This is a genomic window from Gangjinia marincola, from assembly GCF_039523415.1.
Taxonomy (GTDB): Bacteria; Bacteroidota; Bacteroidia; order Flavobacteriales; family Flavobacteriaceae; genus Gangjinia; species Gangjinia marincola.
The window spans coordinates 608,764-666,434 of record NZ_BAAAFG010000015.1 but is presented as its reverse complement, the minus strand read 5'-3'; the positions used below and the strand labels follow the sequence as shown (position 1 = coordinate 666,434).

50 protein-coding genes (2 of these 50 only partly in view) are annotated in these 57,671 nt (G+C 36.5%); 15 read left to right on the top strand and 35 right to left on the bottom strand.

Features of this window, described 5'->3' with window-relative positions; all coding sequences use genetic code 11:
* A protein-coding gene (gene hflX, locus ABD000_RS10795) for a GTPase HflX (protein WP_343767256.1) crosses the window boundary here: on the top strand, positions 1–587 show its 3' end. The gene continues 628 nt to the left of window position 1, outside the view; only the last 587 of its 1,215 coding nucleotides appear in the window; the start codon falls outside the window, past its left edge; it ends in the stop codon at positions 585–587.
* A gap of 81 nt (positions 588–668) precedes the next feature.
* Here the strand turns inward: hflX and ABD000_RS10790 are convergent, their stop codons facing one another.
* Together ABD000_RS10790 and ABD000_RS10785 are read right to left on the bottom strand one after the other, a co-directional pair.
* Positions 669–2,162, bottom strand: a complete 1,494-nt coding sequence (locus tag ABD000_RS10790; RefSeq protein WP_343767252.1) for a DUF5689 domain-containing protein — start codon at positions 2,160–2,162, stop codon at positions 669–671.
* A gap of 19 nt (positions 2,163–2,181) precedes the next feature.
* On the bottom strand, positions 2,182–5,061 hold the full coding sequence (locus ABD000_RS10785) for a carboxypeptidase-like regulatory domain-containing protein (protein WP_343767247.1): 2,880 nt from the start codon (positions 5,059–5,061) through the stop codon (positions 2,182–2,184).
* A gap of 122 nt (positions 5,062–5,183) precedes the next feature.
* Here ABD000_RS10785 and ABD000_RS10780 point away from each other — a divergent pair, with 122 nt between their 5' ends.
* A complete protein-coding gene (locus ABD000_RS10780) occupies positions 5,184–6,254 on the top strand; it encodes an endonuclease/exonuclease/phosphatase family protein (RefSeq protein ID WP_343767242.1) in 1,071 nt (356 codons plus the stop codon).
* A 54-nt stretch (positions 6,255–6,308) separates the two neighbouring features.
* Here ABD000_RS10780 and ABD000_RS10775 read toward each other — a convergent pair whose 3' ends face one another.
* The 9 genes from ABD000_RS10775 to uvrC all read right to left on the bottom strand — a co-directional run bounded on the left by ABD000_RS10775 (position 6,309) and on the right by uvrC (position 20,069).
* A complete protein-coding gene (locus ABD000_RS10775) occupies positions 6,309–6,752 on the bottom strand; it encodes a hypothetical protein (RefSeq protein WP_343767237.1) in 444 nt (147 codons plus the stop codon).
* Between the two features lie 96 nt (positions 6,753–6,848).
* Entirely contained in the window at positions 6,849–10,124 is a 3,276-nt protein-coding gene (locus tag ABD000_RS10770) for a TonB-dependent receptor (protein WP_343767234.1), read from the bottom strand.
* Positions 10,125–10,313: 189 nt separating this feature from the next.
* Complete coding sequence (locus tag ABD000_RS10765; RefSeq protein WP_343767232.1) at positions 10,314–11,522, bottom strand: peptidoglycan DD-metalloendopeptidase family protein; 1,209 nt, start codon at positions 11,520–11,522, stop codon at positions 10,314–10,316.
* 46 nt (positions 11,523–11,568) lie between these two features.
* Positions 11,569–12,522: a tryptophan 2,3-dioxygenase family protein gene (locus ABD000_RS10760; RefSeq protein ID WP_343767228.1), complete on the bottom strand. Its 954-nt coding sequence runs from the start codon at positions 12,520–12,522 to the stop codon at positions 11,569–11,571.
* Between the two features lie 4 nt (positions 12,523–12,526).
* On the bottom strand, positions 12,527–13,303 hold the full coding sequence (locus ABD000_RS10755; protein WP_343767225.1) for a DUF3108 domain-containing protein: 777 nt from the start codon (positions 13,301–13,303) through the stop codon (positions 12,527–12,529).
* 243 nt (positions 13,304–13,546) lie between these two features.
* Positions 13,547–14,710 carry a 4-hydroxyphenylpyruvate dioxygenase gene (hppD, locus tag ABD000_RS10750; protein ID WP_343767223.1) on the bottom strand — a complete coding sequence of 388 codons (1,164 nt, stop codon included), beginning with the start codon at positions 14,708–14,710 and terminating at the stop codon, positions 13,547–13,549.
* A 111-nt stretch (positions 14,711–14,821) separates the two neighbouring features.
* Positions 14,822–15,979: a homogentisate 1,2-dioxygenase gene (locus ABD000_RS10745; protein ID WP_343767220.1), complete on the bottom strand. Its 1,158-nt coding sequence runs from the start codon at positions 15,977–15,979 to the stop codon at positions 14,822–14,824.
* A 56-nt stretch (positions 15,980–16,035) separates the two neighbouring features.
* Positions 16,036–18,276 carry a patatin-like phospholipase family protein gene (locus ABD000_RS10740; protein ID WP_343767218.1) on the bottom strand — a complete coding sequence of 747 codons (2,241 nt, stop codon included), beginning with the start codon at positions 18,274–18,276 and terminating at the stop codon, positions 16,036–16,038.
* A gap of 5 nt (positions 18,277–18,281) precedes the next feature.
* The gene (gene uvrC, locus ABD000_RS10735) at positions 18,282–20,069 is read right to left on the bottom strand and encodes an excinuclease ABC subunit UvrC (RefSeq protein ID WP_343767216.1); all 1,788 of its coding nucleotides are present in this window, start codon (positions 20,067–20,069) and stop codon (positions 18,282–18,284) included.
* Between the two features lie 117 nt (positions 20,070–20,186).
* Here uvrC and ABD000_RS10730 point away from each other — a divergent pair, with 117 nt between their 5' ends.
* From ABD000_RS10730 to ABD000_RS10720, 3 genes are read left to right on the top strand one after another with little or no spacing between them, the layout of a single operon-like run.
* On the top strand, positions 20,187–21,062 hold the full coding sequence (locus ABD000_RS10730; RefSeq protein WP_343767214.1) for a RimK family alpha-L-glutamate ligase: 876 nt from the start codon (positions 20,187–20,189) through the stop codon (positions 21,060–21,062).
* Positions 21,040–22,032, top strand: a complete 993-nt coding sequence (locus tag ABD000_RS10725; RefSeq protein WP_343767212.1) for a succinylglutamate desuccinylase/aspartoacylase family protein — start codon at positions 21,040–21,042, stop codon at positions 22,030–22,032. Before ABD000_RS10730 ends, ABD000_RS10725 begins: the two co-directional genes overlap by 23 nt.
* Before the next feature lie 4 nt (positions 22,033–22,036).
* Positions 22,037–22,606, top strand: coding sequence for a 5-formyltetrahydrofolate cyclo-ligase (locus tag ABD000_RS10720; protein WP_343767210.1), 570 nt, complete (start codon positions 22,037–22,039; stop codon positions 22,604–22,606).
* Positions 22,607–22,622: 16 nt separating this feature from the next.
* On the opposite strand, the gene ABD000_RS10715 is transcribed toward ABD000_RS10720, so the two are convergent.
* The 5 genes from ABD000_RS10715 to ileS all read right to left on the bottom strand — a co-directional run bounded on the left by ABD000_RS10715 (position 22,623) and on the right by ileS (position 28,184).
* Complete coding sequence (locus ABD000_RS10715; protein WP_343767207.1) at positions 22,623–22,823, bottom strand: hypothetical protein; 201 nt, start codon at positions 22,821–22,823, stop codon at positions 22,623–22,625.
* 204 nt (positions 22,824–23,027) lie between these two features.
* On the bottom strand, positions 23,028–23,651 hold the full coding sequence (locus ABD000_RS10710) for a lipoprotein signal peptidase (protein ID WP_343767203.1): 624 nt from the start codon (positions 23,649–23,651) through the stop codon (positions 23,028–23,030).
* Positions 23,652–23,688: 37 nt separating this feature from the next.
* The gene (locus ABD000_RS10705) at positions 23,689–24,378 is read right to left on the bottom strand and encodes a hypothetical protein (protein WP_343767198.1); all 690 of its coding nucleotides are present in this window, start codon (positions 24,376–24,378) and stop codon (positions 23,689–23,691) included.
* Between the two features lie 3 nt (positions 24,379–24,381).
* The gene (locus ABD000_RS10700; RefSeq protein WP_343767195.1) at positions 24,382–24,765 is read right to left on the bottom strand and encodes a TraR/DksA family transcriptional regulator; all 384 of its coding nucleotides are present in this window, start codon (positions 24,763–24,765) and stop codon (positions 24,382–24,384) included.
* Between the two features lie 5 nt (positions 24,766–24,770).
* Complete coding sequence (gene ileS, locus ABD000_RS10695; RefSeq protein ID WP_343767192.1) at positions 24,771–28,184, bottom strand: isoleucine--tRNA ligase; 3,414 nt, start codon at positions 28,182–28,184, stop codon at positions 24,771–24,773.
* Positions 28,185–28,282: 98 nt separating this feature from the next.
* Between ileS and ABD000_RS10690 the strand changes: the two genes are divergently transcribed.
* Positions 28,283–29,485 (top strand): hypothetical protein, encoded by a 1,203-nt coding sequence (locus ABD000_RS10690; RefSeq protein ID WP_343767189.1) that lies wholly within the window; start codon positions 28,283–28,285, stop codon positions 29,483–29,485.
* Between the two features lie 67 nt (positions 29,486–29,552).
* A complete protein-coding gene (locus ABD000_RS10685; protein WP_343767185.1) occupies positions 29,553–29,975 on the top strand; it encodes a TerB family tellurite resistance protein in 423 nt (140 codons plus the stop codon).
* An 8-nt stretch (positions 29,976–29,983) separates the two neighbouring features.
* On the opposite strand, the gene fbp is transcribed toward ABD000_RS10685, so the two are convergent.
* On the bottom strand, positions 29,984–30,991 hold the full coding sequence (fbp, locus tag ABD000_RS10680) for a class 1 fructose-bisphosphatase (RefSeq protein ID WP_343767183.1): 1,008 nt from the start codon (positions 30,989–30,991) through the stop codon (positions 29,984–29,986).
* Positions 30,992–31,103: 112 nt separating this feature from the next.
* On the opposite strand from fbp, the gene ABD000_RS10675 reads away from it, so the two are divergent.
* The 4 genes from ABD000_RS10675 to ABD000_RS10660 are packed head-to-tail and all read left to right on the top strand — an operon-like array spanning position 31,104 to position 35,687.
* Positions 31,104–31,583 (top strand): GNAT family N-acetyltransferase, encoded by a 480-nt coding sequence (locus ABD000_RS10675; protein WP_343767180.1) that lies wholly within the window; start codon positions 31,104–31,106, stop codon positions 31,581–31,583.
* A complete protein-coding gene (locus ABD000_RS10670) occupies positions 31,583–32,833 on the top strand; it encodes an aspartate kinase (protein WP_343767177.1) in 1,251 nt (416 codons plus the stop codon). The genes ABD000_RS10675 and ABD000_RS10670 overlap by 1 nt, the downstream gene beginning before the upstream one ends.
* Positions 32,834–32,881: 48 nt before the next feature.
* Positions 32,882–34,693 carry a GNAT family N-acyltransferase gene (locus ABD000_RS10665; protein WP_343767175.1) on the top strand — a complete coding sequence of 604 codons (1,812 nt, stop codon included), beginning with the start codon at positions 32,882–32,884 and terminating at the stop codon, positions 34,691–34,693.
* Positions 34,683–35,687: a carboxypeptidase-like regulatory domain-containing protein gene (locus ABD000_RS10660; RefSeq protein WP_343767172.1), complete on the top strand. Its 1,005-nt coding sequence runs from the start codon at positions 34,683–34,685 to the stop codon at positions 35,685–35,687. Before ABD000_RS10665 ends, ABD000_RS10660 begins: the two co-directional genes overlap by 11 nt.
* Here ABD000_RS10660 and ABD000_RS10655 read toward each other — a convergent pair.
* The 17 genes from ABD000_RS10655 to ABD000_RS10575 all read right to left on the bottom strand — a co-directional run bounded on the left by ABD000_RS10655 (position 35,672) and on the right by ABD000_RS10575 (position 52,772).
* Entirely contained in the window at positions 35,672–36,103 is a 432-nt protein-coding gene (locus tag ABD000_RS10655) for an arsenate reductase ArsC (protein ID WP_343767169.1), read from the bottom strand. The two genes, ABD000_RS10660 and ABD000_RS10655, sit on opposite strands and share 16 nt — an antisense overlap.
* Positions 36,104–36,112: 9 nt before the next feature.
* Positions 36,113–36,598 carry a DUF6428 family protein gene (locus ABD000_RS10650; RefSeq protein WP_343767166.1) on the bottom strand — a complete coding sequence of 162 codons (486 nt, stop codon included), beginning with the start codon at positions 36,596–36,598 and terminating at the stop codon, positions 36,113–36,115.
* A gap of 10 nt (positions 36,599–36,608) precedes the next feature.
* Positions 36,609–36,932: an ArsR/SmtB family transcription factor gene (locus ABD000_RS10645; RefSeq protein WP_343767163.1), complete on the bottom strand. Its 324-nt coding sequence runs from the start codon at positions 36,930–36,932 to the stop codon at positions 36,609–36,611.
* 84 nt (positions 36,933–37,016) lie between these two features.
* Positions 37,017–37,403, bottom strand: a complete 387-nt coding sequence (locus ABD000_RS10640; protein ID WP_343767160.1) for a VOC family protein — start codon at positions 37,401–37,403, stop codon at positions 37,017–37,019.
* Between the two features lie 3 nt (positions 37,404–37,406).
* Positions 37,407–37,862, bottom strand: a complete 456-nt coding sequence (locus ABD000_RS10635; RefSeq protein WP_343767158.1) for a DUF1801 domain-containing protein — start codon at positions 37,860–37,862, stop codon at positions 37,407–37,409.
* Complete coding sequence (locus ABD000_RS10630; RefSeq protein ID WP_343767155.1) at positions 37,863–38,465, bottom strand: MarR family winged helix-turn-helix transcriptional regulator; 603 nt, start codon at positions 38,463–38,465, stop codon at positions 37,863–37,865.
* 227 nt (positions 38,466–38,692) lie between these two features.
* Positions 38,693–39,646 (bottom strand): 2-hydroxyacid dehydrogenase, encoded by a 954-nt coding sequence (locus tag ABD000_RS10625; RefSeq protein ID WP_343767152.1) that lies wholly within the window; start codon positions 39,644–39,646, stop codon positions 38,693–38,695.
* Between the two features lie 9 nt (positions 39,647–39,655).
* Positions 39,656–41,005: a magnesium transporter gene (mgtE, locus tag ABD000_RS10620; protein WP_343767150.1), complete on the bottom strand. Its 1,350-nt coding sequence runs from the start codon at positions 41,003–41,005 to the stop codon at positions 39,656–39,658.
* The gene (gene rsmA / locus ABD000_RS10615; RefSeq protein WP_343767147.1) at positions 40,986–41,864 is read right to left on the bottom strand and encodes a 16S rRNA (adenine(1518)-N(6)/adenine(1519)-N(6))-dimethyltransferase RsmA; all 879 of its coding nucleotides are present in this window, start codon (positions 41,862–41,864) and stop codon (positions 40,986–40,988) included. The genes mgtE and rsmA overlap by 20 nt, the downstream gene beginning before the upstream one ends.
* 1 nt (position 41,865) lies before the next feature.
* Positions 41,866–42,177, bottom strand: coding sequence for a DUF4286 family protein (locus ABD000_RS10610; RefSeq protein ID WP_343767144.1), 312 nt, complete (start codon positions 42,175–42,177; stop codon positions 41,866–41,868).
* Positions 42,178–42,185: 8 nt separating this feature from the next.
* Positions 42,186–43,982, bottom strand: a complete 1,797-nt coding sequence (locus tag ABD000_RS10605) for a tetratricopeptide repeat protein (protein ID WP_343767141.1) — start codon at positions 43,980–43,982, stop codon at positions 42,186–42,188.
* Between the two features lie 293 nt (positions 43,983–44,275).
* Positions 44,276–44,650, bottom strand: a complete 375-nt coding sequence (locus tag ABD000_RS10600; RefSeq protein WP_343767137.1) for a hypothetical protein — start codon at positions 44,648–44,650, stop codon at positions 44,276–44,278.
* Positions 44,651–44,658: 8 nt separating this feature from the next.
* Complete coding sequence (locus ABD000_RS10595; protein ID WP_343767134.1) at positions 44,659–45,966, bottom strand: TolC family protein; 1,308 nt, start codon at positions 45,964–45,966, stop codon at positions 44,659–44,661.
* Positions 45,950–49,102, bottom strand: a complete 3,153-nt coding sequence (locus ABD000_RS10590) for an efflux RND transporter permease subunit (RefSeq protein ID WP_343767131.1) — start codon at positions 49,100–49,102, stop codon at positions 45,950–45,952. The genes ABD000_RS10595 and ABD000_RS10590 overlap by 17 nt, the downstream gene beginning before the upstream one ends.
* Positions 49,099–50,217 carry an efflux RND transporter periplasmic adaptor subunit gene (locus ABD000_RS10585; RefSeq protein WP_343767128.1) on the bottom strand — a complete coding sequence of 373 codons (1,119 nt, stop codon included), beginning with the start codon at positions 50,215–50,217 and terminating at the stop codon, positions 49,099–49,101. Before ABD000_RS10585 ends, ABD000_RS10590 begins: the two co-directional genes overlap by 4 nt.
* Positions 50,218–50,221: 4 nt before the next feature.
* Entirely contained in the window at positions 50,222–51,424 is a 1,203-nt protein-coding gene (bamG, locus tag ABD000_RS10580; RefSeq protein ID WP_343767125.1) for a BamG family beta-barrel-assembly machinery protein, read from the bottom strand.
* 28 nt (positions 51,425–51,452) lie between these two features.
* On the bottom strand, positions 51,453–52,772 hold the full coding sequence (locus ABD000_RS10575) for a DUF4270 family protein (RefSeq protein WP_343767121.1): 1,320 nt from the start codon (positions 52,770–52,772) through the stop codon (positions 51,453–51,455).
* 215 nt (positions 52,773–52,987) lie between these two features.
* Here ABD000_RS10575 and ABD000_RS10570 point away from each other — a divergent pair, with 215 nt between their 5' ends.
* From ABD000_RS10570 to ABD000_RS10555, 4 genes are all read left to right on the top strand, one after another.
* The gene (locus tag ABD000_RS10570) at positions 52,988–53,905 is read left to right on the top strand and encodes a hypothetical protein (protein WP_343767117.1); all 918 of its coding nucleotides are present in this window, start codon (positions 52,988–52,990) and stop codon (positions 53,903–53,905) included.
* Positions 53,906–53,942: 37 nt separating this feature from the next.
* Positions 53,943–54,905 carry a Kelch repeat-containing protein gene (locus ABD000_RS10565; protein WP_343767112.1) on the top strand — a complete coding sequence of 321 codons (963 nt, stop codon included), beginning with the start codon at positions 53,943–53,945 and terminating at the stop codon, positions 54,903–54,905.
* Between the two features lie 93 nt (positions 54,906–54,998).
* Complete coding sequence (locus ABD000_RS10560) at positions 54,999–56,036, top strand: sensor histidine kinase (RefSeq protein WP_343767108.1); 1,038 nt, start codon at positions 54,999–55,001, stop codon at positions 56,034–56,036.
* Positions 56,033–56,758, top strand: a complete 726-nt coding sequence (locus ABD000_RS10555) for a LytR/AlgR family response regulator transcription factor (RefSeq protein WP_343767105.1) — start codon at positions 56,033–56,035, stop codon at positions 56,756–56,758. Before ABD000_RS10560 ends, ABD000_RS10555 begins: the two co-directional genes overlap by 4 nt.
* Here the strand turns inward: ABD000_RS10555 and serS are convergent.
* On the bottom strand, positions 56,755–57,671 hold the 3' portion of the coding sequence (gene serS, locus ABD000_RS10550) for a serine--tRNA ligase (protein ID WP_343767101.1). It continues 355 nt past the right edge of the window; only the last 917 of its 1,272 coding nucleotides appear in the window; its start codon lies off the right edge, out of view — the gene reads right to left on this strand; the stop codon is at positions 56,755–56,757. The two genes, ABD000_RS10555 and serS, sit on opposite strands and share 4 nt — an antisense overlap.

Below are 57,671 nucleotides of genomic sequence, written 5' to 3'. Positions count from 1 at the left end.
TGGGAAAATCCACGCTGATGAATGCCATTAGCAAGAGTGATGTATTTGTTGAGAATAAACTTTTTGCTACGCTGGATACTACGGTAAGAAAAGTGGTGATTAGAAATCTACCCTTTTTATTAAGTGATACAGTTGGTTTTATTCGAAAACTACCCACACAGCTTGTAGAATCTTTTAAATCAACCTTAGATGAGGTACGTGAAGCAGATTTATTGCTTCATGTAGTTGATATTTCTCATAAGAGTTTTGAGGAACACATTGCATCTGTCAACAAGATTTTAGATGAAATAAACAGTGCCGATAAACCAACCATAATGGTGTTTAACAAAATTGATCAGTACAAAGCTGAAGATTTTGATGAAACAGATCTTACGATTGAGCGAACTACAGCGAATTACTCTTTAGAAGAATGGCAAAAGACCTGGATGAATAAATTGGGCGATCGTGTTTTATTTATTTCTGCCTTGAACAAGGAGAATTTTGACGAGTTACGTAAAAAAGTGTACGATGCGGTACGCGAAATCCATGTGACCCGATTCCCTCATAATCATTTTTTATATCCTGAATACCAAGAAACTGTTGAATAGTTCTCACATAGCATTATATTTTAAAACAAAAAGCCGATCCATATGGATCGGCTTTTTTATTGAAAAAAGAAAGATTTTCCCTTAGTTTCCTGAAACTTCTACATTATCGATATGATATCGCGTTGTGGCAGAAGGATCTGATCCTTGATATCTAAATGCGATATGAACTGAATCTCCATCGATACAAGAAAGATTTATAGGTCCTACCGCTTCAAAGTCACCAAAGGTACCACTAGGCCCTTGTGGAATATTGGCATCTTCAAGCAAAGACCAATCAGCTTCAGCGATATTTCCAGAAAAATTAGTTGACACTAAAATGGTAAGAATTTCTCCGTTATCAAAGTTAGCCTGTATATCCAGGTTTAATTCATCTTCAGAGGTGTTATTTAGGTTTAAGGCGGGTGTAATTAACCAAGAATCAATGTTGGTATCATCAGAATTAAATCCTGTAATCTGAGCATAAAAGTTATTGTCAAAACTACCTAAGGTATACGATACAGAACTCGCTACTACGCTGCCAATAGTCCAGCCATCTGCCGTAAGATCATTTAAGTTTCCAAGACTTTCAAAATCTTCAGCAAATAAAACACTACCGGCAATATCTGTATCGTCACAGTTTGTAGGATCTGCTAAAACAATCTCAATAGGATCACATCGCTCATCACTATCAAAATTTAAATCTGTAATTGAGGTCATGGCTAAATTAAACTCATCCCCGAAGAAATTTTTTGTCAACACACCACTGATACTTCCACTCCCACTTGGTAAAGTTGCTGATTTAAATTTTGCAAAAGTACTTGTTGCTAAAATCGTGGTCATGGCATCATCGCAGCTCTCTACGATACGCTCACCGTCAAATTCATCGGTTGGTTCACCAGCAAACGTGAGCGGATCATCACCCAACACATCAAATCTATTAAATTGAACATTATTGATTCTAATGAATAAATTGGTTTTATTATCAGCAAATTCACTTACCATAAGATCTAAAGGAACAATTTCCTCCACCACCGGTGAACGAAGGATGGCCTCTTCTAGTCCCGGAGTAAATTCTCCGTCTGCCAGGCCACCGGGTATTTGTTCTAAAAATGGTCCCGCTCCTTCAACTCCTAAAGCAATTACTCCATTGCTGACCCCGGCAGATAATCCCTGTAGGTTGACGTAAACCTTTCTTCCAAACTCAAAATTAGACCATAGTGGATTTTGATCTACCAAGACTCGAATACCTACCGTTGGATTCTCTGGCAAGTCTTGAATGATTAGTTCTTCAAAAAAGTTGCCGGCTAGATCTGAAGAAACAACATATCCTGTCATGTATTGTACAGGGTCCTCTTGAGTTCCCTCGAATTCAAAATTCACTTTTTCTTCAAAGTCATCGTAAGGAATAGATGGATTATCTTGTGCCTGCAACAGCTCATTTACCACTTCACTTACTTCTACCACGATTCCATCAAGATCTGGTTCGCTAAATTCTGTTACAGTTGGTGGTACACCATAATCATCGTCTTTCACGCAGCTGGTTACTAGTGCGAATAGTGCGACCATTACTACTATGTTTAATTGAATTGTTTTCATTATGCTATTATTAATATTCTTAAAATCTTATGTAAAGGTTGAGGTAATATGTTCGTCCATTTCCAAAGAAATATCTATTACCAAAAACGGGTGTAGATCGGTTGTTCTCCAACACTAAATCATTAAAATTACCTGACCTGGACTGTTCAAATCCACCAGACTTAAATTCCTGATCTAATACATTATTGATCGTGGCAAAGAACCCAACGAAATAATCATCAATACGCCACGACTTTCCACCTACGATATTTACTAATGAGTATGCTTCGAATTCTTCTTGTCTCAATAATTGCTTAGCAACATCTTCATCATATTCAGCTAGTGGTAATCCATCAAAATCCAAGCCAATTGCCTGTGTTCGTAGTAACGCCGATGGGTCTATGTAAGCGTTGGAAAAATGATTAAACGTAGTGCCAATCCACCAAAATTTTGGATCTCTATACTCAAATCCAATTTGATAGGCACGTTCTGGTCCGCCGGCTATGTGGTAATCCTTAAGATACGTTTTTCCATCACCAAAACGAATTTCTGCATTTTCAATTTGCGCTACACCATCTGCAATTTGGGTTAGGTCATCTGTGGTATAATAAACATCGGGATTACTGGTATACGTAAATTGTCCTACACCTGCAGCTGCCTTTAATTTAATGGTAGGGGTTACTTGCGCTTCTATCCCAAGTTCACCTCCAAAATTTTGTCGGTCTACTCCGGTTAAAACCTCTTGAAGAAAACCAGTTCCTATACCACCAAAGTTTGTGAAGAAAAAATTTATTTCAGTTTGATCTTCAAATGTAGTGTAATACCCTGTCAATCTAGCTTTTACAAGTGGTGAGCGATAAATGTACGACACATCTCCTGAGGTAATTACCTCACTTTCCAGTCCTGAGACGACTGCATTATTTTGTCGTGCATTAGAAAATGAGTTTCTTATGACAGGTGCTTTAGTATAATATCCCCCATTTACATCAAACACATGACGACCAGTCAACTTGTACGTTGCTCCTGCTTTTGCCCCATAGTTTGTAAACTCTAATTCTTCGCTTTCTCCAAAAGAGAGCTGACCGGGAAAGTTTCCATTCTCATACAAACCATTTCTTTGATAGGTGGTTTGAGAAACATTTCCTCCAACATAAAAATCAACCAGACTGTACTTGAATTGAGCTTGAGCAAAAGCTTTTGCTTCTGTCGCATCAATCTCATAATTATATTTGTAACGGTCACCTTCGGTCACGATACGATTAGGTGTTCTTAGGTTGGATTGGGCGGCATCGTCTAAGGTTACATCAGCCGTTTCTTCAGCGAAAAAATCTACGTCTAAAAAACCGGTTCCACCTAGAAGGTCGTCAACCTGTGCAAAATTTTCGCTTATTAAATTGGTATAAGAAACACTTGCATCAACTTCAATGTCGTCATTGACACGCGCATTTAAAATCATATTAGCTGTGATCTTATCATCTTCTATACGATCATCTTGAATGATGTATACAGAATTATCGCCATTGGCAGCATTATTAATGTTCGCACGATAAAACTGATCCCAATTGATTTGACCGTTATTTCTAAAATTTTGTTCGGCCACGTACGCTTTATAGAAGTCAACAGCTGATACGTTATTGAATCTTAAAAAATAACTCGGTAAATTTTGATAATATGCAGGATCTGGATTTCTAGCTCCACCCTCATAAGCAACCTCTCCATTTGACGCCACTTTTAACGTTGTCCCTCCATTATCAATTCTTGTGTTGCTTTGAAAACCAGTTTGATAGGATACATTCGTATTTAAGCGAATATCATCTGTGATATTCCAGTAATGATTTAGCATGAATACAGGCTCTGCAATTTCTCGCATTCTAGCATTTCTTTTATCCCCGTCTTGAAATCCCCAAAATGGATTGTACCGTACTCCTTTTAAATCGACTATTTCTTGTGTAATGGCTGTTGCTCTACCTCTTCTGTTAGGGGTATAAAAGCTGGTCAAATTTAGACTGTGTTCGTCATTAATTTTCTTTTCAACAGACGCAAAAAACGAATTGGCATTATATGAAGTTCCTTCTTTAAACCCTTCTTCTCCAAATCTCCTTGAAGCCATAACCGTGTAGGCCCAGCCATTTGTCATTAATCCAGAGTTATAAGACGCCATTACTCTGCCTTCATAGCTACGGTCTGAAGCTGCGTAAGAAACTCTCCCCCCTTTACGATATTGTGAGGCACTCATAACCATATTTGTAGTTCCTCCAACATCACCAAATGTATACTCATTTGCTTTAAGACCTAACGTAAACTCTTGATTACGCTGTATATCATTTAATCCTCCCCAATTTGACCACTGTGGTCTACCGTTGAAAAGCTTATTCATTTCGATACCGTTGATCAACACCTTATTATTTGCGTTGTCCAAACCTCTTGGTCTAAAAAATGTAGCACTAAAATCAAATGCAGCGGCACTTAAGTAGGTGTCTCTTGAAGCTTGTAATAATCCTGAAACATTGTAGGCTGAAAAATCTTCATCACTATCAAGTTGATTATCAGCTAAGCTTATCGTGCTTATCTGTAACAATTCATCATTAATATCTACATTTAGATCAATAATTTCTAGGTCCAGAATATTACCCAGATTAACTGTGATCGTTAGGCGTTTGCTCTCATATCCTAATTTAGAAAATGTGATAACCTGTTCTCCAAGTGGTAACTTGCTTCCAGAGATGTAGAACTCGCCAAGCCCGTTTGTTTCTACAGTAATGTCACTGTTCTCGATGCGGACTTCAACATCGGGTACCTCCTCTTCGGTTAAGGCATCTACTACCTTTCCCTTAATGCCGGTTTGTTGCGACCAACCTAAAAAAGAGCAGAGTAGTAAAACCCACAACATACAAGGTATACCCCGTATAACTTTCTTCATTAATTGTAAACTTTAAGAAATTATTATTAAAACGCGGCAAAAGTACAATTTTGAAATTCATTTTTTACCTTTGGCGCAACTTTTGCCCAATAGTTAACATAAACTTAAAATAGAATTTTATAATGCTAAAAATCAACACATTATTATTTGTGATTTTTATAGGTTTTTCTTCAGTTCAAGCTCAAGAAAAGAAAACATATCGCATTAATACCGTTGCGTTCTATAACGTTGAAAATTTATTTGACACCATTGATGATCCTGTCACTTTTGATGATGATCGTACCCCAGATGGAAAAGATCATTGGACAGAGGAGATTTACCAGAAAAAATTAACTAACATGGCCAATGTTATTGCAGATATTGGTCGTGATATCACTAAAACTACTCCGGCGATTGTAGGGCTTTGCGAAGTTGAAAATAGAAAAGTCGTAGAAGACCTAATAAATCAACCCGGCTTACTTGAAAAAGATTATGGAATCGTGCATTTTGATTCTCCCGATCGCCGCGGTATTGATGTTGCACTCATTTATCAAAAAAGACTCTTTAAACCCGTTCAAAAAAGCAAACACGAATTACTAATTTATAAATCTGAAGACCCCGAAGATCGTGTTTACACAAGAGATCAGTTACTAGTTTCTGGATTACTTGATGGCGAAATGATGCACTTTATTGTAAATCACTGGCCCTCAAGAAGCGGTGGTGAAGCGCGTAGTAGATACAAACGTGAAAAAGCGGCTAAATTAAACAAGCAACTTATAGATTCTATACAGGCAAAGGATCCATACGCAAAGATTATCACCATGGGCGATCTTAATGATGATCCCACCAACAATAGTGTGAAGAGAATTCTTGGTGCGCAGTCTTCTCAAAAGAAAGTAGGCCTCAAGGGATTGTACAATCCCATGGCTAAAATGCATCGCAAAGGACTAGGAACACTTGCGTACCGGGATAGCTGGAATCTGTTTGATCAAATGATTATTTCAGACCCGTTTTTAAAAAATGACTATTCTTCGTACCGCTTTTATAAAGCCGGAATATTTAATCCAAACTACCTGGCAAATCCTTCAGGCAGGTATAAAGGATATCCTTACCGAAGTTTTGCAAACGGTGGATGGACAGGCGGATACAGTGATCACTTTCCTGTATATATTTATTTGATTAAAGAGAGAATCGCTTCCGCGGAAGCGAACTAACGCGTATGTATAGTGGTAGAAGAGATGAGGACATCTCTGGTGATATCAAAACTTTTATCCAATCCACGACGCCCACGGAATTCTACTTAACATGAGGATAAGCGAAATACTGAAGAAGATCGTTAAGGTCTTTAGTTTTGGGGTTGAAGTCAACTTTTTTTTATGCTTAGAATAACCAATCGTTACCAGAGCAACCACAATAATCATCGTAATAGGATGTTCAACCGCATAGAGGCGTAAGGCAGAACTACCCATAAGGTCTTTCATGCTGTTATTTTGCCATAAGGCTAATCCTAAGGGTGAAATTATCCAAAGCACCAAAGCAATCAAAAACTGAATATGAGTTGCAATTAGCGTAAACAATCCAAGTCTAAAATCAGTAGGACGGTATTCTCTCTTACGTACAAAGCCTATAAAGGCATTCGCCGTAGCGATAATTAAGACAATAAGTACAATATACGCCCAACCAGAGTGAGCGTGTTTAAGAGCGGTATACATAGTAGTTTAATTATTAGCGCAAAAGTAAGGAAGTACAAGGGCATAAAAAAACCACCTCTTAAAGAGAGGTGGTTAAAATAGAATGTTGATTTCTTTTTAGTTAAAGATATATCTTAATCCAACTTGCATTTGCCATCTTGAGGACTGTATACCAGTGTCATCTAAAATATCAATATCAGCATTATCATCAAAAATAAACACCGGATCTGTGCTTCCATTACTTGATACATTTTCAAGGAATGAGAAGTTATTTATTTGAGCATATCTTTTACCCCAATCTTTATTTATCAAATTAGTAAAGTTGAATATATCTAGTGATAATTGAAGCGTATGTTTTTTCTCAGCGAAATTCAGACTAAAGTCTTGTAAAAACTTAAGATCTACAATGTGACTCCATCTTTGACGGTCCCCGTTACGCTCAGCATAATCGCCTCTTCTACCACTTAGATAATCATTGTTGCTAATGAAGTTATCTAATGCTTCCCATTCATCATTGGTAGATCCATTCTCGTTGACATCTACTAACTGAATTTCTGAAGAATTAGCCGGTACGTAAATTAAGGCATTATCTCTAGAATCATCATTTAATATCCTTCTTCCTTCATAGATATATGAGAAAGGTTGACCTTCTAGTCCTTCATATACAAAACCTAGATAGGTCTTAATATTATCATTCCACTTAAATTCCTTTCCAAAGTTGCTAAAAATTCTGTGTCCTTGAGCAAAATCTGAAACGGATAAATCTGGTTTGTTCTTACCATTAATAGTTTGCAGGTTTCTCCATTGAGAACTATTTTGAGATGATGTACCGTCAAATATAGACTCTGCCTCACCATAAGAATATGTAAAGCTACCTGCAAATCCGTTTTGCATCGGTTTCGTTAACGTGAAAGAGGCATTCCATGAACTACCAGCTCCTGTATTTGATCCAAGTATAATACGGTTATAGGTAGGATCAACCGGATTCCTTGTGTATACTGGCCGATCATCAGCTCCATTTAAGATAGCTACAGGCTCTCCTATATTGAGGTTCTCGTAATAAATTGCTGTTAGATTATCATTATAAATAAAATCGGCAGATGCAATCAGTCCTAAAAATGGTAATTTCTGATCAATTGCAATATTATATTTCATTAACTGCGGAAGCATAAAGTCGGGCGCGAATAAATCTACATTACCTCCTACTTCTCCTGATTGGCTATCTAAATGTTGAGGCTGATTATTTACATCAGGATTGAACACAATCGGATCATCGAAGTTGGTCTCATCACTAAATCCTCCAGTTATACCTCCATTATTGTTATAAGTTCCCCCAGGCCATACAAGCGGAAGTCTTGAAGTAAAAATTCCTAATCCTCCTCTAATCTGTGTTGTTCGATCACCTTTTACATCCCAGTTAAAGCCAATTCTAGGAGCAATATGTGCTTTGGTATCTACACCCTTTCCAACTCGTGCGCCCTGTAAGTCTTTACCAGCAGCCTCAAGAACTTCTACAGCTCTTGTATTGAAGTCCTCATTGGCAACGCCATCTTCCCATACGGGAAAATCAATTCTTAAACCGGCAGATAGTTTGAAATTATCAGTAATATCAACATTGTCTTGTAGGTAAAAGCCTAATTGCATAAAGTCAAATTCAGCAGCACCCGAAGAGTCATCTCCGACAGCATTACTGTTATCAGCAACAGAATAACCAGTCTCATATACAAAAGGATTTCCACCATTTATGAATTCATCAATATTGTCGTAGACATAATACCCGTAATTACTTGGAAAAAATAAGTTCTTAGCTGAAGTGAATTCATTATGCGTTCCAATAGTAATAGAATGTCTACCACTATATATTTCAAAATTGTTCGTGATAGTAAGAACATCTGTATTCAATAGGTTTGCAGTGGAAAATCTTTCTGCTCCAAGTTGAATACCTTGACCGGCAAAGGGATTAAGCCCGTCAGAAATTGATACAGATGGAAAAGGATTACCAAGAGGGTCTCGATCATCCCTTACACCTGTATAACCAACAATGAAATTATTTGCAAGTTTATTGCCAAAACTAGAACTCAATTCTAATGTAGCAGAGTTTACTGTGCTATTAAACAATTCAGATCCATTAAGAAATCTAAGTGCGTTGGCATTTGAATTTCTTGCCTCTAAATTTTCTGCATCAGTATATCGATATGATAAAGATAATTTATGATCATCGCTGATGTTCCAATCTAGTTTAGTGGCTATCCTGTTACTTTCAAGGGTTTGAGGGTTTCCATCAAATGAGCCTATATCGTAATTGTAAGTATCACTTAAAAAATTTCTAAGCCTTGTTATGTTATTTTGAGCTGTTGTAAGGTCAAATATGGTCTGTCCTGTATTGTCAGGATCTGCAATTTGTCCTAAATCTCCATTATAATTTGAAAGATTGAAAGGTTGAGGAGTATCTCTGTTCTCTCTCTCATAATTTACAAACAGAAATAATTTATCTTTTATGATTGGACCACCTATGCGAACACCGTAATTTTCGGCATTAAACTCCGCTAATCTTTCTCTTTCATCTCCATCATTAACTAGATCAGGTGGTGTTTCTCCCGCAAGAGACTCATTTCTTAGGAATCCATACACAGAACCTTCCCACTCATTAGTACCACTTCTCGTTATGGCGCTTATTGCACCTCCCGCAAATCCAGAGATTCTAACATCAAACGGAGCAAGTGAAACCTGAAACGACTCAATAGCATCTACTGAAAAAGGATTAACTCCCGTCTGCCCCCCGTTAGTTCCAGAACCTGCTAGACCAAATACATCATTATTTACCGCTCCGTCAATATAGATTGCATTATATCTATTATTCTGACCCGCTAAGGAAATAGAGAAGCCATCATCTCCTTCACTAATTTGAGCTTGCGGAGTAAGTCTTACAAAATCTGCAATTGATCTTGAAACAGTTGGTAATGTTGTAATATCTCTTTGAGAAATATTTGTAGATGTTCCCGTTTTGTTCGAATCAAAAACATTATCTCTAGTTGCTGAAATAACAACTTCATCCAGCGCATTCGTAGCTTCAGATAATTGAGTATTTATACGTTCTGTGTCACCTAATTGAAGATATATATTCTCTCTAATAAAATCTTCAAAGCCAACGTAGGTGATCGTAACCGTGTAAGGTCCACCTACTCTCATATTCGACATTCGATAAAATCCATCAAAATCTGTTGTTACACCATATCGAGTTCCTGTTGGCGTGTGCAAAGCCTGTACCGTGGCACCCAATAGAGGTTCCCCAGTGTTATCTGTAACCTGACCCGTGAGAGAGGCCGTAGTTACACCTTGAGCAAACGCTCCAACGCTTGCAAAGAATAATAATACGAGTAAAATTCGTTTCATGTGTAGTAATTTAAATAGTGCTTTATTTTTGTGCAAAAGAAACATTTTAGCATAAGCTCAACATTACCTTAATGTTAAGTTTTAACCTTTTTTTAGTTCTTTGAATAACAAGATACTAGAAAAATAGTTTGATAAAATTTTCTCTTTTTATTTGGTTAACTAACTTATAAACAAATTGTTAGTTAATTGCTAAAATGAAATTTGATCTAATTGATCTTTTATCGGAAGTATATATTCTTGAAAGCGTGGCTTAATACTGTCTGGCATAGGTTCTGAAGCAGGTAGATCCTCTGTTAATGGATTGACCTGGCGCCCATTTTTCCAAAAGCGATAGCACACATGAGGTCCGCCCGTGTTTCCCGTCATCCCAATGGTTCCAATAACATCTCCTTGTTGCACAAAATCTCCAGGTTTTACCAATCGTTTTTGCATGTGTAAGTACTGCGTTTCATAGGTGCCGTTATGACGAATTTTTACATAATTCCCGTTACCTCCACGATATTCTGACTTTGTAACAACTCCATCTGCGGTTGCCATAATAGGAGTCCCCACACGACCTGCAAAATCAGTTCCTTTGTGTGGACGCACTTTATATCCATAGTATTTGATTCTGCGCTTTAGGTTGTATCTGGATGAGATTCTATTAAATTTTAGAGGTCCTTTTAAAAACGCGCGCCTTAAGTTATTGGTTTCATCGTCGTAATAATCGATCACATTGGTTGTTGTGTCTGCCTGAAATCTAAATGCATAAATAGGCTTTTCATGGTGCACGAAATAAGCAGCTTTAATATCATCAAATCCTATCCTGATGGTATCGTTGATATATTTTTCAGTATAAATAATTTTAAATCGATCTCCTTTTTGAAGTTTAAAAAAGTTGATGGTCCATGCATAGATATCTGAAAGTTTATATGCCGCCATAATATTCAACCCCAAATCGTCAAAGGTGCTGGAAAGATTATTATCGATTATCCCCGATGCAGATTTCTCTATAATTGTAATGGGTTTTGAGTCACTATACGCACAAACTTTATCTGTAAAGTCAATTACCATATAGTCAGAACTATTCTCTTCGTAAATAAAGGCATTAACTGTAGCTAAACTATCTTTACTTTTTAAAATAGTATACGGCTTACCTGCTCTTAAACGCGCAGGATTAAACGTTTCTTTGACCTGCTCCACTACCTCAAATACGGTCTGACTGGAAACGCCTTGAGTATCCATAATCACTCCAAAGGTCTCCCCTTTTTTGATGGTATCTCTGATTACTTCGTAATGATCTAAAATAAATCCAAACTCTTCGGTAAGCTTTGGGATATCGATGACAGATTCAACGTCATACGCGTGTTCATTTAAATCTTCAAAATCATCTTCTTTACAAGAAAATACTACACACATCAGCAGTATTAGACATCCTAAATTCTTCAAATTTTATAGTACTTTTTTATTTACTTATTAATTCATCAACCCAGGATTTTCCCCAGGTTTGTTTTTCAGCTTCTGTCCAAAGATTTGGGAAAAAGGAGATTCGCTGAAAACTTGGTGGTAAGTAGGATTTCCAATTTGTTCCGCCGGTAGCATCCACTACTTTATTTTTATCATTGAGATAGCGATATGCAGCACCCATATGCATGAGCAACCAGTTAACGTTTGCATTCATATCAAAATTGCGCAAGGCTTCTACTAAAAGAGTATTGGATTGTTCTTCTGTTGATAGTTCGAGATATTTGTGATAAATCGTGCTGTTTTGTACTTGTCTCGTGATTCGTAAAAAACGGGGCGTATATCGTTTTTCAAATTGTCTTAAGGTCAATGTTTTTTCTCCTGTCTTTAGATCTGTAGCTCCTCTTTTCCAGTAAATATTCTCATACAAATCCTCTACTGTTTGTTTCTCTTTCACATCATCTCTCACATCAGGATGAACAAGATGGTTTAGTGGAGTCGAATAAAACTCTATCATTCTAAATTGAGCCGATTGAAAACCACTTGCCGGCAATAAGGACATGCGATATTTTAGGAATTGCGCTCTTTCCATTCCTTTGATCATCACATCAAAAGAATTAATCAATACCCTAAAATAGCGATTGATGCGTTCGATTTTTTCTGCAAAAAAATCTGCACTTAACTGGGGATTATCTTTAATTTGTAGTTGCTCATGAATAATGAGCTTGAAATACAACTCTGTGATTTGATGATAGGTTACAAAAATCATCTCATCAGGAAAAGGGGTTTTTGGGTTTTGCAGACTTAAAAGTGTATCTAAATGGATATAGTCCCAATAGGTAAGGTATCGGTCGTGCAATAGACCATCTAAATAGGAACTCATATCCTGACCAGAATTTCTAAATTTCTCTTCTAGTTGGTGAATACGCTCTTCAATTTCTGGTGAAATTGCCATGAAATTAGTCTACTTGCTTTACAAAAGGGTTTTTAAGTCCTTTAAATCCTATTAAATCTGCTTCAAGGGAACCAACAGCTAATTTAGCTTCTATCTTTACAGGCATTTTATTCTTATCATCACTCACATAAAACGTGACACTTTCCTGTTCTTTAAAAACCCTTCCGGCTTGTACATAAGGTCTAAATTTTAGACACTTGATTTTTCCGAAATTTGTTTTAATCGTTTCCTTTCCTAAGAATTTTGTTCTAAAAACATAATTCTCATCGTCAAAGAATAAATTAATATTATGTTCTTCCCCTTTTGTAAGATTTGTTATGTCTATACGGTTGCGAAGGTAATAAAAAGCTGATAACATATCTTGTACATTATCGCTTATAGTAAAGGTTTTTTCAGTGTTACGCTTTTTATCTATTACTAATGCTGTTTTAGCAGAATGGTCAAAATCAATCTGACGATTTTTGATATATCCACCTTCATTAATTTTTCTGATGAACCTGATGGGCTGATTAGTTTCTTTATGAATATAGGTTTCATATCGATCATCTACCTTGAAAAAGAGATCGAGTAAACCTGTAGACTTACCTTTTCCTAGTACATGGTGTACGGGTTGATTATTGAAAATTTTATCCTTGACCTCAAGTGTAGCATAACTTGCATTAAACCAGCCGTAGTGAATTCTAAATTTAAACCACTCTCCTGACTCATACGCCTCTGGTACATCTCTGGTAGCAGATAGTATTGGAGCGAAAGCCAAAACCACGAGAAAAAATTTTTTCATTATTCTTATTTTACGTCTGTTTAAAGACAAGATTATAATCTTAAGATTACAAATCCCATTCCAAAGTTAGAAAAGAAAAAAACCCTATCAAATAATGAAAGGGTTTTCTCTTATTAACCAACTAAAACTTAAATTATGAAAAATCAATTAATAATCTCTCATGGTATAAATTTACAATGCGCGCATAATAATATAAAATTATTTGTACTATTTAACAGTATCTTTTTTGTGTATCAATGATCTTCACAGCGTTCCTCTATTGCTTTGTTCACGTTCTATTGCTTCAAAAAGTGCTTTAAAGTTTCCTTTTCCAAAGGATTGCGCTCCTTTACGCTGGATCACTTCAAAAAACATGGTAGGTCGATCTACCACCGGTTTGGTAAATAATTGTAGCAGGTAGCCTTCTTCATCTCGATCTACGAGAACCCCATGTTCTTTAAGTACCTCAACATCTTCTTCAATTTGTCCTACCCGTTCCAGGAGATCGTCATAATACGTCTCTGGTACATAAAGAAATTCTACGCCGCGATCTCGCATTTGTGAAACCGTTGCAATGATATCGTCTGTCGCTACGGCAATATGTTGTACACCTGCGCTATTGTAAAAGTCTAAATATTCTTCAATTTGAGATTTTTTAGCGCCCTCAGCCGGTTCATTGATGGGGAATTTGATTCTTCCATTACCGTTGCTCATCACCTTACTCATGAGTGCGGTATACTCTGTAGAAATATCTTTGTCATCAAAAGAAATGATTTGGGCAAAGCCCATGACTTCGGCATAAAACTTACACCAGGTGTTCATTTCATTCCATCCCACATTGCCTACCATGTGATCAATATATTTTAGTCCAACATGGGTTGGGTTGTAATGGGATTGCCATTTTTTGAATCCCGGAAGAAAAACTCCGCGATAATTTTTTCGTTCAACAAATATATGCACGGTCTCCCCATAAGTATAAATCCCAGATCGTATCACGTGCCCGTGTTCATCTTCTTCTTTAGTGGGATTCATAAAAGGCTTAGCCCCTCTTTTGGTTGTTTCTTCAAATGCCTTGGTGGCATCTTCAACCCATAATGCCACGACTTTTACACCATCACCGTGTTCATTGATATGGCGATTAATCTCTCCGTCTTTTTCTAGTGATGTAGTAAGTACTAGTCGTATTTTACCTTGTCTTAGTACATAAGATACTTTGTCTTGCATCCCTGTTTCAAGTCCTGCGTAGGCTTCGGACTGAAAACCAAAAGCGGTTTTATAATAATGCGCTGATTGCTTGGCATTACCTACGTATAATTCTACGTAATCTGTCCCCAGAAGCGGTAGAAAGTCTTCGGCTTCCTTAAAAAGCTTCTTAAGTTCAAAACTGGTTTTTTGAAGATCCTCTAAATTTTTTATTTCGGTTGACATGATGTTCTACTATTAAATGATTGTACTAAATATGATAAGGGCTAAAAATCTTCAGCCTTCACTACCACATTGCCCTTAGGTGCACCGATATTGTTAATTGTTCTACGCTCATTATTCCAACCATGATGTATAATAATCCTCATCAGCAATATGTAAGGCTTCTTCTGTTAATTGAAGTGGTTTAAACGTATCTACCATAACGGCAAGTTCATCTGTCTTTGTCTTGCCTATGCTGCGCTCTACCGCGCCGGGATGTGGCCCATGCGGAATGCCTGCAGGATGCAACGAGATATGACCCGCAGCAATGTCATTGCGGCTCATAAAATCGCCATCTACATAGTACAATACCTCATCACTATCTATATTACTATGATTATAAGGTGCCGGAATACTCAACGGATGATAGTCGTACAATCGCGGTACAAAACTACATACCACAAAAGCGTCTGTTTCAAAGGTTTGATGAACCGGTGGCGGCTGATGAATTCTACCTGTAATAGGTTCAAAATCGTGAATAGAAAATGCATACGGATAATTGTATCCATCATAGCCTACCACATCAAATGGATGCGTAGCATAGATCATATCAAAGATGTCTCCTTGTTTCTTTACTTTGATCAAAAAGTCACCTTTTTCATCATTCGTCTCTAACTCTTGTGGTCGTCTCAAATCTCGCTCACAAAAAGGAGAATGTTCCAACAATTGCCCAAACCAGTTTCTATATCGTTTTGGCGTGTAAATGGGCCGGTAAGATTCTACAATAAACAGCCGGTTATCCTGAGTATCAAAGTCAATTTGATAGATAATTCCTCGGGGGATTAACAGATAATCGCCGTACTTAAATTCAAGATTACCCAGCATGGTGCGGAGTTTTCCGGAGCCTTTATGAATGAACAGGAGTTCATCTGCATCTGTATTTTTATAAAAATATTCCTTTTGTGACGTTTTAGGAGCGGCTAAAATGATATTACAATCAGTGTTGGTTAAGACAATTTTTCGGCTATCCAGATAATCATCTTTCGGTTTAATTTTAAAACCATGTAATCTATAGGACTGGATGTTATTCGCCTTAGCAATTTTAGGTTTAACGCTGTACTGCTTTTTTATTTCTTTTACCTGCGTGGGTCTATGTTCATGGTAGATGTTGGAATACATCCCATCAAAACCTATGGTGCCAAACAACTGCTCGTAGTATAAATCACCATTTGGTTTTCTAAACTGCGTGTGCCGTTTAGGCGGAATTTTCCCTGAGCTATGATAAAAAGGCATATTTGACGTTTGATTCTTACAAATATCGGAATTTTAACTGACTCTGATATATTCCATCAAAACCAATATCCCAAACTAAAGAACCACTCATTTTCACTGGTTTCTGGAGAGTAAGAATATGTGATATTAATCGGCCCCAGGAATGTCTCCAACCCATATCCTAATGCAAATCCTGTAAAATCTGGTAACGTGAGCCATTCACCATCTTCAAAAATATCATTTGCCACGTTGGCAATATTGTAACTTGCAATGAGATGGTTTTTAGGAAAAAGTTCAACATCAATCTCTCCCAAAGCCTTGATATAGCTATCTCCCTGAAGACTTAAAAAATCATACCCATAAAAAGGCACGTAATTATTTATCATCATACTGCCGTAACCTCCAAGCGCAAAATTTAAGGCAAGATTCTCATTACTCCCCAGCCTAAAACCAGCTTCAGTTGAAAGCCTTATAGCAACAGGATCCCAGGGATTAATCGCCATCCCCAATACTCCTTTAGCAATAGAAAAATCTTCAAACTCCAGTACCTCATCGGCTGAATTGAATGCGTAAAAATTATACTTCCCCTCGGCAAAAAAACCTTTATTTGGAAAATATTTATCGTCGTATGTATCCAACTTAACATATCCAAAAGCGCTGGTGAAGTTGTCTGTTTCTATCTCTGGCGAGGATTCGTCACTATCGGCAACTGTTTGTGTCTCCAAGGTTATATATTTTTGTTCAAGTCCTACACCAATTTTAAAGTCTTTTCTAAAAAGCGTTTCAGCATAAATTTGATTGGTGAAGTCAAACACGTCTAATTCAAATTCATTGATGAGCAATGAAGGTAAATCTTCCGCCTCACTTTGACTGAGTAAAAAGCCCGAATTTATATCCCTGTTAAACGTATTAATTCTTGACCGTGCCCCTATACTCCAGTAAATTCCTTTATCGATATAATATTCAAAATTGTATCGTAGATTATCCCCAACGATCATGTCTAACGAAGCGATATCATTGCCAAAAAGCAAACGCTTTTGTGTAATATTTACTAAAATCCCTGTTTGATATAAATCATCATAGTGCAACGATAAACGCAACAATGTACTGTTATTAGACTCGTCTACATTTATTCTTACATTATATCCATCTTCCCAAGGTTTTAATACGTAATCAATCCGATCAAAATTACCAGTTGCCGAAAGGTTATTTATTCCATAATTCAAGTCTTGAAACGCAATTTTCTCTTCATCTGGTATTTTCAAGCGACTTTTTATGTATCCTCTGGGGTAATTTCTATTTCCAGAAATAATAATATTCTTTATAATAATAGAATCCTTTAATCCAATGCGTTGGGGTATTCGTTGTTTAAATCCCTGCTTTATAGCAATTAATCGCAATTTATCGTACTTTTTCATTGCCGCATCTTCACCGCGCTTTACAATAGTTTCGCCTTCACCAAAAGAGAGCACGGTAAAATCTTTAATATCAGGATTGATATATACATCAGTTCGTTTGCTTTTATCCCTCATTTTATAGATACTCTCAAAATTATTTACCTGGTTTAAAATTTCAAACGCAGACTTTAGTTCATTTCTAGAAACCAAACTATCTTGTACATCAACTCCAATAATAATATCCATACCCTTGGCCTTTAATTCATCCAGGGGATAATTATTAGTAACTCCACCATCAGTAATAAGACGGTCGTCAATTAATACAGGATTGAATAAGGTAGGGATTGCACCGCTGGCCGAAATTGATTTGGATATTGATCCTTTCTCCAGGATAAGGGTTTCACCGGTTTCAACATCTGTCCCCACACAAAAAAACGGAATGGGAAGTTTACTAAAGTCTGAAACATCCTCAAGATGAGAAGTAAGTCGTTCTAAATAATTATATACATTTTGTCCTTTTGAGAGTCCTGAAGGCAAGCTCACTTCAAACTTGTCAAATGGTAAGGTTATCGCATATTTCTCGGCATCATCACGCTCATAAAAACTTTTAGCGCTTCGCGGAAGATCATCCTGGATGAGTTCATCAAAAGGTGTTTCTCTAAAAATTGAGTCCAATTGAGTTGCCGTGTATCCCGAAGCATACAAACCACCAATAATTGCGCCCATACTGGTGCCACCAATATAGTCTATGTGGACCCCTGACTCTTCAATGATTTTTAATGCTCCAATGTGGGCAAGACCTTTTGCTCCACCACCACTCAACACTAATCCTACTTTTGGCGTTTTTTTTACCCCAAGTGAATCTTGCTGACTAAAAGTAGCAAGTGAGCAAAAAAGTAAAACATAAGTTAAGAGGCGCATATATATTAATGATAGTGATTGTACACAATAGTTGCTTTAGCATTGCCAATAATTTCTGCTAATTTTTGTTTTTCAGTTTTTTTTATAGTGGCAACAGATCTAAAATGCTTCAGTAATTCTACCGCCGTTTTTTCCCCAACCCCCGGTATTTGCTCCAGCTCTGATCCTAACGCAGCTTTACTACGTTTGTTGCGGTGAAAGGTAATGCCAAAACGATGCGCTTCATTTCTCAATTGCTGGATGATCTTCAGACTTTCGCTGCGCTTATCCAGATAAATGGGAATTTTATCTCCCGGAAAATAGATTTCTTCCAACCGCTTAGCTATTCCTACAATGGCAATTTTTCCGCGTAAGCCTAAAATATCTAATGCCTTGACTGCACTAGAGAGCTGACCTTTTCCTCCATCGATCACAATGAGTTGTGGCAAAGGTTCATCTTCTTCTTTTAATCTGCGATATCTTCTATAGACCACTTCTTCCATTGAAGCAAAATCATCGGGACCTTCTACCGTTTTAATATTAAACTTGCGGTAATCTTTTTTGCTGGGTTTTCCGTTTTTAAATACGACACAAGCAGCAACCGGATTAGTCCCCTGTATATTCGAATTATCAAAACACTCAATGTGTCTGGGTTCCGCCGAAAGGCGTAAATCCTCTTTCATTTGGGCCATCACACGATTGGTATGTCGGTCTGGATCTACGATTTTCATTTGCTTAAACTTCTCCATGCGATATTCTTTCGCATTACGCAGAGATAAATCAACAATGGCTTTTTTATCGCCAAGTTTTGGAACTGTTACTTTAATCTCCTCTCCAACTTTTACTTTAAAAGGTACATAAATCTCTTTAGAAGTAGAATCAAATCGCTGACGTAATTCAATAATTGCTAATTCAAGTAATTCACGATCACTTTCATCCAGTTTTTTCTTAATTTCAATGGTGTGTGAACGTACAATAGCACCCTTATTGATTTTAAGGTAATTGATATAACCATAGCCCTCATCACTAGTGATGGAATACACATCTACATTCGTGATGGATGCGTGAATAACCGTAGACTTCGCTTGATATTTTTGAAGACGTTCCAACTTAGTTTTATAGCGTTGCGCTTCTTCAAACTCCATGTTCTCTGCATGCATTGCCATTTTTTGTTCAAAGAAATAAATAGAATCTTTGAAGTTTCCCTTTACAATTTGGCGGATGGCTTCGATGTTTTGCATATAGTCAGCCTCGGCTTGTTTATTCTCACAGGGACCGACGCAGTTACCTAAATGATATTCCAAACAAACTTTATATTTTCCTGCTTCGATTTTTTCCTTTGATAAATCGTAATTACAGGTGCGTAATGGATACAGTTCTTTTATTAATTCTAACAGAATTTTAATTGTGCGAACACTAGTATAAGGCCCGAAGTATTCACTACCGTCATTGATCTTTTTTCGGGTATAAAACACCCGGGGAAAACGTTCATTTTTGATGATAATCCAAGGATAGGTTTTATCATCTCTAAGCATCACATTAAATCTGGGTTGTCTGGTTTTGATTAGTGTATTTTCAAGCAACAGCGCATCGCTTTCTGTCTCTACCACAATGTGTTTGATATTGACAATCTTTTTCACCATGACACCAATGCGGTGACTAGTATGTGATTTCGTGAAATATGAAGAGACTCTTTTCTTTAAATTCTTGGCTTTGCCAACATATAATAAGCGCTCATCTTTATCGTAGTATTGATAAACCCCAGGAGTTTGGGGCAACGTTTTAATTTGTATGTCAAGATCTGTCTTAGGCATAGCTCAAAATTAATACTATTGTCATAGAGTATGCGACCTTAAACAATTTATTTACACGTTAACATGATTCACTTTGGCGTCACTTTTTTAGTACCTTGCATGTATAATATTCTCTCAATGAACATTGCCATCTTATCTCGTGGTGCAAATTTGTATTCTACACGTAGCTTAGTAAAAGCGGCGGAGCAAAGAAATCACAGCATTGAAGTTATCGATCCTACCTATTGCCAAATGCTCATTGAAGAGGGTAAACCAAAGGTGTTTTATTTTGAAGAAGAAGTGAATGATCTTCATGCAATTATCCCTAGAATTGGTGCCTCTAATACATTTCAAGGCTGCACCGTTACCCGGCACTTTGAAGCAATGAATGTGTTTGCTACTGTCACTTCTGAAGCTATTTTGCGCTCTAGAGACAAGTGGTCAAGTTTTCAAATTTTAGCCAATAAAGGAGTGGCTGTTCCTAAAACGGCGTTTGCCGACTTTAACTTTAACCTTGATCATATCTTATCTCAATTTGATCATGGACCACTTATCATTAAAGTGTTAGAAGGAACACATGGCAACGGGGTCATGCTGGCGCCAGATAAAAAAACAGCTCAAAGCATGCTTGAGGCTTTTGCCAGTCAAAAAATAAAGATTCTTATACAAGAATTCATAGCAGAGTCTAAAGGTGAAGACCTTCGTGCTATTGTGGTGGACGGGGTGGTTGTTGCAGCTATGAAACGTAAATCTGCCAATGGTGATTTTAGGTCAAACCTGCATCGTGGCGGCTCCAGCTTCAAAATCAATTTAAACTATCAGGAAGAAGCCCTGGCATTAAAAGCAGCCAAAGCGTTAAAACTGGGTGTATGCGGTGTGGATATGTTACGCTCTGACCAGGGTCCAATGGTGCTAGAAGTTAACTCTACCCCGGGTTTGGAGGGAATCGAAAAAACAACGGGCATTAATATTGCAAAAAGTATCATAGGCTATGCCGAAAGAAATAAAAAATAAACATCCACAGGATGTATTAAAAATTTTAGGGAAAGAAATTCTACCGGGCACTTCTGTTGAATTGGATTTTGAAGTAGCAAAACTACACACTACTACACCTATAGAAGTCCCTATAATCATAGAGCGATCCACAAAACCTGGCCCAGTGGTTTTATTCACTGCCGGTCTACATGGAGATGAGATAAACGGTGTTGAAATAGTTCGACAATTGATTGCAAAGAAAATTAATATACCGGTCTACGGAACCATTATCTGTATCCCGGTGCTCAATATTTTTGGCTTTTTACATAAGGATAGGGACTTTCCTGATGGAAGAGACTTAAATCGTGTTTTCCCCGGTTCGAAAACAGGTTCATTAGCGTCACGCGTAGCACACAAAATGATGACAGAAGTCATCCCCGCCGTTGATTATGTAATTGATTTCCATACCGGCGGATCTACTCGTTTCAACGCTGCTCATATTAGAATTACGCCCGATGATGAGCAATTAAAATCGCTGGCTGAAGTTTTTAATGCTCCATTCATTTTGTATTCACCCCATTTAAAAAAGACCTTTAGATCTGCTGTTCAGAAAAAAGGCGTGCCTATATTATTATTTGAAGGAGGTAAGTCATTTTTTATTAGCAACTCAATAAGTAATTCTGGTGTAAATGGCTCTAAGCGTATCCTCGATCATTTAGGTATGCTGAATAGAAATAAATTCAAGCTGTCCAGTCCAAAAAAACCTTCCATTCTAATCCAAGAGAGCAAGTGGATTAGAGCTGCACGCAGCGGAATGTTTAAACCTGCGATCAATGAGGGCGACCTGATCAAAAAAGGAGAGACCATTGGTCAAATTACCGATCCCTTTGGAAAATTACATTACAGCATAAAATCTACTGTAAATGGCTATGTAATCAATGTAAATGAATCTCCCTTAATTTACCAGGGTGATGCGCTCTTTCATGTGTCGACTGCGTTAGCGGAATAATATTATGCGTAAAAAATCTCAATTACGACAAAAATATACTGCACTACGCAATGCTCTTTCGCCTGAAAAAATCGAAGAGAAAAGCCTCCAAGTTTCGAATCGGTTGCTGGAGTTAGCTATTTGGGAATACGAATTTTATCATCTGTACCTATCGATTGCTCAAAAAAAAGAAGTAGATACAGAATTTATATTATCCATCCTCCAAGGCAAGGATAAGAATGTGGTTCTTCCCAAATCTAATATCGCAGATCATTCTCTAACACATTTTCTACTAACTGATGCGACCGTAATTAAGCCAAATGCCTGGAATATCCCAGAGCCTGTTAGCGGAGTTGAGCTTTCTCCTCAACAAATCGAGGTCGTTTTTGTTCCGCTGTTGGCGTTTGATCAACAAGGAAATCGGTTAGGCTACGGAAAGGGATTTTACGATAAATTTTTACGACAATGTCGACCGGAAACTTTAAAGATTGGATTATCCTTTTTTGAAGCAGAAGCGATTATCCCCATTGAAAAACATGATGTTAAATTAAATTATTGTGTGACGCCTGAAAGTATATACCAATTTAGTAGATAGTTGCGCTTCGACAGGCTCAGCGTGACAAATTCGTGAGTCGTGAGTCGTGAGTCGTGAGTCGTGAGTCGTGAGTCGTAAGTCGTGAGTCGTGAGTCGTGAGTCGTGAGTCGTGAGTCGTGAGTCGTGAGTCGTGAGTCGTGAGTCGTGAGTCGTGAGTCGTGAGTCGTGAGTCGTGAGTCGTGAGTAAGGAAGTATTCTCCAGCTGTTCTAATAACAATTCGCAGTCTATTTATCATCTCTTATCCATGTCTGATTTTAGAATTAAACGTAGATTAAAAAATGCAATTCTATCTAAGAACAGACTGATGAACCAACCAAGGACACTGAACCAAAAATTGTGGCTGTATACTGCTACTGAGTACTGTGACTGAAGACTAAAAAAACTGCGACTGCGACTGAAAACTGCAGACTAAAAATTGTCCTAATCCACTTGCGCCACGGGTTTCTCCTCTTTTGGAAAAACACGCTTATTAAAGAAAATCATAATTCCTACACCTACACACACCGCAGCATCTGCGATGTTGAAAATAGCATTGAAAAAAGTAAACGCCTTACCGCCGTAAAATGGTAACCACTCCGGCAAATACCCTTGCCAAATCGGGAAGTAAAGCATATCTACCACTTTACCATATAAGAATTGACCGTAGCCTCCACTCTCTGGCATAAACGTAGCCACTTGACCATAACTATCACTAAAAAGAACTCCGTAGAAAACAGAATCTATAATATTTCCTAAGGCGCCTGCAAATACTAAAGAAAGTGACACGATGAGTAGCTTAGGTTTGTGTTCTTTAATGGCGGTCCATAACCAGTAGCCTAAACCACCTATGGCCACTAATCTAAATAACGATAAAAATAACTTTCCATACTCTCCGGGGATCTCTGTGCCCCAGGCCATTCCTTCATTTTCTACAAAAAGCAGTTTAAACCAAGAAAATATTATGATCTCTTCTCCTAATTCAAAATTGAGTTTAAAATAAAGTTTAGAAACTTGATCAATGATCAATACAATGAAAATGATTAAGAGTGACTTTTTAGCATTCATAGTGTTTTCTTCTGCCTGCGAAAATAGTATTATTTCTCTACTTCTTGGTGATGAGAATATCGCCGTTTAATGAAATAAGATTCAGCCGGTGCTTACCTTTTAATTTTTCCTTGGGAAACATTGCCGTACCATTTTTAGATAGGGCAGTAACAGAGGTGTTATAAACTTCTACTGCGATGTTACCCTGAGTGGTTGAGATCACTCCGTTTCCCTTAAAATCCTTTAATACACAATTTCCATTTCGTAATACGGCTTCCAGATAATCAAAGCTGCCATCTGTTGTAAGTGAAGCCAAAGGTGATTCCAGTTGTACGCGCATTCTTCTCGGAACATATAAAGTGATTTCGAATGAAATCACTTTATGCGCGCTTAACTTATCGTATCCTCCCACCAACGACCGGTCAAAAGACGATGTGAGGTATAGTGTTTCATCGTTGGTTTCCTCCTCTAAAAAGACCTGTTGATAATATTCACCTTCAGCAATCGTCTCTATTTTAATCTCGTTTTTTCCATAAGAGATAATGGATATTTTAAAGACTTCTTCTGCCTTTAGAATAACAGAATCGATCTCTTTGGCATCGATACACTGTTCTGTTACCTTTTGCGCATATAGTTGCGTAGCAAAAAGCCCAACAAACATAATACCTAAAAAGGTAGATCGTTTCTTCATCACAGGAATAAAAAACGCCTCAATGTACATTGAAGCGTTTAAGTTAGGTTTGAGCAAAATTTATTTTTGCATATTTTTAGCTTCTATGCTCAAGGTGGCATGCGGGACTAATTTAAGACGCTCCTTATTAATCAATTTACCGGTCACACGGCAAATACCATAGGTTTTGTTCTCTATTCTAATCAAGGCATTCTTAAGATCCCGAATAAATTTCTCTTGACGAATTGCTAATTGAGAGTTTGCCTCTTTACTCATCACTGCACTCCCTTCATCAAATGCCTTGAATGTGGGTGAAGTATCGTCCGTACCATTATTACTGTCATTAGTATATGCATTACGATACAATTCTAACTGCTCCTGAGCTTTTTCAATCTTTGCTTGGATGAGCGTTTTAAATTCTTCCAGTTCGCTGTCGTTAAAACGATCTTTAGTTTCTGTCGCCATAATAGTTAATTTTTTTCAATCTGCAGTTGCGTCTCAATGTCGTCAAAGGCAATTTCTATTCCGTTTTCTACTTTTTCTTTAAAATTAAGTTCCTTTGTAAGTGTCTCTGTCTTAATGTAATCTAGATTTTCTTCTACAGCGGTCTTTATTTTTTGCTCTTCTTTAAGGCTTACATTAATCTTATCGGTAACCTCAAAACCAGAATCTTTTCGCAGGTTTTGTATACGATTGATTAATTCTCTTGCAATCCCTTCATTCTTAAGTTGATCATCTATCGTAACGTCTAATGCCACGGTTATCCCATTGCTGTTCGCCACTAACCAACCTTCAATATCCTGCGAAGTAATGATTACCTCATCGGCGCGCAAAATAATATTTTTTCCATGAATATCAATACCAATTTCACCCTTAGATTCAATCGTGTTAATATCATCTTGATCAAAGGCATTTATAGCGCTTGCAATGAGCTTCATATCTTTACCAAATCTGGGCCCCAAGGTTTTAAAATTCGGTTTGATTTGTTTTACTAAAATACCAGAAGCATCATCAATTAGTTCAATCTCTTTTACGTTTACTTCTGACGTGATTAAATCTTCAATTGCCCGAATTTCTTCACGATCAGCTTCAGTCAATACCGGGATCATTATGCGTTGTAACGGTTGTCGCACTTTAATCATTTCTTTCTTCCGAAGAGATAACACCAACGACGAAATGGTCTGCGCCTTTTGCATTTTTTGCTCTAATGCGGGATCGATAAGAGATTTATCACTCACTGGAAACAATGCCAAATGCACGCTTTCTTCATTTTCTTTTTTGGTTACCGCATTTAAATCTCTGTACAAACGCTCTGCAAAGAATGGTGCAACCGGCGCCATTAGTTTTGCCACGGTAATTAAACAGGTATATAAGGTTTGATAGGCAGAAATTTTATCCAAACCACTACCGTCTTGTGCTTGTTTCCAGAACCTTCTTCGGCTTAAGCGCACAAACCAGTTGCTTAAATTCTCTTGAACAAATTCTGAAATAGCGCGCGTTGCCTTAGTAGGCTCATAAGCCGCATAATATTCATCTACCCGTTGCACTAACGAGTTCAATTCACTCAAGATCCAACGGTCAATTTCTGGTCGTTTTTCATGAGTCACGTCATTTTCGGCATAAGTAAATTGATCCAGGTTAGCGTATAACGAAAAGAACGAATAGGTGTTGTAGAGCGTACCAAAGAATTTTCTGCGGACTTCTTCAATCCCGTCCAAATCAAATTTGAGATTATCCCATGGATTGGCATTACTTATCATGTACCAACGTGTAGCATCTGGCCCATAGGTATCTAATGTTTTAAATGGGTCGGCGGCGTTACCTAAACGCTTAGACATCTTTTGCCCGTTTTTATCCAGCACTAATCCGTTAGAAACTACATTTTTATACGCAACATCATCAAAGATCATGGTCGCGATGGCATGTAGGGTATAGAACCAACCTCTGGTTTGATCTACCCCCTCTGCAATAAAGTCGGCTTTTCGCCAGGTATCCTCAACCCGTTCCTCATTTTCAAAAGGATAATGAAATTGCGCATAGGGCATTGAACCAGAATCAAACCATACATCAATCAAATCTGCCTCACGCTTCATGGGTTGACCAGATGTTGACACTAGCGTAATCTCATCCACAATATTCTTATGCAGATCAACCAGATCATAATTCTCTTCACTCATGTTACCCACTTCAAACCCTTTAAACAAATCTGAGCTCATCACCCCTGCCTGCACGGCCTTAGCGATTTCTTCCTTAAGCTCTGCAATGGAACCAATAATAAGTTCTTCTTTTCCATCTTCTGTTCTCCAAATAGGTAACGGAATCCCCCAGAAACGGCTTCTAGATAAATTCCAGTCGTTGGCATTGGCCAACCAGTTTCCAAAACGCCCCTCACCGGTTGAAGCCGGTTTCCAATTGATCTTTTGGTTGAGTTCATGCATGCGATCTTTAAACTCTGTCACCTTAATGAACCACGAATCCAACGGGTAATACAATACCGGTTTATCTGTTCTCCAACAATGGGGATAGCTGTGCACGTATTTCTCTACTTTGAACGCACGATTTTCAGTCTTAAGATGGATGGCTATCTCGACATCAGTAGATTTTTCTGGTGCTTCAGTTTCAGGGTAATATTCATTCTTGACGTACTTACCTCCAAATGGACCTACCTCTGGTCTAAATCGACCTTGCAAATCAACTAGCGGGACAAGATTATCATGATCATCTTTGATGAGAAGTGGCGGAACCTCTGGTGAAGCTTCTTTGGCCACCTTAGCATCATCTGCTCCAAAGGTGGGAGCAGTATGTACGATCCCTGTACCATCTTCGGTCGTGACGAAATCCCCTGCGATGACTCTAAAGGCGTTTTCTGCATGGTCATGAGGTTGTACATAAGGTAGTAATTGTTCGTAGCGGGCTTCGACTAAATCGCTTCCTTTAACCTCGGCTTCGTGAAAGTAAGGAATGGTTTTATCCCCTTCCGCGAAAGCGGTCAATTCTTCTTTTGTTTTAACTTCAACGTACTTTTTACCAAACTGCTTTTGAACCAAATCCCTGGCTAAAATCACTGCCATAGGTTTAAAAGTGTATTGGTTAAAGGTTGAAATTAATGCGTAATCAATTTTTTTACCTACGGTGAGTGCAGTGTTAGACGGTAAAGTCCATGGCGTGGTGGTCCAGGCCAAGAAGAACACATCACCTTCAACCTGTTGAAACGTCTGTGGTAAAGTCGATTTATCCGCCTTAAATTGGGCGGTGACTGTAGTATCTGTCACATCGCGGTAACTCCCGGGTTGGTTGAGCTCATGAGAACTTAGACCCGTTCCCGCTTTTGGTGAGTACGGCTGAATGGTATAGCCTTTATAAAGCAAATCTTTATCGTAAATCTGTTTGAGCAACCACCACACCGTCTCCATGTACTTGGATTTATAAGTGATGTATGGATCGCTCATATCTACCCAATATCCCATTTTTTTGGTGAGGTCATTCCAAATATCGGTGTAGCGCATCACCGCTTTTTTACACGCTTCGTTGTACTCTGCTACGCTAATTTTTGTACCGATGTCTTCTTTGGTAATGCCCAATTCTTTCTCTACGCCTAATTCTACCGGCAGGCCGTGGGTATCCCAACCTGCTTTGCGTTTAACCTGAAAACCTTTTTGAGTCTTATAACGACAAAAAATATCTTTAATGGCGCGTGCCATGACGTGATGAATCCCGGGAAGTCCATTTGCAGAAGGTGGTCCCTCAAAGAAAATAAATGGCTCTGCTCCTTCTCTGGTAGAAACACTTTTTTCAAAAATATCCTTTTCGTCCCAATACGATAATATTTCTTGAGCTACAAGAGGAAGGTCTAACTGCTTATATTCTGTGAAAGTAGCACTCATTTTCGGGTCAAATTTAAGGATGCAAAAGTACGGAATTTAAGCTGAAATTTTCTTTACTAATTATTCTATATTTGAAATTCAAATTATTAAAAATTCTAATGCTGAAAATCATCCTAAGACTTCTCTTTATAAGTCCTGTATTTGTTTTTTCTCAATCAGCTAAACAAAAATATGTTGATGTTTATCTCAAATCATATCCAGAAGTTATATTACCCGCAGGTTATCAATACTATGAAGTCGACGTAAGTTTAAGTGCAGTTCCCAGCAAACTCTATGTAAACAATGAGTTTCAGAAAGATCTTACGCTTTACAGCTACGGAGAGTTTCTAAAGAAAGAGGACATATTGACTAATGCCGCAATGCTCAATCATTTTACCTACTCCAAAACTTCGACCAAAAAAGATAAAATGATGATACATATTAATATCGATAATTTACGCGTCGATGTCAACGTCAAAGATACAGAAGCCGAAGTAGAACGCCCTTATAATGCTACTCTCCATTATTCGTTAGACTATAATTATACCATATTAAATTCAGTTTCAAGGGACACTGTTGCGACCTTTACGGGACAGACTAGAAGCGATTATCGGGATTCAAAATTCTTAAATAATTTCAAAAGTGTTGAAGAAGCTCAAGAATACAGTAAAAAAAACATAATAAGTTCACTCATAGGAAATGAATTTATTTACTCAATGAGGAAGCTGCCCGGTTATATTCTGAAAGAAAAATTAGAAGGAGAAGTTTTACCAGGGGCAAAAAAATACTATAGTGTTTCAAAAACAAAAAAGTATGATTGGGCTAAACGAATAACAGAATTAGTTGAAACAACAATTTCTCAATTGAAATTAAACAAAGAGAATCGTCAAAATTTATTCAGTACAACCTATGAGAATTTATTTCTTAAGACAAAGTCTGAATTAAAAAGCAAAAAATCAATCGGTTTTAAAATCACAAATGATACGCTAGGAAATTCGTATTTTACAAAAATTAGGAAGCCCCTTACAAACTTAATTGAAAAACTAGCTACGATTTCTAAAAATTTAGATGAAAATAATAAAGGTGAGAAGAAAGGATTGTGGGTTTGTTATATGAATATGTCCAGTTCTTACTTAAATCTAAGAGATTTTGAAAAAGCAATTGAATTTACTGAAAAAGCAAAAGAAATAGACTATAAGAATTATGACGCTGAGAAGCTCTTAAAAAAAATAAAGAATTACGAATCGGATTTTATAAACTTCAAAAATCGGCTAGATAAAATTGAATCGGCAAATCACTATAATTTTATTTTAGAGAGCTAAATAAAATGACCTTAGCTCCTAAGAAAATATAGCATTATGTATCTTTACCGCACTTAAATTTATATACATGTCATTTTCAGATTTATTTGGTAGCGGTGAACACACCCGAAACGTAAGTCACTTTGCCTCTATTGTGCGCTTAGCGATTGTTGATGGTGATCTTAATGAAGAAGAATTCGCATTGCTGGGAAGATTTTCAAGACGCTTAGATATTAGTGTAGAAGAGTATAAAAAGATCCTTAAAAATCCTGAAGGCTATCCCATCAATCCGCCAGATAGCAAGCAAAAACGCCTGGAGCGTTTACACGATTTATTTAAAATCATTTTTGCTGATCGCGAAATTGATGATGAAGAATTGAATTTGGTGAGCAAATATGCCATCGGCCTTGGTTTTAGCGATGATGAAGCTGTTAAAATAATTAAACGGTCTGTAGATATTATGAGCGGGCACTTAAGTTTTGAAGATTACGAGTATTTGTTGAATCGGTAAGCAATTCACTAACCCTCTTTCTGCATAAATTCTTCTGCTTTTTCGACCATTTTTTTGCTTCCGCAGAAGAACGGTACGCGCTGGTGAAGTTCTGTGGGTTGAATGTCTAGTATTCTAGTGAAGCCATCGCTAGCCTTACCCCCGGCCTGCTCCACAATCATCGCCATGGGATTACATTCGTACAGCAATCGCAATTTTCCATTTGGTGCGGTAGAAGTTTCTGGATAAATGTAAATACCTCCTTTTAGCATGTTGCGGTGGATATCTGCTACCAGCGATCCAATATAACGTGATGTGTAGGGGCGATCCTCTTCTTCTAACTGACAGTATTTTAAATAATTTTTTACTCCTTGCGGAAATTTAATGTAATTCCCCTCATTAATCGAATAGATTTTACCGGTTTCTGCCAGTTTTATATTTGGATGTGAAAGATAATAGGTTCCAATTGCCGGATTTAGGGTAAAGCCATTCACTCCATGTCCTGTAGTATAAACCATCATGGTACTTGTCCCGTACATAATATAGCCCGCGGCAACTTGATTTCTTCCGGGTTGGAGAAAATCTTTTAAAGTTACAGGTGTTCCTTCGGGTGTAATCCTACGATAAATTGAAAATATTGTCCCTACTGAAATATTTACATCGATATTTGAGCTTCCATCCAGCGGATCTATCAGTACGACATATTTATTTTGATGATCTTTGTTATGCCCTTTAATCGTAATGAAATCGTCTTCCTCTTCTGAAGCTATTCCGCAGACAATTTCTCTGTTCGTGAGGGTTTGAATGAATTTTTCATTGGCATACACATCCAGTTTTTGCTGCTCTTCTCCCTGAATATTGGTGTCACCAACTGCGCCGGTAATATCCACTAAGCCGGCCTTGTTTACTTCGTGATTTACCACCTTAGCGGCCAACCGAATGGAATTGATAAGACGAGATAGCTCTCCTGTAGAGTAGGCAAATTCTGATTGATTCCCTATGATAAATTCTCCTAAGGTTTGCACTTTTGATGACATGTGGTTGATTTGAGGTTTGAGCCGCAAAAATATCAAAATAAAGAAGAACTATAACGTTTTCGTAAAGATTCTAATTAAAATTCAATGCCTATTTTTACCTCAAATTAATTTCATGGATTTTATTATACGAAAAGCAACTGTAAATGACGTGCCTGCTGTTCTTGAGCTAATTCAGCAACTAGCTGATTTTGAGAAAGAACCAGGGGCTGTTGAGGTTACGCTTAAAGAATTAGAACAGGCGGGCTTTGGGGATTCCCCACAATTTACTTGTTTTGTTGCAGAGGTCAATAATTCAATTCATGGTATGGCGCTGGTTTATTTTAGATTCTCTACTTGGAAGGGTAAAACCGTACATCTGGAAGACCTCATTGTTCACAAAGACTGGCGCAGAAAAGGATTAGGAGTAGCTCTATATAAACGTGTACTGGAATATGCCAAGAATGAGGGAGTACGCCGCGTAGAATGGGTAGTATTAGACTGGAATACACCTGCAATAAATTTTTATAAAAAAAGTGGTGCCAATGTGCTTAAAGATTGGTACACTGTCCAAATGAGTGAACAACAAATTTCTTATTACCTAAGTTCAAATTGATGAATGTATTTAAATTTGGCGGAGCATCAGTAAAAGATGCTAGCGCTGTTAGGAATGTCCTTACTGTCTTGCGAAAAACAGGACCTAAAAATAAGTTAGTCGTTGTTTCTGCTATGGGTAAAACAACCAATGCACTGGAACGTGTTATTCAGGATTACCTCAATCAAAAAGGATCTGAAAAACAGGCGCTTCAAGAAGTGATTACATATCACGAGGGTATTATTGATGAGCTTTTTCCTAAAGGTCATGAAATCCATCAAAAAGTAGCCACCTGGTTTGATGGTCTTTTACACTTTTTATCCTGGAATAAATCGACCACCTATGATTTTGTTTACGATCAAATCATTTGTTTTGGTGAATTGATTAGTACAACGATCATTAGCGAATTTCTTAGTCTTCATGACATCAAAAACCACTGGATTGATGCCCGTGAATATGTGAAAACAAATGATGTCTATAGAGATGCAAATGTAGACTGGGAAGGTAGTTATGAAGCGATTCAAACTATAGACGCAAGGGATACGCTTACGATCACCCAAGGTTTTATTGGATCCCAACAAAATAACTTTACCACCACACTTGGCCGGGAAGGGAGTGATTACACCGCTGCGATATTTGCTTACTGCCTTAATGCGAATGATGTCACTATTTGGAAAGACGTGCCCGGTGTTCTTAATGGAGATCCCAGGGTGTTTAAGGATACCCAATTGCTACATCAAATATCCTATGAAGAAGCTATTGAACTAGCTTTTTACGGGGCATCTGTCATTCACCCTAAAACATTACAGCCTTTGCAGCGTAAGGAGATTCCACTATACGTAAAGTCATTTTTACATCCCGAAAACCCGGGGACAGCTGTAAGTAAAGGACAGGTGATTGACCCGTTGATTCCTTGTTTTATCGTTAAAAAGGCTCAGGTGCTGATCTCATTATCTTCTCTTGATTTTTCGTTTATCGTAGAAGATAATATCAGTGAGATTTTTAGTCTGTTTCATAAATATCAAATTAAGGTGGATCTTATTCAAAACTCTGCGATCAGCTTTTCAATTTGTATAGATAATAGATTCAATTTATTAGAAAAATTAATCAATCACCTAAAAGCAAAGTTTAAAGTAACATTTACTAAAGATGTTAGTCTTTATACTATACGACACTTTACGCAGGATGCCATTGACACTATTGAATCGGGAAAAGAAGTTTTATTAAAACAGCTTACACAAGAAACTATTCAACTAGTGATAAAAGAATAGTTAACACTTGCAACTTAGGTTTTTTATCTTTGTGTGAATAAGGTACGTATGGGATTTGTAAATGCACAGGAGGTCGCTCATGTTCTCAAGTTAGATAAACTGGGGGCATTAGGACGTGGTATAGGAAAATTACTTTTAAAAGCCACCAAGCTCTCTGCACTAAACAACGTATATGAAACCCGAAAAAAACTAAATGCAGAAGACTTTCTCACATCACTCCTCAACCGCTTTGAGGTAGAATACGAAATCCCTGAAGAAGATTTAAAGCGCATTCCAAAAGAAGGTCCGTTTATCACGATTTCCAATCACCCTTTAGGAGGGATTGACGGAATTATTCTCCTGAAAATACTGCTGGAGAAACGAAAGGACTTTAAGGTAATCGCAAACTTTTTATTGCATCGGGTAGAGCCGATCAAACCTTATGTTATGCCTGTGAATCCTTTTGAAGATCACAAAGAGGCTAAATCAAGTTTACAGGGATTAAAAGAAGCTATTACGCATCTAAAACAAGGACACGCATTGGGGATTTTTCCGGCAGGTGAGGTTTCTACTCATAAAGAAGGAAAGCTTATTGTGGATCGGCCTTGGGAGGCTTCGGCAATGCGATTAATTCAAAAAGCTGATGTCCCGGTAATTCCAATCTACTTTCATGCGAGAAATAGTAAACTTTTCTATCGCCTTTCCGCGTTAAGCGGAATATTTAGAACTGCCCAACTGCCCCGGGAGATGCTTACGCAGAAAAATCGAAAAATCAACATACGTATTGGTCGACCTATTTTACCTAAGGACCAAAAGGAACATGAAAGTTTGGAAGAATTCACTGATTTCCTTCGGAAGAAAACCTACATGCTTCGAAATACCTATGACAAGAAACAGAGTTTAATCAAGACGATTCCAAAGAATCTGAAGATCTCAAAAACGCCTAAGAAAATTGCCGGTGAAACGGAAGAGTCTTCTATGCGCACCGAAATCGAATTTTGCCGAAACAATGACAAGCGATTGTTAGAAACAAAAAATTACGAAGTCTTTTTGGCTAAAAAGGAAACTATTCCAAATATCTTAAGAGAAATTGGCCGGCTACGGGAGATCACTTTTAGGGCGATTGGCGAGGGAAGTAATAAACCCATTGATCTGGATAAATTTGATGACTACTATCACCATATGTTCTTGTGGGATAATGAAGCGCATAAAATCGCCGGTGCTTATCGTATGGGGATGGGGGAAGAAATATTCGCAACCCACGGGATTGACGGATTTTATCTGCAAGAATTGTTTCGGTTTGAACCAGAACTGTATAGAATGATGAGTCAATCCATTGAGATGGGTAGAGCGTTTATCATCAATGAATATCAACAAAAGCCTTTACCACTTTTCCTGCTTTGGAAAGGCATCGTGCATTGTACATTGCGTTTTCCCTCTCATCAATATTTAATCGGCGGAGTAAGTATTAGCGATAAATTTTCGGCATTTTCAAAATCCCTGATGATTGAATTTATGATGTCTCATTATTACGATCCTTTTGTGGCACAGTATGTACGACCTAAAAAAGAATTTAAAGTAAAATTAAATGATGCCGACAAAGATTTTGTTTTTGACGAAACAAAAGCAGATTTAGGCAAATTTGATAAGATTATTGACGAGATAGAACCTGGTTCTTTACGTATGCCTGTACTTTTAAAAAAGTATGTAAAGCAGAATGCCCGGGTAGTTGCGTTTAATGTTGATCCCCATTTTAATAATTCTGTAGATGGGTTGATGTACATCAAAATAGCCGACTTACCCGAAGGTACTGTAAAACCCGTGATGGAAGAGTTTCAGGCAGAAATTGAGCGAAAGATGATGGAAAAAAATGAGCGCTAAATTCTTTGTCCTTCTATTTCTTTGTACACTTTTGTCTCAGGCCCAAGCGATCAAAGGACGCGTTTTTGATGCCCTAACCAAAGAGCCCTTACAGGATGTTTCGGTGTACTATGATGGAACAACAACCGGAGTGATTACAAATCCAGAAGGTTATTTTGAAATAAAAAAAATCAATGGTATCGCTCCGCTGATTATTAGCTACACAGGATATTCTCCTAAACTATTTGAGCAAGAGGCTATACCCAATAACCCCTTTGACGTTTACCTAATAGAATCCAGAGAAAAACTAATGGATGTAGTGATCGAAGCTGATCCCTGGTCCAGAGAACGTAAAGAAAAACAGTTCAAAAAAGAATTTTTAGGTAAAACCATCGCTTCTCAAGAATGTACCATCCTAAATTTAGAAAAGGTAGAATTAAAGTTTAGTCCATCAAATCAAACATTATATGCCTGGTGTGATGAACCTATTCTTATAGAGAATAAACATCTGGGGTATAAGGTTTCATTTAATTTGCAAGACTTTGAAGTCCTTTATACTACTACAGAGATGGGATTAATCATGAAAAAGCAGTCCTTTTTTTCCGGAACAAGCTTCTTTAATCCTTTTGAGAAAACCAGAAAGAAATACATCAAAAACAGAAAAAACACCTATTTAGGTTCATCCATGCATTATCTAAGGGCACTAAGAGACAAAAAAATAGCTGAAGAAAAATTTAGAACCTTTCATAAAGGATTTGAGACCATGCCTTATCGCTACTATAATATCTCCAATGAAGAAAATGGTTTGACCAAGATCAGTATGCTGGTAGACAAGTTAACGATAGTGTATAACTCTTTATCTGATCAATCAATGATTATCAAAAATCCAGGTATTGATCACTTTTATATTGATTCGACGGGACTTTTTATTCCTTACGGAGCAATTATGTATAGCGGCGTTTTTGGATTAGAAGGAGTGGGTACAATGTTACCCTCAGATTACAAGGTGGATTGAGAATACTCTTGTGCAAAATTTTCAACATAACGCTTTATTTGATCTCTAGTTACCTTAAAAGCCTGTTCAATCTCTTCTCTGGTCCCTTTTACCTTTGATGGATCACTAAAATTATGATGTAGTCTTACGGCTTTTTTTGACGGAATGAAAGGGCAGTTTTCATTGGCATGATCACAAACGGTAAGGATATAATCAAAATTTACATCCTTGTATTCATCTACATGATTTGACGTATGTGCAGAGATATCTATATTATCCCTTTTCATGATCGCGACCGCACCTGGATTGAGCCCGTGGGTTTCTATGCCTGCACTATAGATGTTAGCTTTATCTCCTAAAAAGTGATTAAAATAGCCGTGGGCCATTTGGCTGCGACAGCTATTACCCGTACAAAGGACTAAAATGCTTTTTTTCATTGTATTGTTTTAGCAGCAGCCACTACCGGGAGCACACGCATTTTCTGCTTGTAAAGTTGCTTCAGGGATTCCACAGGCCTCTTTGGCTTTACAGTCGGTAGCCTTTGTGTGAAGCTGAATAATTAATTTTCCTTCGGCAGAAGCGATTTTTTGAACAGGCATGATCGATGTGTGAAAATCAGCATTACTGTACTCAAATTTCACCTCGGCATTGCGATCCATGGTTCTAATCTGGTCTACTTTAGTCAAGATTCCCAAGGCTTTGTATGCGGTCATGTGGGTATTAGTTTCTTTATCTTCCGGACTTTCCCACAATTGGATAATGGTTTCATTCCACTGCTCTGCCTCTCCCCCACAATTAACTGCGTCAATCCGAGTATTTTTTATTTCAGTGATATGGTAATTGGCTCCAACATATAGATTGGGCTGATACTCAAACAGTAATGATTTACCCTGATGTTCCTTTAATAAATCCAAAAATTCTCTTGTTGACATAGTATAAAAATTAACAGCATTTCGCTGCTGTGGAGGTGAAAAATTTATGTAATGATTCTTGAAATCTTGTCAATTCCTGAAGGTCTATACAATACGAAAAACTCTTACCTTCAAACTTCCCTTTTAAAATACCTGCTCTTCGCATGACTTGAAGATGCTGTGAAGTAGTAGGTTGTGAAAGACCAATCTCTTCAGAAATATCGGTGCAAATACATTCAGGTTGCTTGCTAATATAATTAAGGATTTCAATACGAGCAGGATGAGCCAGTACTTTAGCAATCGCTGCTAAGTGATTCGTTTCTTTTGTATAGATATTATGTTTTGTGGCTCCCAAAATTTTAGTTTAATAATTCAAAGATAATCATATCATCGTAATATTGCAATATTACGATGATACAAATAAATAAAAGTATTTCACCTATTTTAGCTCCTCGTCTATAGGTTCCCATAGTTCAATTTTATTCCCATCTGGATCCATTATCCAACCAAATTTTCCATAGCTATATTCTTTAATTGTTCCAACTTGTTGGACTCCTTCTGCTTTGAGAATACTCATGAGTTCTGTAAGATTCTCTACCCTAAAATTCATCATGAATTCTTTTTTACTAGGTTCCAAATAAGTTGTATCCCGATCAAATACACTCCACTGCGTAGAAGCCTCATTTCCTTCTTTGTCTTTCCACCAAAAAGTAGCGCCATATTCATCTACCGGTAATCCCAGATGCTTACCATACCATTCTTTAAGTTCTTTTGGTTGATTGCTTTTAAAAAAGAAGCCGCCCAGTCCTGTTACTCTTTTTTTCATAATTTATTTTTTGATATTCTTTTCGTAGAGTTTAATCCATTCATCTGCCGTCATCTGCTGAGCTAATTCTTTTAAAAGCTGATAAGGTATTTGATCCATTTTTTTAAATCGAATGCAACTTTTACCCATATCCAGTTTACGGGTTACTTGCCGGATGTATTGTCTTTTAAACCATTCCAATAGCTCTTGATCTGCATAGAGTCCGTTGTGATAAATTGCGATGTAGTTTTTTTGAGAAGCAATATTGATGAAAGGTAAGGGAAGATCAGGATTTACATGATACCCTGCCGGATAAATGGATTTAGGCACCACAAATCCTATCATTCCATAGCTTAATTGTTCTTCAAATCCCGAAGGCAAATTTCTTTTGAAAAGATCACATAAATTCTCTACAACCTCTTTCCGGTCTGCAGAAAGTGTCTTAACGTAGTCCTCTACCGATGTGATTTTTGTTGCCAATTAAGTTGCTAGTTTAAAATCTGGACAATCCATACGTAGCTCTTCCTTTTGCATGGGTTTATGATATTGCATACAAAATGAACGTATGTCAGAATACCTAAACATCGCACAATTCTTACACATTCTACTCTTTGAGGTCACCTCTGTCTTTTGTAGTTTTTCAACAACATTCATTAGTCCGTCAAAAACAACTTCTTTATAGGTAACATCCATCTTTGCAACACTACGCGCAAGAGGGGCTGCGTAATCATTTAAGTCATAAGAAAGCTGCTCTCCTTTTTTGGTGAGATGCAGTCTAAATCTGCGGGCGTCATTTTTATCTGTCACTTTATACAACAGATCTTTTTTAATAAGCGTTTTTACTGTATCGCTCATTGTTGCCTTGGACACATTAAACTCTTTTGAAAGGTATCCCACGGTCGCCATCTCAATATCGTGGTATTTAATGAACAGTACTGTTCTTATTTGGGTGGGACTAAGGTTTAATTTTTCACTGGTTCGCCATAACAATGATTTATAGGCTTCAAAAATGTTTTCTAGAGCAATGAAAATTTTTGCATCCAATGAACTTTGCTGTTGATCTAGATCGTAAACGTTTACCATATATGATTCAGTTAGTTATACATTTAAAATTACTAAATAATCCATTGGTTAGTTTTACTACCTATTTACAGCTCATCCCAGTATATCTGTATTTTATCGAAATCGATGTAGTTCGTTAAAACCATAAGTAATTACTCTTAAATAGTTTCAACTATTTTAATTTCAGCAACATACGTCACAAATTATATGTTATTAGGAGTACTAACTATATGAAAAGCATCTTTTTTTTATGCCTTCGGAAAAGATTTCACGATCTTATTAACAATTGTCTGTGCTAATTTTACTTTACTTTCTACCGTCCAACCTGCTACATGGGGAGATAAAATTACATTCTCTGCCTTTAACAAATAATTAAAGGCTTCCGGAAGATAAATTGCTTCTCCTTCTTTAAAAAAATTCTCAAATGAAGATGTTTCGTATTCAAGCACATCTAATCCTGCTCCTAATATTTTTCTGCTTTTAAGTGCATTTACTAAGTCTTTTGTTACTACACTTTTTCCTCTCGCAGTGTTGATGAGCCAAAATTTTTTTTTCATCTTCGCTATAAACTCATTATTGATAAGGCCTATGGTTAGATTCGTAAGTGGCGTATGCAGGCTTATTACATCTGCTTTTTGTTGTAGTTCAACAAGATTAACTTGTCTGGCGAATTCATTACCTACATCTTTTTGAATGTCATAGCATAGGACATCTACATCAAATCCTTGTAGTTTTTTCGCAAAGGCATTACCCATGTTACCATAGCCAATAATGCCAATGGTTTTTCCTTCCAGTTCAATTCCGCGGTTTCCTTCTCTATCCCAAATTCCCTCCCGAACCTTATGATTTGCGCTATTGAGTTTATTTAGTAGTGAGAGAAGCATTCCCAAGGCATGTTCGCCAACTGCGTTTCGGTTACCTTCAGGAGCATTGAACAATTGAATATTTCTTTCTTCCGCGAAGGCCGTATCAATATTTTCTAAACCTGCGCCTACTCGACCAATAAACTTTAAGGATGTTGCTTTCTCTAAAAATGATCGATCAACTGGGAATCTGCTGCGTATTACGATCCCATCATACTGCATAATCTTATCCTCAATCTCAGCTTTGGTTGACGTATAGTCTTCATCGTTTTGAAAACCAGCTTGATCGAGTTGGTCAATTAATAGTGGGTGATTTTTATCTAGGTGTAGTATTTTCATAGTAGAAAACTAAATTCCCAACACCATTTTTGCAATATAGAAGTAAATCAAAATTCCAAAGATGTCATTGCTGGTTGTGATGAAGGGTCCAGTGGCAATCGCAGGATCGATGTCCCTTTTATGAAGAAATAACGGCACAAATGTACCTACTAATCCCGCCACTACGATAACAATGATCAATGACAGAGAGATGGCCAAGGCTGTTAAGAAATCGCCTTTCCACATATACGTAAAACCTAAAAGGAGAATGGCAAGTATCACCCCATTGAGTAAGGCCAATAACATTTCTTTTAATAAGCGGTTCACCAAACTTTCTTTAAGGTCATCGTTTGCTAATCCCTGAACTATAATTGCACTGGATTGCACCCCAACATTCCCTGCCATTGCAGCAATTAAAGGAGTAAAAAAGAAAAGGATCGTGTAATTTTCAAGGATATCCTCAAAGCTACCCATAATCATGGCCGCCCCTAAACCACCTAACAATCCTAATACTAACCAAGGTAGGCGTGCTCTGGTATGGCGTAAAATGCTATCATCTGCCTCTACATCTTGAGACAGACCTGCGGCCATTTGGTAATCCTTTTCGGCTTCATCCCGTATAAAATCCAAGATATCATCAATCGTGACCCGGCCCACCAGGCGATTGAGGTCATCTACTACGGGAATGGCCTCTAAATCATATTTTTGCATGATACGGGCAACTTCTTCGGCTTCGGTATGCACATTAACAAAATCTACTTTAGGAATGTAGATCTCTGAAATTTTTGTTGCAGTGTCTGAAGTTAATAAATCCTTTAATGATAATCGGCCAATGAGTTTATCGTGCTTATCCACTACATAGACAGAATGAACCCGAGTAACATTCTTTGCCTGCGAACGCATTTTTCTTACGCAACCGGCTACCGTCCAGGTTTCTCTTACTCGTACTAATTCTTTAGCCATTAGTCCCCCTGCAGAATTCTCTTCATAACTTAACAGCTCTACAATGTCCTTAGCGCGATCCTCATCTTCAATTTGAGAAATAACATTCTCAACGCGATTGCTTGGGAGTTCGCTTATGACATCTGCTGCATCATCAGAGTCCATTTCTTCGACCTCTTCAGCAATTTCTTTGGCAGAAAGATTATCCAAAATTCGCTCACGCACCTCTTCTTCTAACTCCATCAAAATATCAGATGTACGCTGGCTATCGAGTAATTTAATCAAATAAGTCGCCTGATCCAGGGTAAGATCGTCGATAATCTCTGCGATATCTGCAAAATGATATTCTTCAAAAAGAGTTGTAAGTTCTCTATCGTTTTGCAGGTTTATAAGCGAGGTGATATTCTCTAGAAGCTCATCAGTGAGTTGAAAGGTCATTGCTTTCTATTTTTTTAGTAAGCGAAATAAATTGAGCTACGCTCAGCTGTTCTGGTCGTGCATCAAAGATAGTATCTTCTTTAAGATTATCTGATAATTGAAACACTTTTAAGCTATTGCGCAAGGTTTTTCTGCGTTGTTGAAACGCTTGCTTTACTACCCTAAAAAATAATCGTTCGTCACACCCAAGATCCAATTGATCTTTTCTAGTGAGCCTGATCACTCCGCTTTGTATCTTTGGTGGAGGATTAAATACTTGCGGATGTACTGTAAAAAGGTATTCTGCCTCATAAAATGCTTGTACTAAAACTGATAGGATTCCGTAGGTTTTGCTACCTTCCTTTTCGCAAATACGCTTGGCAACTTCTTTTTGAAACATTCCGCTAAACTCTGGAACACGCTCTTTATGTTCTAAGAGTTTAAAGACAATCTGAGTTGAAATGTTGTACGGAAAGTTTCCAATGATCGCAAAAGGCTCTCCGTCAATCATACTGTTTAAATCAACACTCAAAAAATCTGCTTCCAGAACGATAAAATTATTCTCTTTGATGAGTTTAGGATGTTCTAGCGGAAAACTATGATTAAGGTAGACGATTGATTCTGTATCGACATCCATTGCTACTAGCTTGAGGTCTTTTTGCAAAAGATGCTTGGTTAACACTCCGGTACCTGGTCCAATTTCAATCACATGCTCATATCCCTGAAGCGTAAGTGTATCTGCTATTTGTTTCGCAATAGATTCATCGGTTAAAAAATGCTGTCCCAGGTGTTTTTTTGCTTTTACGCCACTTTGATCTGCTGGCTTTTTAACTGAATACTTCTCGTATTTTTTATGTTTCTTCTTTGAGCTGTATCCCATCTTACGCTTGTTCACTTACAATTTCAAGTTCTGTTCTAAACGCGACGAATTTACCTTCAAATGGAGCACTTTTACTTCTTAACAAGATGGCATCCTCTTTATAATAGGCTTCTAAATCTGCTCTGCTTTTGGCAGTATATTGGACTGAATAGGTTACGCCGCCCATTTCTTCTTCGACTAGAACTTTTGACATTAAAGCTTTAATAAATTTTTTGGTGGCCAACATCTGTGGGATATGTTCCTGTTTCATCCATGCCAGCCACTCGTCATGTGCATCTTCATCAATATTGATGGTAACATTATATATGATCATGAATAAAACTATTTGATATCATCCCCGCGTAATCTGCGATAGCGTTTTCTGGCTTCTACAAAAAAGATACTATCAGCATGATTGAAAATGAGTTGTTCGTAATACTGTTTGGCTTTTACGGGATTATCAAGATGTAATTCATAGATTTCGGCCGCGTTAAAAAGTGCATCATCTGTAAGGATATCTTCAGGAAAAAACTCAATTATTTTTTCAAAATTTTCCGCGGCAGCGTTATATTCTTTCCTTATTGCATAAATCTGACCTTGTTTAAGCAATACCTCATCCTCTATTCGTTCTCCCTTATGATCTGCTAAAATCTTGTTTAAATGTACGAGTGCATCCTCCTGTTTATTCTGATAAGTTAACAAATCTGCTTTAGCATACTTTTTTAAAGCGGTCTGCGTGCTGTCCTCCAATGAATTATCTCTTATCAATAAACTTAATTGCATGGCATCATTGGCAATAAGCTGAGATGTTGATGATTTTAACACATCTAATTGAGTGAGCGCCCATTCAAAATCACCCTTGTAATAACTTGTTTGAGCTACGTTATATCTTGCTTGTTGAGATAATTCATCATTTTTCACCAACGTTTGTACTTGTGTGTAATAAATAAGTGCCTCATTAAATCGTTCTTTTAATACTAAAATATCTGCCAGCTTCATCTTGATTCGTGCTTTAAGATAGCTGCTTGTCCTATTTTCAATACGTTTCTGTAAGGCTCTCAAATCGTCAATTGCTTCATCTACCTCACCTTGTTTAAATGCCATGAAATCAGCATAATCTAATTGAATGTATGCTGTTTCGAAGTCATTCTCAAAACGATCTAATAAAGACTGATATTCTCCTGCAATTTTATCATATTCTTTTATCGTTGCATTTCCTACTTTAACCTCTAACATTAATTGGTGCGCTCTTAATTTAGTTTCAATGAGTTGTGCCTTATTAATGATAAATTCTAAGGATTTAATCGCAACTTCACTATCATTTTCAGTATAAGCAGTTAATGCTAATTGAATAATACGTTCTAACCCCGTATCTTGATTTCGCATAAAGATGGCCTTCTCCTGAAGCAGAGCCTTGTTAAATTCTTTTTGTTGTGAATACAGCCAGCTTAAAATTTCATTATACAACAAATCAGGAGAATCCTGTAACCGCTTAAGCACTGCATTTTTAAGAGTTATATTAGCTTGAGCCTGAGGATCATCTTTAATAAACTGACTAAAGTTGCGATATACTGTGCTTTGGTACGAAGGGTTTTTGGTCATCAATGACAGATAACTATCAAACATCTTTTCAAGTTTACCCTGTTCGCCATAAATATTGGCTAACTGAATATCAAAATTTGACTTAGGATTGAGTTCCTGGCCAAATTCATACGCCCGTATTGCATAATCCAGCAAGTTATAGTCTGTAAAAGCTTTACCAATACCATAGGCAGAATAAGGTTTTTCTTTAAGTATTTCAAGGGCACTCTCAAAGTATGGTTGTGCCTCTTTTACGTTATCCTGTAGCAAGTAATTTCGTCCCAACTCAATATAATATTGACCAACATTAGGTCGCTTTTTTATTTGTTCCTGAAGTAATACTTCTGCCGCATTGAACTGTTCTAATTGTTGATAAGAAGAAATAATTCCGTTGAATGCCACCGAAGTCTTTTTCTCTTTATACAACCCCTGATACGTTGTTAATGCTTTCTCATATTCTCCCTGATCAAAATAGTTTTTGGCAAGGTCAATAGACTGTGATTGCAGTACATTTACAACAAAGAAAAACAGAACTATAAGCAGGACTCTTAACATCATGTAAATATAATGATTATGCTATTTACTTTGATATTTAATTAATAAGAGTAAACGGATGAAATTTTGAGAATTTTTACCGTATTATTAGCTTGCTTAAAGTTGTCTATAATTTGGTTTACTATATATGTTGGAAAATTAACATGCCTGCTTTACTAATTAAATAGTTGTAAGAATTTATATATGTATCTTATACCTATCTCAAAAGTAAATAGAATAAGTTATCCCAAAGAATAGAATTCTCAACATGCCAGTGATCCCCATTGTTGGATATATGTGTCAAAGTACTTTTTGAGTTACTTTTTCTTTGATGCTTGCCAGTCCATAGTTTTGTTTTTCATGATCCCAGAAAGTACTTTACAGGTGCCAGACATCTTATTATTTTTTAAAATCCCATCAAATTTCATTTTCATTTTACCCATAGGTGTTGACACCATACGATCAAATGAAACTTGACCCTCATTTGAAACAATTATATCAAAATAAGATTCTTTTTCTTTACCTGTATAATTACCATGTTCATCTCTAAGGATGATAATCTCAGTGGTTTTTTCACCTCGTGGCGAGTCAATTGTGATAAGCCATTCACCTGATAAAATATCATCTTGATTTTTTGTAGTAAAAGAAAATGAAATTAATGATAGAAGAACGGTTGTTATAAGAGTTTTCATATATGTATTTAGTTAATTAAAATTCCTGCAAGCTGTAACAAATTAATTTCTGATACTTTTAAATCATATTTTGCTCTAGCGAAATTATTTAGCGCATTCAAAAGATTAATTTGTGCCTGCCTAAATTCTACTGTTGTAATTTGTGCTAGGCTATATTGCTTTTGAGTACGTGTAAAATTAAGTCTGTTTGTTTCTACGTTTTTTGCCTCTGAGCGTAACGTAAATTTGCGATTGATGTAATCCTCGTAAGCATTAAAAATCTCAGTTTTTAATGCTTCATTCGCTCTATAAAGCTCTATTTCACGATTTTTTCTTGTTATTTTAGACGTTTCGATTCTTGTTGCATTATTACCCCCATCGAAAATATTCCAAGATAGATTGAAACCTAAATTGAGTCCATATGCTTCATTAGCTAATGCAAATGATGTTGGTGGGTTTTGGCTTTCATTCCAGTTATAGCTGGCACTACCATTAATTTTTGGTAAAAATTTTGCCTTGTAAATTTTAATATCTAATTCGCTTAATAAAACATTTTGTTGATTTAAGATCGAAGTAATATTATTTTCTTTGGCACTTTCCAAAATCTCATTTTCACTTAGTGGTGCTGCAAAGACAATAGTGGTATCAATGACAAAGGTTTGCTTAACATCTCGTCCTAATATTAAATTAAGATTACGTTTAGCGTTTTTCAAATCTTTATAAGCCGATGCATAGGATATACTATCATTATTTAGATCTACCTGTGCATTTAGTTCATCAAGTTTTGAACCCTGACCATATTTTAATTTTCGTTTGGCGCGTTCTAATCGATCAATAGAGTTTTCAATATTAAGTTTTAAATTATCTTCAATTTGTGCCTGGTAAGCGACATTGTAGTATGCATCGTAAATGGATACTATTGTATTTTCTATTAATTGACGCTCCTGTAATTTTTTAAGATTTGTATTTTCTTCTTTCTTTTCGACATTGAACTTGCGTTCTAACCCGTCAAAAATGGTATATTCTGCCGTGAGGGAAGCGTTATAGGATTCTGTAACAGCATCCTCAACACTCAGACTAGTTCCGTCAGAAAATGTTACATTTTGTGACTCATTTCTATAATTAATTCCTCCAGATGCTGACAAACGTGGTAAATAACCACTGTTAAGCAAACGACTTTCTATGCTTGCAATTTTGGTGTCATTTTTTGAAATACGCAAATCATAATTTTTATCTAATGCAATAGCTATAGCTTTGTCAACCGTAAGTAGCTCTTGCGCTTGTAGAAAATTAAACACACCTAGCGTAAATAGTAAAATTTTAAATCTCTTCTTCATCTGCTTTCATTTCTTTAATGGCACGTTCTACATCTTCGCGACTTGGTTTTTTACCCGTAAATATGTGAGCTAATCTTACCTTTGTACTGTTGGTAAATGATAAAAATATAGGCAGAATAAATAGTGTTAAAACTGTGGCAACGGCTATACCGTATGCAATTGAAATCGCCATCGGGATCAAAAATTGGGCTTGTAAACTTTTCTCAAAAATCAAAGGTGCTAATCCGGCGATTGTGGTTATAGAAGTTAGAAAAATAGCTCTAAATCGTGCCTTTCCGGTTTCAAAAAGTGCCTCATTGACAGTCAAACCACTTTTTAGAAAATCATTGTACTTACCTGTAAATACCAAACCATCATTAACGACTATACCAACCAGACCAATGATCCCTAAATAGGATAGCACATTAACTGGAAATCCATGAATCCAATGCCCCCAAGCCACTCCAATGATCGAAAAAGGCACGAGACCCAATAAGATTAATGGCTGACTGTACGATCTAAATGCAAAAACAATGATGAGATAAATCAAGAAAATGGCAGCGGGAATAACCAACAACGCCGAATCTACAATCTTACCAACCTCACGACTTTGACCACCAGTACTCATAGTTACATCCGGATATTTATCCTGTATGTTCTGGGCAACACGCGTGGTTAGATCTTGGGTGATACTGTTGGGGTTTACGTTTTTTTCGGTTACATCTGCCTCTATAGTCACCTCTCTTTTCCCATTTTTATGGTTAATGGCAACTTCGCCACGTTCAATAGTGTATGATGCGATTTGTGATAATGGTACACGACCATTTTGTGTAACGATTTGAATGTTGTCAATATCTGTTAAGTTTGACCGATTCTCTTTGGCATAACGCACCCATACTTTGACTTCATCCTCACCACGTTGTACACGCTGAATCTCACTACCAAAAAAAGCGCTTCGTACTTGACCCATCACATCGTTTAGGGTAAGACCAAGCAGTGTTGCATTTTCTTTTAAGTTGATATTGATTTCCTTAATCCCTTCTGGGCTACCATCTACAATATCTTTTACACCAGGATTTTTCTCCAACTCATCGTAGATTATTTTTTTAGCGGCGTCAAGTTGAGCTTTTTTTTTACCTTCTATAGAAACTGAAATAGGACTACCGCCAACATTTGCTCCAGAATTAAAGCTCAGTTTTTCTAATCCCGAAATTTTGCCAACTTCTGTTCTAATCGTGTTTGCGATATCTATAGATGTTAGTGTCCTGGTTTCACTTGGTGCCAGATTTACCGTAAGCAATGCTGAAGAACTTCCTGGTCCAATTTTTTTTATCGTAGTGACTATATGATCTTCATCCTTAATGGTTTTTCCTAAATCTTTGTTGACCAACCAAATTTTATCTTCGATATATGAGGCAATACTATCTGTGATACGTTCATTGGTGCCTTGCGGTGTATTAATCGTAATACGTACTTGATCACTGGCATTAGTAGGAAAAAAAGTAACCCCAATAATCTTGCTAGTAAAGCCGCCTATGGTGAGAATAAAGAGGAACAATAAAATAGCAAACGAAAGAAATCTATTATTTAAACTAAACTTAAATGCAGGGCTGTAAATTTTATCTTTGAGAAAATCCATCACTTTGTCTCCCCAAACATTAAACTTGTATTCCTTTTTCTTTACCCCTTGTTTTAAATCTTTACTATGTGCTAAATGTGCAGGTAGAATCAATAGTGCTTCAATGAGTGAAACGGCGAGGGTAAGAATGACAACATATGCAATATCTTCAAAGAATGCACCGATTTGTCCATCTAAAAAGAAAAAGACAGAAAATGCGATGATGGTTGTGGCTATGGCAGACAAAATTGGCACCAAGACGTCCAATGTGCCTCGTACAGCGGCCTTGTATGGATTGTCCCCTTTTTCTGAACGCGCATAAATATTCTCTGCTATGACAATGCCATCATCAACCAAGATACCTATAACGAGAATCATCCCAAATAAAGAGAGCATATTTAGGGTGACGCCAAATTCTCCAAGTATAATAAACATCCCAAAGAACGATATTGGCAACCCAAATGCCACCCAAAATGCTACGCCCGGTCTTAAGAAAAAGGAAAGTAGAATAAGCACCAAAATCATACCTACGATGGCATTTTCCAGCAATAGCGATATGCGATCATTGATAGATGCCGAAGAATCTGTAATCACGGTTAATTCTATATTATCATGTGACTTGTTATAATTTTCAATGTATTGTTTGACCTTTTCTGCACTACCGATAAGGTCTTCACTGTTCGTATTGGTGACCGAAAATGTGATGGCATTGTTACCATTGATGACTAGACTCTCTGGTGTTTCACTAAACCGGTTGGCGATGGTCGCCACGTCTTTTAAAAGTACCTTGTCCCCGTTTATGGTACTTTTTACAACGATATCCTGAAAATCATTCGCATAATATTCTTTATTGTCTGCACGAATGAGATACTCTTCATTACTAGTTTTTATAGAACCTCCTGAAATTAAAATATTGGAATTGCTCACTGCTCTTGAAATATCATCAAAACTAAGGTTGTAGTTTCTTAGTGTAATTTCATTGACCGCAATTTCAATTTCTTCTTCAGGGAAACCCTCAAGGGCAATTTGAGAGATACCATCAATAGCAATAAGATCTTCTTCAATCTCTTGGCTTATGGATTTAAGCATGGATAAAGGCACATTATCTGCGCTAATAGAGAATACAATAGACTCACGCACGGGATCAACTTTTTGTACGACTGGTGGCTCAATGTTTCTAGGAAAAGAAGCAATACGATCTACAGCATTTTTGACTTCGTCCAGTATATTATTAATATCAAAATCTGAAAATATTTCTACGGTTACAGTACCCAAATTTTCCTGAGATACAGAAGTTACCTGATCAATTCCATCAATACCTTCAAGGTTTTTTTCTATTTTCTCGATGACACCTTCTTCAACTTCTTGTGGGGATGCTCCCGGATAGGTTACAGAAACCGTAATTAAGGATGGATCTGCTAGGGGAAAGAAAGACGAGTTTAAATTTTGATATCCCAGATATCCAAAGATGAAAAAACCTATAATAAAAATGTTTACTGCAACAGGGTATTTTATAAAATAGGCTATAAAATTTTTCATTTGCCTATGGTTTTGGTCTCCACAGTAGTACCCGGATTGAGATTAGTTACTTCTGTCACTAATACCATATTATTTGTCAAGCCTTTTACTAATAGGGTATCATCATTATAATCAACGATATGAATTGTTTGTAGTACTAATTTATCATCTTCGACAATGAAAACCTGATTATTATTTTTGAGTAATTTTGAGGGTATTTCAACAGCATCTTTAATCAAACTCCCTTTTATGTTTGCTTTGAGGTATTGACCGTCTTGAAAATCCGTTCCACTCAACTCAATAATTACTAAAATGGTTTGTGTTTCTCGGTCTATTTTTGAGCTTAGACGGGATATTTTAGCAGTATAAGATTGTTGATTATTGATGGTTGAAAGCTCAACTATTGAGCCTTGAGTAAAATATTCTTTTTCGGTAGCAGGAACTTTAAGTTCAAGTTCAAAAACACTTCCATCGATAAATTCGCCAAGTTTTTGTCCGCTTCTTACTAAAGCACCTGCATTGACTAAAGTTTCAGTAATCTCACCATTAAATGGTGCCGAAATGTAATATTTAGACAATCTGGCTTCAAGATTCTTTACCGTATAGTAAGTTTGGTAAACATTCTTACCTGTTACGAATAACTTTTCCTGTTCTGAGGTTGCTTCCGGCAATGGTTTTAACCTGGACTTCACATCAAAATTTTGCAAATAGTTCTGCCATTTTTGATAGTCGTTGGGGTAGTCGATTTCCATATCGGGCATCATGGCAGCAATCTGATTGATAAGGTTGCTACGGTTACTTTGTACTTGCGCCAAGTGCTCTTCGCTGTTTATAGATAATATGGTTTCGCCTTTTTTGAAGGTTGTGCCAACTTTAAATGACTTTCTTGAATTGTGTAAAACACCTTGGACCTCGCTGTATAATTCTATTTGCTGCTTTGCGGTTAGTGTACCAGTAGCCTCTACGGTATAAGGAATATTTTTTAAGGTAATTTTTTTAGTTTCAACTATTTGTTTTATATCACGTTGCACTAATTCTTTAGATGCTGTTTCGTTATTTTTATTTAATAGAAAGAAAAACAGAAAACCCAAGCCTAAAACTATGATTCCAATAAGGACCGTGCTGTATTTTTTCATTTGTTTAATTAAATTTTCGCTTAACAAACCAAACATCATTAAAACTCAAGTTGAAATTGAGAAGATTGTAATTTTCTTGAATCAATATTCCATTAGTACTGCCCCGTAACCCCCTGCTATAAGAGATATTCAATACTGAATTAAATCTAGAGAACGGCAGTCCAACGCCTATAGATCCTTCAAAAGAGTCTATTTGTTCACTATTTACTTGCAAGTATCCTGAATTGTAACTAAATCCTCCTCTTAGTTCAATACGTTTGAGATAACTGAGAGAAGTAGGGTCAGTCGTATATGAAATTCCAATCCCCATTAGATCTTGATCTACGTAGTCACCAATATTGTCGCTTTGTTTTGTATCATCCCAAAATTTTCTTTTGTAATCTAGATTGAAAAAAAAGTTGGATTTAATTTGGTAAGTGATTCCTGTTCCTAGTTCCAGAGGAAGCTTAAAGTCTGGTGTGTCCAGATCATTTTCGTCCTCTACTTCAAAAGGAATAAAATCCAAGGATTTTTGCACACGCTGATCTCTCGAACCCTTGAGATTTGAAGGTGAATCAATTACAAACCCAAGTTGTAAGGTTTTAAATGGTTCAAATTGTAATCCGCCTCCAAATCTAAATCCGCTATAAAAGTTTTCTCTCTCAATATTTAAGAAACTCTCACCGGCGATGATATTTTCATTCTCCTCAATTTTACCAAAGTTGTATGAGGCGTATAAACCGAGATTTAAAATATCAAAAAACTTTCTTCCATAGGTTAATTTTAGATCGTTGATACCACCTTCGCCCAATATATTACTGGTGTATTGATCGTTACTTCCTTCAATAGATGTTTGAATCCCAATTAAAGAATAACCTACACTAGTTTTAGGAATCAATGATAACCCTATCCCTGAGTTTTCATCTAGTGCAAATCCAAAATTTATATTAGAAAAATTGGTTGTTAATCGAATCTCTGATTCTCGACTTGTTGAAATTTCATTCAACTCTGAGTATATTCCTACGTCAAACAAAAAGCGTTGTTTAGGAATGTCTGCAAATGAAGCAGGATTTAAAACATTTAAAAGAAGGTCACTCTTCATAGCGATGCCCGTATCACCCATGCCACTATTACGTCCAACATTTGAACTACTCTCTGTTCCCAATCCAAAAAGTGAATAGGGAGAGCCAGTTAATGTGTTTTGTTGTGAAAAAAATATAATTGGCATAATATATATGCAACAGATGAAGATTCTGTCAATCATTTTCATCATAAATGGCATATATTACAGACAATTTAGCTTGAATATCATCACTCTCGCTGTCATTTAAAATCATCCTATCTACAGTCGAGTTATAGTTTCGTGGATATATTATTATAGCATCATCAACGAAAAAATCTTCACTGACTTCATTTTCTATATAAATACCTACTGGAATAGTATAATTTAATTCATTAAATTCACTGTTTTCTCCTTCTAATAATCCAAAAACAGCTCCCCCACCATTAGAAACCTGCTCTGTGATTATATTGTTTTGATCTATAATATTAACCACCAATGAATCACGCAATGGCCTAATATCAGAATATGACCCTGCTGTGGGTTGAAGAATTAATGTTGCACTCAAAACAGTACCTGTTCCTATTATATCCTGTACATTACGAATGGTTGGAAATTGAATTCTTGTTGCATACCCAACTCCTGCTTGAATAAAACTCTTATTGCCAGAAGTATTTGACATAAGATTATTTTCTTGGTCATCTAATCCGTCGATCAGTGTATTTTCAGTATTAGATAATATTTGATTAAAAGCTGTTGGCGCTGATGAGGATGTACTTATCACAAAGTCATAAGTAAGACCTTCCTGTACAACTTCATCATCAATAGTATAATAGAATCTCAAATAAGTTTGATTACTATTTCTACTAAAACCTATAATAGCAGAATCGTCTTCTTCACTTGGTTGTAATGTGAATCCTTTAAAGACATCTGTCAAAGACTCTTCATCAATAATATTATCATCCTGTATTGCGTCAAATAGTTCAAATCCAAAATCATAGGGTAAAGAGATATATATAGAATCCTCATCAATAGGTTCTGCCAAAAATTCTTTAGTGGCTAATGGAATAGGGTCAAAATCCAACACATCAACATTATAAAAAACGCTTTCTTCTGGTCTCAGCCGTTCTAAAAGCCTGTGAATAGAAATTGTTGATATCTTAGTTGTGTCATTATAGAAATAATTATCATAACCCAGTATTAATGCGACACTGTCTAATTCTGCCTCATTATCGATAGTATATGAAACTGGTTGTAACTGCATAAAAGAAGCGGCCATCGTTTCTCCAAAAAACTCATCTGTATATTTCCCTATCAAAAGACGATTACTACTTGAAGTGTTAATACTATCGAATTTAAAAGTAGAAAGCTCAACTTTAAATGTGTCAATTGTTATTATACGAGTGTTTGAATCTGTAAAATCCTGACCAACTTCCAGCGTTGGAACGTCTTCACTATTAATACTACAGCTTAATGCTAAAAAAATGGTTATTAATATAAAATGGTAATACCTCATACGCCTTAAAAATGTATTTCAAATTAAGGGTAGTGTAAGCCCATAATGAATTAAAATCGACTGACGCTATTCTTTTATCTACTAACGTACATTACTTACAGATCAACAATAAATTGACTTTTTAATAGATGATATTTCCTTTTTCGTAGACTAAATTATATGATAGGTCTAATTGTATTTGACCCCCAATACGACTTATATATTTTTGACCTTATATGCGTATAGTTAAGATTAGTATTATTTTCTTATCAATTTGTGTTTTTAATAGGGTTTATGGTCAATTTTCACACGGTGAATTAGGCCGATTTGAATATAACATTGTTCCAAATCTTGGTGAATCCCAACTAGAAAGGTATCATATTGCTATTAACTTTGGAAAAAAAATAAAAAAGTCACTACTATTGATGGGACTAGATTATTCTTACTATGATATTATCTATAATGAAGCAAATGTTCCTTTTAAAACAGACCCTTTTGAACAATTTCATATTTTTTCGACATCATTCACATATTTAAGGACCCTAAGCAACGGTTGGGCATTAAATCTAACTTTTGCTCCGACGCTTTCCTCAAATTTAGAGAGCAAATTAACCAAGGAAGATATTATATATAATTCATTTCTGGGGATTACTAAAAGATGGCATAAAAACTTGAAAAAATCCCGTCTTCTAATTGGTTTAGCTTATGGGACAAGATTTGGAGAACCACAGTTTTTCCCTTTAATAAATTTCACTAAAACTGTGAATGATAGAATCAAATACTATTTAGGTATTCCAATTACAGGTATTGACTATAGTATTTCTCAAAAAAACAAAATAAGTCTCAAGGCTCAACCTTTGGGGTTCTATGTCAATAATTCTGAAGAGCTTACCGTATTCAAACAAGGAAATTTTGAAAACTCAAAATTGCGCTTAAATATGATAAATTTTAGTGTAGAATATAATCACAAATTTAGCCCTATGATTGAGACGATTTCTAGCTTAGGATATACAATGGTTAATACCTTCGATGTTCTAAATACTGAAAATAATATAATTCATGATTATGATCCAAATGGATCATTTCAATTTTCAATGGGATTAAAAATTAACTTAAATAAGCAATTAAATGAAAACAAAAAAGTTAATAAATAACAGGTTTTTTTTGTTGATCTATCTACAAATAGTATGTATGATACTTACTTCTGTTACAAGCTGTAACGATGATGATGAAGACGAGGACATCATAGGTAACTGGGAAGACAGATCAGTTTACGATGGTGCTCCTAGAAGTAGTGCTGTCGTTTTCACAATAAATAATAAAGCATACGTTGGAACAGGATATGACGGGGATGACCGCTTGAGTGATTTTTGGATCTATGATATCGAAAATGACTTTTGGGAACCAACGCCTATTACAAACTTTCCCGGATCAGCCAGAAGCTCAGCGGTTGCTTTTAGTGTAAATGGAAAAGGATATGTAGGCTTAGGTTTTGATGGTGACAATGAATTAGGAGATTTCTATGAATATAATCCATCATCGAATACCTGGAGTGAGATTGCAGAATTCCCCGGTGGTACAAGAAGAGGTGCCATAGCATTTGAATCTTTGTCTTTTGGATATGTAGGCACAGGTTTTGATGGTGATAATGACCGAAAAGATTTTTACAGATACAATCCCTCAACTAATTCCTGGTCTATCGTAGCTGGATATGGGGGAAATAAAAGGCGAGATGCCTCAACATTTATAATAGGTAATACGGTATATGTGGGTGCCGGCTCATCAAATGGTCTAGTTCTAAACGACTTTTGGTCTTTTGATTTAGAAAGTTCAGAATGGAATCGACTCAATGATCTTGACGATGACGATGATGATTTTGTCGTACGCGCCGGCGGTGTAGGTTTCGCTATTAACGGTAAGGGATATTTCGCCACTGGTAATACTGGGAATGGTATTACGTCAAGTGTATGGGAGTACGATCCAATGACAGAAGATTGGAAAGAAAAAACTGCCTATGAAGGAGTTCCAAGAGAAGACGCTGTGGCTTTATATACACAAGAAAGAGCATTTATAGCTTTGGGAAGAAGCGGTGGACTTTATTTAGATGATAACCACGAATTTTTTCCTCTAGAAGAAGAAGATGAAGACGATTGATAGCCCTGTATAAATTTAGTTTAGCTGAAAACCGGCATAGATTAGCCATATCCTATCTTTGTCGGTTTTTATTTTATAATTTTAGTAAAAAACTTGATTAAAACATTGAATAAGAGTTCTAGAATAGGGTTGCATGTTCTTTTTTGGATTTGTCTCTTCTCAATCCCTTTTGGATTGAGTTTTGGTCAATTAGGTAGAATTGAATTTGACATTGCATTTAGACTCATTATTAATATTTCTCTTTTTTACATCAATTACAAATTAATATTGCCTAAATTTTTATTTAATAAATCAATACTGCATTATACACTAATATCACTATTAACTCTAGTAACGTACAATGTATTTATCAGTTTGCTTCCATTATCCACTCCATTTGATGCAATTGAAAACCTAAACTATTCAGGACGATTTGGATTTAAATTTCGCAATGCTAAGTATATAATCACCATGATATTATCCTTGTCATTTTATTTATTAGGCGGTGTATATGGACTCATTGAAAATTACTATCACAGGCAAAAAATTGAAAGAGATATTGAGATAAGTAAAACAGACACAGAATTACAATTTCTAAAAGCGCAGCTGAATCCACATTTTTTATTTAACTCTCTCAACAGTATATATTCTCTAGTTCGTAATAATTCTTTAGAAGCTCCAGAAGCCGTAATTACTCTATCAGAATTAATGAGATATATGGTTTATGAAGCTAATAAAGTTCAAGTTCCCCTTAAAAAGGAAATAGAGTATATTCAAAATTACATAAAGCTCCAAAAGCTACGCTTAGCTAATAATCAATATGTTATTATTAAAGTTGTCGGAGATCCAAATCCTTATCACATTTCACCACTCATTTTTATTTCGTTTATAGAAAACGCATTTAAATATGGGACTGATTACAAAGGTGTAACTCACGTGGATATCTTGATTACAATTGTTAGACAAAGAATTATATTTAACGTAAGTAATATGATCGGAGTATTTGAAAAGGATAAAAAAAATTCTGGAATTGGATTAACAAATATCAAAAATAGATTAGAACTTTTATATCCAAATAGCCATGAATTAGATATTCATAAAGATGATTACCATTATAAGGTAGAATTAAGTTTAAAATTACATCAAGTATGAATTGTATAATTATTGACGATGAGCCCTTAGCAATTAATATTATAAAAACATATTGCGAAGAAATTGGAGGAATTAGAGTATTGGGGACATTTACAAACGCTTTAGAGGCAATCAAAATGTTGAGTACAGAAGAAGTTGATCTTATTTTCATCGATATTGAAATGCCGCAGATTAATGGAATAGACTTTATACATTCGTTAAACAAAATACCTCTGTTTATTTTTACAACAGCTTATAGCCAATATGCGTTAGAAGCATTTAATCTAAATGCAGTTGACTATTTAGCTAAACCAATTCCTTTCTACCGTTTTGTCAAAGCTATTACTCGCGCTAAAGACTTATATAGTCAAAAAAAAAGACTTTCAACTCCCTCTCTTATCACAACACTTGGGAATATATCTCCTGTTAAAGAATATATATTTGTGAAATCAGAATATGAGAATTTGAAGATTAATGTTTCAGAAATAGTATACATACAAGGTCTCAAGGACTACCTAAAAATTTTTATTGAATCCTCTAGTAAATCTATACTAACATTAATGAGTTTTAACGAAATGATGAATAAACTCTCAGAGGCTCATTTCGCTAGAGTACATAGATCGTACATCATCAATATTAATCAAATTGATGCTATTCAAAGAAATAGAATTCTAATTAAAAATAAACGAATTCCTATCGGTGAATTCTATCGTAAAGAATTTTTAAAAAAAATTGATCTTTAACTTATTACCTTAAATCCTGTATAGGGAACTAATACATTAGGAATTTCAATACCATCCTTAGTTTGATAGTTCTCTAATATGCTAGCCAAAATCCTGGGTAACGCTAACGCACTTCCATTTAAGGTATGTGCCAACTGCTTTTTTCCATCGGCTGATTTGTAGCGCAGCTTTAATCGGTTCGCTTGAAAGGTCTCAAAATTAGAAACCGATGACACTTCTAACCAGCGTTCTTGTGCGGCAGAGAATACTTCAAAATCATAGGTCAATGCCGAAGCAAATGTAAGATCACCTCCACATAATCGTAATACTCTGTAGGGTAATTCTAATTCTTGTAAAATTTCTTTTACATGATCTACCATATTTTCCAGGGCATTATAGGAGTTTTCAGGTTTTTCTACCCGCACGATTTCAACTTTGTCAAATTGATGTAAACGGTTTAATCCGCGAACGTGTGAACCATAACTCCCCGCTTCTCTTCTAAAGCAAGGTGTGTAAGCTGTACATAAAATGGGCAGCTGATTCTCCTTTAAAAGATCACCTCTAAACAAATTAGTCACAGGCACTTCTGCAGTAGGGATAAGATACAAGTCATCTGCACCAATATGATACATCTGCCCTTCTTTATCGGGCAGGCTTCCGGTCCCTATTCCGCTGGCTTCGTTAACTAAATGCGGCACCTGATATTCGGTATATCCCTTTTCAATATTTTTATCTAAAAAATAGCTGATCAACGCGCGTTGGAGTCTGGCTCCTTTGCCTTTATAGACAGGAAATCCAGCTCCAGTCACTTTAGTCCCCAGCTCAAAATCAATTAGATCATACTTTTTAGCAAGTTCCCAGTGGGGTAAGGCTTTATTGTCCAACGTAGGAATAGTCCCTTCAGAAAATATTTCTTCATTATCCTCATCATTGG

Bases quoted from the DNA above. Each gene is read 5' to 3' on its own strand.
- ABD000_RS10660 (WP_343767172.1), top strand. From the start codon at position 34,683: ATGAGCGCTAAATTCTTTGTCCTTCTATTTCTTTGTACACTTTTGTCT.
- ABD000_RS10565 (WP_343767112.1), top strand. From the start codon at position 53,943: ATGATACTTACTTCTGTTACAAGCTGTAACGATGATGATGAAGACGAG.
- ABD000_RS10575 (WP_343767121.1), bottom strand. From the start codon at position 52,772: ATGAGGTATTACCATTTTATATTAATAACCATTTTTTTAGCATTAAGC.
- ABD000_RS10725 (WP_343767212.1), top strand. From the start codon at position 21,040: ATGCCGAAAGAAATAAAAAATAAACATCCACAGGATGTATTAAAAATT.
- ABD000_RS10625 (WP_343767152.1), bottom strand. From the start codon at position 39,646: ATGAAAATACTACACCTAGATAAAAATCACCCACTATTAATTGACCAA.
- bamG (WP_343767125.1), bottom strand. From the start codon at position 51,424: ATGCCAATTATATTTTTTTCACAACAAAACACATTAACTGGCTCTCCC.
- ABD000_RS10655 (WP_343767169.1), bottom strand. From the start codon at position 36,103: ATGAAAAAAAGCATTTTAGTCCTTTGTACGGGTAATAGCTGTCGCAGC.
- rsmA (WP_343767147.1), bottom strand. From the start codon at position 41,864: ATGGGATACAGCTCAAAGAAGAAACATAAAAAATACGAGAAGTATTCA.
- ABD000_RS10745 (WP_343767220.1), bottom strand. From the start codon at position 15,979: ATGCCTTTTTATCATAGCTCAGGGAAAATTCCGCCTAAACGGCACACG.
- ABD000_RS10555 (WP_343767105.1), top strand. From the start codon at position 56,033: ATGAATTGTATAATTATTGACGATGAGCCCTTAGCAATTAATATTATA.
- ileS (WP_343767192.1), bottom strand. From the start codon at position 28,184: ATGAGTGCTACTTTCACAGAATATAAGCAGTTAGACCTTCCTCTTGTA.
- ABD000_RS10650 (WP_343767166.1), bottom strand. From the start codon at position 36,598: ATGTCAACAAGAGAATTTTTGGATTTATTAAAGGAACATCAGGGTAAA.
- uvrC (WP_343767216.1), bottom strand. From the start codon at position 20,069: ATGCCTAAGACAGATCTTGACATACAAATTAAAACGTTGCCCCAAACT.
- hppD (WP_343767223.1), bottom strand. From the start codon at position 14,710: ATGTCAACCGAAATAAAAAATTTAGAGGATCTTCAAAAAACCAGTTTT.
- ABD000_RS10765 (WP_343767232.1), bottom strand. From the start codon at position 11,522: ATGTGTGTAGTATTTTCTTGTAAAGAAGATGATTTTGAAGATTTAAAT.
- ABD000_RS10690 (WP_343767189.1), top strand. From the start codon at position 28,283: ATGCTGAAAATCATCCTAAGACTTCTCTTTATAAGTCCTGTATTTGTT.
- ABD000_RS10780 (WP_343767242.1), top strand. From the start codon at position 5,184: ATGCTAAAAATCAACACATTATTATTTGTGATTTTTATAGGTTTTTCT.
- ABD000_RS10720 (WP_343767210.1), top strand. From the start codon at position 22,037: ATGCGTAAAAAATCTCAATTACGACAAAAATATACTGCACTACGCAAT.
- ABD000_RS10600 (WP_343767137.1), bottom strand. From the start codon at position 44,650: ATGAAAACTCTTATAACAACCGTTCTTCTATCATTAATTTCATTTTCT.
- ABD000_RS10610 (WP_343767144.1), bottom strand. From the start codon at position 42,177: ATGATCATATATAATGTTACCATCAATATTGATGAAGATGCACATGAC.
- ABD000_RS10675 (WP_343767180.1), top strand. From the start codon at position 31,104: ATGGATTTTATTATACGAAAAGCAACTGTAAATGACGTGCCTGCTGTT.
- ABD000_RS10785 (WP_343767247.1), bottom strand. From the start codon at position 5,061: ATGAAGAAAGTTATACGGGGTATACCTTGTATGTTGTGGGTTTTACTA.
- fbp (WP_343767183.1), bottom strand. From the start codon at position 30,991: ATGTCATCAAAAGTGCAAACCTTAGGAGAATTTATCATAGGGAATCAA.
- ABD000_RS10640 (WP_343767160.1), bottom strand. From the start codon at position 37,403: ATGAAAAAAAGAGTAACAGGACTGGGCGGCTTCTTTTTTAAAAGCAAT.
- ABD000_RS10630 (WP_343767155.1), bottom strand. From the start codon at position 38,465: ATGGTAAACGTTTACGATCTAGATCAACAGCAAAGTTCATTGGATGCA.
- ABD000_RS10590 (WP_343767131.1), bottom strand. From the start codon at position 49,102: ATGAAAAATTTTATAGCCTATTTTATAAAATACCCTGTTGCAGTAAAC.
- ABD000_RS10685 (WP_343767185.1), top strand. From the start codon at position 29,553: ATGTCATTTTCAGATTTATTTGGTAGCGGTGAACACACCCGAAACGTA.
- mgtE (WP_343767150.1), bottom strand. From the start codon at position 41,005: ATGACCTTTCAACTCACTGATGAGCTTCTAGAGAATATCACCTCGCTT.
- ABD000_RS10700 (WP_343767195.1), bottom strand. From the start codon at position 24,765: ATGGCGACAGAAACTAAAGATCGTTTTAACGACAGCGAACTGGAAGAA.
- ABD000_RS10595 (WP_343767134.1), bottom strand. From the start codon at position 45,966: ATGAAGAAGAGATTTAAAATTTTACTATTTACGCTAGGTGTGTTTAAT.
- ABD000_RS10730 (WP_343767214.1), top strand. From the start codon at position 20,187: ATGAACATTGCCATCTTATCTCGTGGTGCAAATTTGTATTCTACACGT.
- ABD000_RS10775 (WP_343767237.1), bottom strand. From the start codon at position 6,752: ATGTATACCGCTCTTAAACACGCTCACTCTGGTTGGGCGTATATTGTA.
- ABD000_RS10605 (WP_343767141.1), bottom strand. From the start codon at position 43,982: ATGATGTTAAGAGTCCTGCTTATAGTTCTGTTTTTCTTTGTTGTAAAT.
- ABD000_RS10665 (WP_343767175.1), top strand. From the start codon at position 32,882: ATGGGATTTGTAAATGCACAGGAGGTCGCTCATGTTCTCAAGTTAGAT.
- ABD000_RS10770 (WP_343767234.1), bottom strand. From the start codon at position 10,124: ATGAAACGAATTTTACTCGTATTATTATTCTTTGCAAGCGTTGGAGCG.
- ABD000_RS10740 (WP_343767218.1), bottom strand. From the start codon at position 18,276: ATGCGCCTCTTAACTTATGTTTTACTTTTTTGCTCACTTGCTACTTTT.
- ABD000_RS10710 (WP_343767203.1), bottom strand. From the start codon at position 23,651: ATGAATGCTAAAAAGTCACTCTTAATCATTTTCATTGTATTGATCATT.
- ABD000_RS10570 (WP_343767117.1), top strand. From the start codon at position 52,988: ATGCGTATAGTTAAGATTAGTATTATTTTCTTATCAATTTGTGTTTTT.
- ABD000_RS10755 (WP_343767225.1), bottom strand. From the start codon at position 13,303: ATGAAAAAATTTTTTCTCGTGGTTTTGGCTTTCGCTCCAATACTATCT.
- ABD000_RS10790 (WP_343767252.1), bottom strand. From the start codon at position 2,162: ATGAAAACAATTCAATTAAACATAGTAGTAATGGTCGCACTATTCGCA.
- ABD000_RS10760 (WP_343767228.1), bottom strand. From the start codon at position 12,522: ATGGCAATTTCACCAGAAATTGAAGAGCGTATTCACCAACTAGAAGAG.
- ABD000_RS10670 (WP_343767177.1), top strand. From the start codon at position 31,583: ATGAATGTATTTAAATTTGGCGGAGCATCAGTAAAAGATGCTAGCGCT.
- ABD000_RS10585 (WP_343767128.1), bottom strand. From the start codon at position 50,217: ATGAAAAAATACAGCACGGTCCTTATTGGAATCATAGTTTTAGGCTTG.